Here is a 50419-nt window from a genome sequence, read left to right on the forward strand (position 1 = left end):
CCGATCTCAGGGGGCAATCGTGAAGTGGACGCTCACCGCCGCAGGCCTGCTCTTCCTGCTGTACCCGGCTTCAAGACCTTGGCACGACGAGACGACGGCAGCGGGAGCCGCGGCCTCGATGGGGTCGACCGCCTGGGTCCTGTCGCACCTGTTCGCGATGATCGGCTTCATCCTGGTGCCGATCGCGTTGCTGGAGATCCACCGCAGGGCCGCGATCACGTTCTGGGCCGGCGCCGGACTCACGCTGCCGTACTACGGCGCAGAGGACTTCGGCCTGCACGCGATCGCGCAGCAGCCGAACCTCCTTGAACTGGCCGAGTCCGTGCGCTACAACCCTTTCGCCGTCACGATGTTCGGGGTCGGTCTCGTCACCATGGGCGTCGCGGCGGTCATGGTCGCGCTGAAGCTGCGCACCACGGCGGCGATCGTGTTCGCGGCCGGGTTCGCGCTGTACCTGCCGCAGTTCTTCACGCCTCCGGCGGCGCGCATCGCCCACGGTGTGCTGATGATCGTGGGCTGCGTGTGGCTGGCGTGGGACTCAGCGCGCAGTGAGGCGGAAGATCCTCAGCTCGCGACCGCCTGAGCGCTCCACGTAGTCCTGGAACGCGGGCCAGGCCGTCACCATGCGGGTCCAGGCGGCCTCCCGCTCCGCGCCTTCGAGCAGCGTGCCCCGCACATCGCGGACGTCGCCGCGCACGTTCACCTGGATGTCCGGGTTCTTCAGCAGGTTCGCGGTCCACGCGGGGTGGTGCGGCTTGCCCCAGTTGGAGCCCACGACGAGCATCGAGTCGCCGTCGGCCACGTACTGGACCTGGTTCTCTCGCCGCTCACCGGACCTCGCGCCGACGGTGATCAGCGTCAGCCCCGTCTGCTTCGACAGGGAGACGAGGGTGAACTTGCCGCCGGTCAGCTTGTAGAGCAGGCGATCGGTCCCGATCACGGCCTTCTCCATCAACGACACTCAGAGCGCTCCCGTCGACCTCGCCGCGTGGACGGCGGCGGTTCTGTTGTGCACCCCCAGCTTGCGCATCGCGCCCCGGAGGTAGGCCTTGACGGTTTCGGTGCTCAACCCGAGCTCGGCGGCGATCTCCCGGTTGGACGCACCGACCGCGGCCAGCCGCAGCGTATCGAGTTCCCGCGGCGTCAGGCCGGTCGGGACGCTGACGGGGGCCTCGCCGCCGAGGTTCTGGTGGACCTTGCGGAGTCGTTCGCGCAGCACCGGGTCTCCGACGAGCTTGGTGACCTCGGCCAGCTCGCGAAGTGCGGCCTGCGTGTGCAGTGTCTGATTCTGAGGGAAAGGCATGTCCAGGTCCTGTGCGAATCCCTGTGCGATGGCGCCGGCCATCCTGATCGCCCGGTCACCGACGGTCGCTCGTCCGCGCACGGCTCCGTAGAGCACGCCGTGCACGGTGCCGCGAACGGTCACCGGGTAGGCGAACACCGAGGTCAGACGTTCGTTCACCACCACCATCTGGTCGAACTCGTGGGTGATCGCGCGCGTGCTGGCGTAGTCGTTGACGCGGACCGCGGTGCCCAGGGCGATCGCGGTGCCGCCGAGTCCCCGGCCCGTGCCGACGCGCAGTCCGTGCAACGACGTGCCGTGCGTGCCGTGGAAGCTGCTCAGCAGCAGCTCGTGGCCGGGCACGACCGCGCCGCCGAACACCACGGGCAGCCCGGTGGCGCGGCGGAGCATGTCCAGGCGTTGCGGGAGCAACGTCTGGAAGCGGTCTGGCAGCACGTCCAGCAGTTTCGCTGACGGTCGCACCCTCGAAAAGGGGTACACCCCCATCCGGGGGTATCCCCGCGGCCCCGGTCCTCCCCACCCTCTGCGACATGTCCAGTCACGACGTCTACCGCGCGGCCCGCGACCTGATGCTCACGGACCCCGACGCGTTCACCTGGCCGAGCTTCGACGGCGCCTTCAACTGGGCGCACGACTGGTTCGACGTCATCGCCGAGGGCAACACCACCACGGCGCTGCACCTCGTCGAGGAGGACGGCTCCGAGCGCGCCTACTCGTTCGAGGAGCTGCGCCGCCGTTCGAACAGCGTCGCGCGCTGGCTCGCGTGGCAGGGCGTCGGCCGGGGCGACAGCGTGATGATCATGCTGGGCAACCAGGTCGAGCTGTGGGAGTCGATGCTCGCGGTGATGAAGCTCGGCGCGGTGATCATGCCGACGACCACCGCTCTCGGCCCCGCGGACCTAGCCGACCGGCTGCACCGGGGTTCCGTGCGGCACGTGATCGCGCGGGTCGAGGACGCGGACAAGTTCGCCGAGGGACCCGTGCTGATCTCCGTCGGCGGCACGGCGGCGGGCCGGCTCGACTACGCGGAGGCGGCCGAGGCGCCCGAGAACCCGTTGCCGCACCCGAAGACCAGCGCCGACGACCGGCTGCTGCTGTACTTCACCTCCGGCACGACCAGCCGTCCGAAGCTGGTCGAGCACACCCAGGTCTCGTACCCCGTCGGGCATCTGACGACCATGCACTGGATCGGCGTGAAGCCCGGCGACGTGCACCTCAACATCAGCTCGCCCGGCTGGGCCAAGCACGCCTGGAGCTGTTTCTTCGCGCCGTGGATCGCCGAGGCGACGATCTTCGTCTACAACTACGCGCGCTTCGACGCGGCCGCGTTGCTCGGCCAGATCCGGGCGAAGGGAGTGTCGACGTTCTGCGCGCCGCCGACGGTGTGGCGGATGCTCATCAAGGCCGACCTCAGCGGCGGGCCGGGCGGGCTGCGCGAGGTCGTGGCCGCCGGTGAGCCGCTCAACCCCGAGGTGGTCGAGCAGGTCCAGAAGCAGTGGGGCCTCACGATCCGCGACGGCTTCGGCCAGACCGAGACCACGCTGTCGGTCGGCAACGTGCCGGGCGCGCCCGTGAAGCTCGGGTCGATGGGACGGCCGCTGCGGGGCGTCCCGATCGTGCTGGTGGACCCGATCACCGGCGCACCGGCCGAGGAGGGCGAGATCTGCGTCGACCTGGGTGAGCGGCCGATGTCGCTGATGGTCGGCTACTTCGGCGACGAGGAGCGCAACGCCGAGGCCATGGCCGGCGGTTACTACCACACGGGCGACATCGCGAGCCGCGACGAGGACGGCTACCTGTTCTACATCGGGCGTACGGACGACGTGTTCAAGGCGTCGGACTACAAGATCTCGCCGTTCGAGCTGGAGAGCGTGCTGATCGAGCACCCCGCGGTCACCGAGGCGGCGGTGGTGCCCGCACCGGACCCGCTGCGGCTCGCCGTGCCCAAGGCGTACGTGGCGCTGAGCCCGGGCTGGGAGCCCGACCGCGAGACGGCGCTGCGGATCCTGCGGCACGCCCGCGAGAACCTCGCGCCGTTCCAGCGGATCCGGCGGCTCGAGTTCTACGAGCTGCCGAAGACCGTCTCGGGCAAGATCCGCCGCGTCGATCTCCGCACGCGGGAGGAGAAGGGTGCCGGCAGCACCGGGGAGTGGCGGGACGACCAGTTCCCGGAGTTGCGGACCTGACCTCGACGGCCCTGGCGTGGCGGAGCGATCACTGGAAGCGTGAGGTGCTTCCGACGACAGGGGAGCACGAGCATGGTCCGCAAGATCTCAGGGCGTCCGGCGGTGATCACCGGGGCGGCCTCGGGAATCGGCCGCAGCCTCGCGCGGCGGTTGTCCCGGCACGGCTCGCCGGTGATCATCGCCGACGTCGACGAGATCGGCCTGGAGGAGACCGCCGCGTCGCTGAAGGGCCCGGTGCTCAGCCGGATCCTGGACGTGCGGGACGCCGACGACGTGCAGCGGTTCGCCAAGGAGGTGCAAGCCTGGCTGGACCTGCCGCTCGCGGCCGTGTTCAACAACGCGGGCGTCGCCACGTCCACGAGCGTGCTGAACTCCGTGGCGGAGGACGACGCCTGGCTGTTCGACATCAACTACTGGGGTGTCGTCAACGGCACACGCGCGTTCCTGCCGTTGCTGGTCAAGCAGAACTACGGCGTCGTCGTGAACACCTCCAGCGTGTTCGGGCTGTGCGGCATGCCGAACCAGAGCGCCTACTGCGCCGCGAAGTTCGCCGTCCGCGGCTTCACCGACTCGCTGCGGCAGGAACTGCGCGGCACCGGCGTCTCGGCCGTGGCCGTGCACCCCGGTGGCATCAAGACCAACATCGTCCGCAAGGGGCGCTTCCACGCCGAGCTCGACGAGCAGGGCCGGTCGCTGGAGCAGATCGCGGCGGACTTCGACAAGATCGCCCTGACCACCCCGGACAAGGCCGCCGAGGTCATCCACCGGGGCGTCGAGAAGGGCAAGTCGCGGATCCTGGTCGGGCCGGACGCGTACGTGTTCGACGCGCTCGCCCGCATCACGCCGACCCACTACTACTCCATCATGGCGCGGCTGTTCGAGCGGTGAGGCATGATCCACCGCATGATCTCCCCGGCGGTGGTGCGGCGAACCGAGCAGTGGTTCGTCCGGCAGGGCGCGCCGACGATGATCGAGGGCTACGGCTTCCGGTCGCACGTGCTGCCGCGGATGCTGCCGGCGCTGACGTTCGTCGCGGTCGGCAGCTTCGCCTGGCTGGTGCTGCAGCAGTCCACGGGCCTGTCCCGAGGGGTGCTGCTCGGTGTGATCGTCGCCGTGATGGTCTCGGCGTGGGTCCTGCTCTCATTGTTCGTGCGGCGGATGCCGAGCTTCTCGCCGCGGATGACGGTGCTGGTGCTGGTGGTCTACGCGGTGATCCCGGTGATCACACCGTTGATCCAGTACGCGCTGGAGATCCGGTTCATGGCGCCGGACGGGGACGACCACCCCGAACCGGTGTGGGGCGCACTGGCCTGGTTCGTCGTCGTGTTCGTGCTGGCGTTCGTGGCGACGATGCTCGCCACGACCTACGGGCTGGGCGCGTTGCTGAAGGCGGCCATCCGGCACGTGATCGCGGACCTGCGCAACAGCGTGCACCTGATCGGGCGGGCGTTGCCGCCGATGCTGTTCGTGACGCTGTTCCTGTTCTTCACCGGTGAGCTGTGGCAGGCGATGAACCGGCTGCTCTGGCCGCGGGTCAGCCTGGTGGTGCTGCTGTTCGCCTCGATCACGGTGCTCGCCGCGGCCGCCCGCCTGCGTGACGAGATCGGCCGGGTCGAGCAGGACCTGCGGCCGGAGGTGCTCTCCGTCGCCTGCAAGGGCACCCCGCTGTCCGGGGTCGAGATCGCGGAACCGTTGCCGCCCAAGCGGTTGAACGGCCGTCAGTCGCGCAACCTGCTGGTGATGCTCGCGATCAGGCAGCTCGTGCAGGCCGCCGTGATCGGGCTCTCGCTGTTCGTGTTCTTCGTGATCCTCGGCCTGATCGTCGTCACGCCGGAGATCGCCGAGCAGTGGATCGGAGCACCGGCGATCGAGTCGATGATTCCCGGTGTCCCGTCGGCGATGCTGCGCAACGCCACGCTGTTCGCGGCGTTCGGCAGCATGTACTTCTCGGTGATCTCCATGAGCGACGCCGATCACCGGCGCCAGTTCTTCGCGCCCGTGATCGAGAAGGTCGAGCGGACGCTGGAGGTCCGCGCGGTCTACCTGGACGTCAGAGAGCGTGCTGGAGCGTGAGCTTCGCGTCCTGGCTGGGCGGCGCGCCGAACTGACGGCGGTACTCGCGGCTGAACTGCGACGGGCTGTCGTAGCCGACGCGGTGGCTGACGCTCGTCACGTCCCTGGTCGTCGCGAGCAGCAACCTGGCCTCCTGCAGGCGGATCTGCTTCTGGAACTGGATCGGGCTCATCGCCGTGACGGCCTGGAAGTTGCGGTAGAACGCCGACTCGCTCATGCCCGCGATCCGCGCGACGTTCCCGACCTTGAACGACTCGGCGTAGTTCTCCCGGATCCACCGGACGGCCTTCGCGATGTGGCTCAGGCTGCTGTCCTGCGCGCCGAGCTGGCGGACCGCCGCGCCCTGCTCGCCGGTCATGACCCGCCAGAGGATCTCCCGCTTGACCAGCGGGGCGAGCGCCCGCGCGTCCCTCGGACGGTCGAGGAGTCGGGCGAGCCGGGTGACCGCGTCGACCAGCTCGGGGGAGGCGTCGCTGACGGCCAGGCCCTCCGGGGTGCCGGTCGGTTTCGGGAAGTCGTCGGCCAGCAGCAACTCCGCGACCGTCCCGGGGTCGAGGACCAGGCCGAGGCCGAGCGCGGGTTCGGACGGGCTGATGTCCACGTAGTTGCCGGTGATCGGCATGTCGATCGACGCCACCAGGTACTGGCCCGCCCGGTAGTCGTAGACGCGGTCGCCCAGCGCGATGCGTTTGCGGCCCTGGGCGACGAACGCGAGGATCGTGCCGGTCATCGACGGCGCGGGCGGACCGCCCACCGTCGTCCTGGACACCAGCACGTCCGGGATGGACGTGGTCAGGTCCGGGCCGGCGTGCTTGCTGATCAGCGCGCGCAGTTCGTCCACGGTCCCGATGGTCCCCTCCAGCGGGACGATCAGGCAAGTGTGAGAGCTTCGGAGAGGGGTTTGCGGCGCAGGTCCGGCACCTCGCAGTCGTCCGCCGGGTAGCCGACCGGGAAGAGGACGTAGGCCCGCTCGCCGGGGCGTCCGAGGAGGTCCTGCAGGAACGTCATCGGGTTCGGGGTGTGCGTGAGGGTCGCCAGACCCATCGAGTGCAGCGCCGCGATGAAGAAACCGCAGGCGATGCCGACGCTTTCGTTGGTGTAGTAGGTCTTGCGGCCGTCCTGCTGCTTCTGCGCGAACGCGACCACCAGCCAGGGCGCGACCTCCAGGAACTCCTTGGTCGCGTCGGTCTCCAGGTGGGCGAGCGCCGCGCGCCATTCCGGGATCTCGCGCTCGTGGTAGAAGCGGTGTTCCTCTTCCTCGGCCGCGGCACGGATGCGGCGCTTGAGGTCCTGGTCCTGCGTCGCGACGAACCGCCACGGCTGCTGGTGCGCGCCGCTCGGGGCGGTGTTCGCGGCCTGGACCGCGAGCTCGATCGCCTCCACCGGCACGGGATCGGGGGAGAACCAGCGCACGGACCGGCGCGCGTCGAGCAGGCGGTGGAACGCCCTGCCGCGGCCGAGTCCCTCCTCGATCGGCAGGCGCGGTGGTGTGTACGGGAGGAACGGGTGGGTGTGCGGTCGGGTCACTTCCCGGACGATGCCGGGCCGCCATTGTTTTGGCCAGTTCACATTTCTCCAGTCAGTTATAAGCTCGGCTCATGAATCTGCCCAACGTGACGGTGCGGCAGCTCGAGTACCTGATCGCGGTGGCCGAGACGGGCTCGCTCACCGCGGCCGCCGCGCGGTGTCACGTGTCGCAGGGCGCGATCTCGCTGGCGTTGAGCGAGCTGGAACGGGTGCTGGACCTCCGGCTGGTCGTCCGGTCGCCACGCCGGGGTGCCGCGCTGACGGCCGCGGGGACGCAGGTGCTCGTCGACGCCCGCCGCGTCGTCGGGGCGATGGGGGAGCTCGGGGCCGAGGCGCGCGGGCTGAGCCGGCAGGTGAGCGGTGTGTTGACGGTCGGCTGCTACGCGCCGATCGCGCCGTTCCACCTGCCCGCGGCGATCGCGACGTTCGAGCGGGCGCATCCCGGGGTGTCCGTGCGGTTCGTGGAGGGGAGCCTGCCGGAGATCGGGGAGGACCTCGTCGCCGGACGGTGCGAGATCGCGTTCCTCTACGACCAGGACCTGGTGCCGGGGATCGCGACCCGCACGTTGTACGACCTGCCGCCGAAAGTTCTCCTGCCCGCCCGCCATCGTTTGCGCCGGCGCCGCGCGGTCGCGTTGCGGGAACTCGCCGAAGATCATTTCGTGTTGCTCGACGTGCCGCCGAGCGAGCAGTACTTCCGTTCGGTGTTCGCGGCGGCGGGCGTCGAGATGGTGGTGACGCACCGGGCGCGCAGTTTCGAGCTGGCGCGGTCGCTGGTGGCCCGGGGCATCGGCTATTCGATGACCGTGCAGCAGCCCGCCGTGAGCGCTTCGTACGAGGGACTCGAGGTGGTGGCGGTGGGGTTGCGCGACGTCGTGCCGACCACACCCGTGGTGCTCGGGTGGGCCGCGGGAGGTCCGCTGACGCGGCGTGCGCAAGCGTTCGCCGAGCACTGCTCGGAGCTGTTCCGCTTCTAGTGGATCACCTCGGAACGGTGCCGGGGGAATTCGCGGCACCACGAGGTGCCCTGCTGAGCGTGGATCACCTCACCACCGTTCCGAGCCGCACCACTGCACGTCAATTCCTTTGAATACTCCCATCATTCCGATTTGCCAAGTGGTGCAATCGATCGGTGAATGCCGGTATGGTCCAGACCAGGTGGCTCACCAATCAAGACGTTGGCACCGCGTATCAATTGGCCGGAAGGGCACTGTCGAATGACGAACAGTGGTCTGCTCGACGAGGTTCGCCGCACCCGGTTCGCACTCGTCCGAAATGGACGCTGGAACGAAGCCGATCTACTGGCCGAGAAGGCGGTGGCCGACGGTCTCGAACCGGACGCGCTCACCTATCTGCCGGGCAACCCCGGCCCGTGCCGGCGGGCGCTCGTGTTCGGTGCGGTGCAGGCGGCGAACCGCGGCACCGGCCGTGCGGGGGCGGTCGCGGTCGCGCGGCACGTGCTCGCGGAACCGGTCGACGACGGCACGTTCTGGCAGGCCGCGACGGTCTTGATCCATTCTGATGAGATCGCTCTCACGCACCGGCGGTGGATCGCGGCCACGGGGGTCGGCCGAGACGCCCACGACCTGCTCGGTGGACGGATCGTGCTGCGGCGCGGCGATCCTCGCGCGGCGGTCCGGCTGCTGGCGCGCGGTGTCCGCCCACGTCTGCGGGTGGTCGCGGCCGCATGGCTGGTCCTGGCGCTCGTCGAGGCCGGTGAGCTCGACCGTGCGCGCTCCGTGCTGGAGGACGCGCCCTCAGACGCCGGGCACCCGGACGGCGCCGAGCTGTGCTTCGCCCGCGGCAGGCTCCTGCTGGCCGAGGGGCAGAGCGCCGCGGCGCTGGACGAGTTCCTCGAATGCGGGCGGCTGCTCGCCCTCTGGGGCGTCGTCAACCCCGCGGTGCTTCCGTGGCGTTCGTCGGCGGCGCTGGCGGCCGCGGACACGGGAGACCTGGTGCTGGCACGGGTCTGCGCCGACAAGGACCTGGTCGCGGCGAGACGGTGGGGCGCGCCCCGCGGTGTCGGGCTCGCCCTGCACGCCTCGGCGCTGGCACGCGGAGGTGACGACGTCCTGCTGGAGGAGGCGATCACCGTCCTGACGGCGGGGGAGGCCCTGCGCGCACGTCACGACCTGGCCCAGCTCCTGCTCGCACGGGGTGAGATCGAGCGGGCCCGAAAGCACGCCCGGTACCTGCGGCAGGCCGCGTTCTGTCCTCAGTGGACCCGGGCGGCGGACGCGCTGGCGTCGCGGCTGTTGCGGAAGGACGGCGAAGCCGCGTTGAGCGGGCAGGAACGCAGGATCGCCCTGCTGGCCAGGGCGGGGAGGTCGAACCGCGAGATCGCCGCCGAGCTGGGGCTGGTGCTGCGCACCGTCGAGTTCCACCTGACCGCCGTCTACCGCAAGATGGGGGTGGCGGGCCGACCGGGGCTCCGCCGGGCGTTCGTCCCCACCGCGTGATGGGCGAGCGGTGCCCGGCGGACGTCGCCGCCGGACTGCTGGCCGCGGGGGAGCACTGGACCGACGCCGTCGAGGCGGCCGAGCAGGCGTTGGCGTGCCCTGACTGCCGCAAGAGCGCACGGTGCATGTCGCGGGCGTTGGGCACGCTGGTCTGCGCGGGTGAGCTCGTCGCCGCCGACGCGCACAGTCTCGTTCTGCTCGACGAGAGTCCCGGTGACCACGTGCTGCTCACCCGTGCCTGCGTCGCCCGCCGCACCGGCGACCTGGCGAGGCACTCCTCGTTGCTCGCGCTGCTGCGGCACGACGACGCCGAGATCCGTCCGCTCGTGCTGCTCTGGACGGTGGAGCTGCTCGTCGCGCGTGGGGACCCGCGCGGTGCCGAAGCGGTGCTGCCCGGCCGCAAAGGCGGTCCGTTGCTGGTGGAGGCCGAGGCGGTGGTCGCGATGGCGCTGGGCCGCCCGCAGGACGCCCTGGAAGGCCACCTCGCGTGCGGGCGGGCGTTGGCGGAGGCCGGGATCGTCAACCCCGCCGTCCTGCCGTGGAGGTCCCGGGCCGCACGTGCCGCGCTGGCGTGCGGCGACGCCGGGGAGGCACTGCGGCTGGCGATGGAGGAGCACGCCGCCGCGGCCCGCTGGGGCGAACCCAGGGCGCTCGGCTGGAGCCTGTCGGCCGTGGCAGGGGCGAGCCCTCCCCACGGTGAGGACCTGATGGTCTACGAGCGCGCGATCCGGTTGCTGGGCATGGCGCACGCCCGGATGGACCTCGCGGAAGTCCTGTGCGACTACGGCGACCGCCTCACGGCACACGGCAAACAGGCGGCGGCGTCGGAGATCTACGCGCGGGCGCACGCCACGGCCCTCGACGTCGGTGACACCGTCCTCCTGCGGCGGATCGAGGAGTCCACGAGCGGTGCCGCGGCCCTCGAACCGGTGCTGACGCCCGTCGAGGCCGAGGTCGCCCGGCTCGTGTGCACGGGTTTGAACAACAAGGAGATCGCGGCCCGGCTCTCGATGGCGACGCGGACCGTTGAGCTCCACCTGACCAGGGTCTACCGCAAGCTCGGGCTGTCGGGCCGCCGCGAGCTGCGGGCCACCCGTTGGGCCTGGCTCCACCACGAAACCTTGCGGACCGACCGTGGTGCCCCGGGAGGTTTCCCCGAGTGATCGTGGAGGCCCGAGGGAGGGAGCCCGCAGATGCCCACACGACTACTCGCGGCCCTGTTCGCACTCGCTTTCGCCGTCTCCGGCGTGACCACCGCGAACGCGGCGATCGACCACACCGTCACCCTGGTCAACAACACCGGCCAGACGATCTGGGTCGGCAGCACCGTCAACGCGGACGGCTCACGGGCGTTGACGAACCTGCCCGTGCTGCACAACGGCCAGTCCGCGACCATCACGATCCCCGAGACCGCCTCGCCCGGCCACTGGCGCGGCACGTTCTTCGCCCGGCAGGGGTGCACCGGCACGTCCGGCTCCACCTTCCGTTGCGCGGTCGGCGACTGCGGTGTCCAGGCGGCCCGCTGCGTCACGGGTGAACAGCCGGCGAGCCTCGCGGAGTTCAACTTCGACACCCGCGACCGGCTGGCGCCCTGGTACAACGTCAGCTACGTCAACGCGTTCTCCGTGCCGGTGAGCATCTCGCCGGTCAACGCGACCGGGCCACCGGGCTCGTGCGGCACCGCCGGGTGCACCACGAACATGTTGCCGCAGTGCAACCCCGCGTACGTCAAGTACGGCGCCAACGGTCAGCGCATCAACTGCGTCAACCCCAACCGGGACGCGCAGACCGACTACAGCAACACCATCAAGTCGCGCTGCCCCAAGGCCTACGCGTGGTCGAAGCAGGACACCGAGCCGGGCAACCAGACCGTGTTCCAGTGCGCGAACTGCAGTGGCTTCAAGGTCACGTTCCACTCCGTGGCCTGAGCCCGTTCTCCCATCCCTGAAAGGAAGACCATGAAGTCCACCGCCAAGGTGCTCGGCGCCGTCGCGTCGGCCGCGGTCCTGTCGTTCGTCTTCTCCGGCACCGCCTCCGCCGTCAGCGGCACCGCGAGCTGGTACAACGACGCCGGCTACGGCGCGTGCGGCACCCAGATCAACGCGGCGACCCAGCTGCTGGTCGCGGCCCCCGCCGCGCTGTGGACCACGCCCAACCCGAACAACGACCCGCTGTGCCGCAAGTCGATCCGGGTCACCTACAACGGCAGGACCATCACGGTGCCGATCAAGGACAAGTGCCCGAGCTGCGCCAGCAACAAGATCGACCTCAGCCAGCCCGCGTTCTCCCGGCTCGCCAACACCTCGGTGGGCATCATCAACGTGACGTGGCAGATCGTCTGACCTGACGGCGAGGGGAGCCCGGGGGTCGAACCCGGGCTCCCCCTTCTTCTCCGTTGCCGGGCAGTTCTGTCCAGTGGACATCGCGTCTCAAAAGGACGCGGAGCGCACCCTCTGCGCCCTGCCCGGCGTTTGCCTTCCGGGGCCCTGCAACCCCCGCATCTCGTACGCAGAGGAGAACAACTCATGCTCGCGTCACGCACTTCCCTGCTCGCCGCCACGACCCTGGCGCTGGCGGCCACGTTCGCTCCCGCCGCCTCGGCGGCCACGGTGCAGGAGAACGTCATCGCCCTCACGAACGCCGAACGCGCCAAGGTGAACTGCCCCGCCCTGAAGGCGAACGCGGCGCTGAACACCGCGGCGCAGCGCCACTCGGCGGACATGGCCACGCGCAACTTCATGGGCCACACCGGTTCCGACGGCAGCACCATGGTCGTCCGGATCGAACGGGCGGGCTACACCCGCTGGACCAGGGCCGCCGAGAACGTGGCCGCCGGCTACGGCACCGCCGCCGAGGTCGTGCGCGGGTGGATGAACAGCTCGGGACACCGCGCCAACATCCTGAACTGCGCCCTGCGCGACATCGGCGTCGGCCACCAGTACCGGCAGGGCACCACGTACGGCCATTACTGGACGCAGAACTTCGGCACGCGCTGACGCTCAGACCCGGAACGTCGAGGCATCGACGACGAACCGGTAGCGGACGTCGCCGTGGCGCACGCGGTCGAACGCCTCGTTGATCCGGCTCGCGTCGATGACCTCGACGTCGGCGCCGATGCCGTGCTCCGCGCAGAAGTCGAGCATCTCCTGGGTCTCGGCCATACCGCCGATCTGCGAGCCCGCGAGCGAGGTGCGGCCGCGCAGCAGGGAGAACACGCTGACGCCCAGCGGTTCGTCGGTGATGCCGAGGTGGACCATCGTGCCGCCGTTGGCGAGCAACGCCAGGTAGGCGTCGACGTCGAGGCGGCTGGAGACCGTGCACACGACGAGGTCGAACGTCCCGGCGAGCCGCTCGAACGTCGCCGGGTCGTCCGTGGCGTGGAAGTGGTCGGCGCCCAGACGCAGGCCGTCGTCCTTCTTGCGCTCGGACCGCGACAGCACGGTGACCTCGGCGCCCAGGGCGTGCGCGATCTTCACGGCGAGGTGGCCGAGACCGCCCAGGCCGAGCACCGCGACCTTCTTGCCGGGCCCGGCGTCCCAGTGCTTCAGCGGTGAGTAGGTGGTGATGCCCGCGCACAGCAACGGCGCGGCGGCCTCGAGCGACAACGCGTCCGGGATGCGCAGCACGAAGTGCTCGTCGGTGACGATGTGCGTGGAGTAACCGCCCTGGGTCGGTTCGCCGCCGTGGTAGCGGTCGATCGCGGCGTACGTCTCGACGGACTTCGCGCAGTACTGCTCCAGGCCCTGGACGCACATCCCGCAGTCGCGGCAGGAGCCGACGATGACGCCCACCCCGACGCGGTCGCCGACGGCGTGCCGGGTGACGTCCGCACCGATCTCCGTGACGACACCGGCGATCTCGTGGCCGGGCACCATCGGGAACGTGCCGTCGCCCCAGTCGCCGTGGACCTGGTGTACGTCGGAGTGGCAGACACCGCAGTAGTGGATCGCGATGCCGACGTCGTGGGGGCCGAGTGGACGTCGTTCGATCGTGGTGGGTTCCAGGGCGGCACCGGCGGACGGCGCGGCGTACGCGGCGACGGACGGCTTGGCGCCGGGTGGTTCGTCGTGCAGCGCGCCTTCGACGACCTCGGCTTCACCGGCCAGGCCCGACACCACGTCCGCAGCGGTCCGCAGCAGCACTCGCGCGATCATCGGTTCGATCGCCCCGGCGAGGTGCGGGACGCTGGTGCGGAACGCCACCCGGTGCACGACACGGCTGCCGGTGCCGTCGGGCGTGACCTCCCAGCTGCCGCCGAAGTCCACGAAGTCACCGCTGACCTGGTCGAACCGCAGGACGCGTGCCTCGCGGTCGGCCTCGGTGCGCTGGGTCCACCTGGCGAGGCCGCCGCGGAACCGCAGCGCGTACCGATCGCCCTCCGCGCTCGGCTCGACGGACTCGATGCACGCCCCGGTGAAGCGTTCGGGATGCTGCAAGCGGTCGAACACCTCGTCCGCGGGCATCGGCGTCCTGAGTGCGACGCGGTGCTCCTTCATCACCTTGCTCCTCCCCGTTTGACGTTGACGCCCTGCAGACGGGTGGTCCGCAGCATCAGGTAGTTGGCCTCGCCGAACACGCCGCCGGTCAGGCCGGTGCCGCCGTGCGTCGGCAGGAACGGCCGGAACGCCGAGTGCGAGTCGTTGACGTTCACGACACCGCCGGTGGTGACGCCGGCCGTGATGGCGGCGATGAGTCGTTCGTCCTCCACCCAGAACGAGTTGCGCAGCCCGTAACGGTTGCTGCCGACGAACTCCAGCACCTCGTCGAACAGGCCGTCGTGGCCCTCCGGCACGACGACGGGCAGCAGAGGGGAGAACGTCTCCTCACGCACGGCGGGGGTGCGGCGGGCCAGGTCGAGGCCGTCGATGCGCAGCACCGCCGGTTCGACGAAGAACCCGGTGTCGGACGGCGATCCGTCGACTTCGAGCCGGCGTCCGCCGTGCAGCAGGCGCGCGCCTCGCCGTACCGCGTCGGCGATGTCGGCGAAGTGCTGCTCCGCCATCAGGACCGGCGTCAGCACGACACCTTCCTCGTCCGGGTAACCGGGCCTGGTGGCGGCGGCGATGGCGACCAGGCGTTCCAGCAGGGCGTCGGCGATGGCCGGGTGGGCGATCACGTGGTTGGGGATGTTGCAGATCTGGCCGGACTGCCGGAAGTTCTCGGTGATCGAGGTGGCCGCCGCGTCGAGGTCGGCGTCGGCCCACACCACGACGCAGTCGTTGCCGGCCAGCTCCAGCACGGGTTTCTTGCCCGCGGCGACGGCGGCCCGTTCGAACTCCAGGCCCTTCGCGCTGCTGCCGACGTAGACGATGTCGTCGACGTGCGGGCTCTCCAGCCACAGGTCGGTCATCGGTGGTCCACAAAGGATGTTCAGGGTGCCGGTGGGCGCCCCGGCCTCCTCCAGCACCGGCACGACGACCTCGCGCAGCGCGTGCGTGGTGGCGAGCGGCACGCCCCGGGGCGCGCGGATCACCACGGCGTTGCCCGCGAGCAGTGCCGTCGCGCCGAACAGGGCGTTGGGCGCGGAGGCGTTCTGCGGCGGGTTGACGCAGACGACGCCGTCCGGCACGCGGCGAACCGTGGCGTGCCCGCCCCGGCCGCGGTGCTTGCTGGTCTGCATCTGCGAGGCGCAGAACGACAGCGTCTCCGAGCTGAAGTCGGCGAGCCAGTACTCGTCGAGCGTCGGCCCGGCCAGGTCGCGCGGCTGTCCTTCCGCCACCAGCAGCTCGACGATCTCGTCCCGCTTCTCGCGCAACCGTTCGCCGATCCGCGCGCCGATCTCCAGCCGGTCGATCAACGACGTCCGCGCCCACTCCGGTGCCGCCCGCGCCGCCGCTTCCAGTGCGTCCGCGGCCATCCGGTCGTCGGCCAGCGCACACCCGCCGACCACGGACGGGCCCGCTCGACGCGGGTCGGCGAGCCCGGCGTCGAGGTCGCGCTTCAACGCCAGCGCGGGCATCGTGTCCTCCAGCACCGCCCGTGCCGTGACGGTGTGCACGTACCTGCCCTCGGGGTGCTCGACGTCCTTGCCGTCGATGTAGGCCGGGTACATCAGCAGATCGCTCATCGTCATCACCTCGTCCTGTGCGCGGCCACGGTCGCCGCGATCTCGGCCGCCTGGGCGCGGATCTCCGGCACGGCGGTGCTCTCGAACAGCTCACCGCGCCGCAGCGCGCCGAGCGTGAAGATGCGGCACGGCACACCCTGTTCGGTGAGCACGCGGCCGTCGGGCCGGGTCCGCACGCCGAGCCCGATCGGGTCGGGGCGCGCGGTGCCGTCGTTCACCAGGTCCCGCACCAACGGCCCGCCGTCGTGGCGGAACCCGGTCGCGTTGACCAGCCAGCCCACCGTGAGCGTCCGGCTGCCCCGCGGTCCGGCGAGGTCGACGTGGAACCCTTCGCCGGCCGGGCGGATCGCCTTGACCTCGCCCTGGTGCACGCGCACCCGGCCCTCGTCCATGAGCCTGCGGACGCGCCGGTGGGTGGTGGGCGCGGCCCGGTGGCGGTGGACGTTCCAGTAGTGGCCGACCCGGTCGAGGAAGCGGCGGCGTTCCGGGACGTCCAGCTGCTGCCACAGCCGGTGGGTGTGCGGGCGCAGGTGGTCGAGGACGTCTCGCCAGCGGTCCGGGTTCGTCGAGATGCTGCGCCTCACGAACGCCATCAGCTCGCTCAGGGAGTGGGCCCGCGGTGGGTCCGGGAGGGGTGGCTTCGGGCCGGTGGTGTGGCTGTGCGGTCTGGGGAGCAGGCCGTGGCGTGAGACGGCGTGCACGACCGAGTCGCGTGCCACCGCGACCGATACGTCCATCATGGACAGACCGGTGCCCAGTACGAGCACTGGTTCGCCGCCGGTGCGGGGGAGCGGGCCGGCCCAGGGGTCGGGGACGTAGCGCGGGGAGTCCTCCGGGACCAGGCCGGACAGGGGGTCGCCGGTGCCGACTCCTGGTGCCAGGACGGCGAAGTCGGCGTGGATCGGGCCGGTTCGGGAGAGATCGACGGTCACGCCGTCGGGGGAGGAGGTGAGGCCACCGGCGGTGTCGGCGACGTGCTTCACGGTGGTGGCGTGCGTCATCGCTGCCGCCCCCTCTTCGGCCCGCAACGTCTCCGCCAGGTATCGCCCGTACTCCCCGCGCGGCCGGAAGTCCTCCACCCCGCACCCGGCCCACCGCGCGAAGTGCCCGGCGTCGTCGGCCAGCGCGCTCATCTTGCCCGCGGCGGTGTTCAGCAGGTGCCCGGGATCGCCGGTGCGGTAGGCCCGTCCCGGCCCGAACTCGCCGCTGCGGTCCACCAGCACCAGGTCCAGCGGGACGCCGGCGCGCAGCAGGTGGATCGCCGCCAGCGTCCCGCTCGCGCCGGCACCCACGACGACCACGCGGAGCCGGTCAGGCATCACCGGTCACCGCGGACAGGGTGTCGCCCACCTGGCCCGCCGCGAGCGTGTCGCCGCCGTCGGGGTCGATGAGCAGGAACGCGCCCGTCGCCACGCAGTCGGTGTAGGTGTCGAACGGCAGCGCGTCGGCGACCTCGAGGCGCACCTGGCCGATGTCGTTGAGCTCCAGGCACTCCGGCTCGTGTTCGAGGACCAGCTTCTGCTCGTCGAACCTCGCGGACACGCTCGGCACCCGGCACTTCGTCGTGCGCGTGCCGTGCTTGAGCAGCACGCGGGCGCCGGGGCGCAGCGGTTCCTCGGCGAGCCAGCACACCGTGGCGGTCACCTCGGTGGCGAGGTCCGGCACCCGGTCGGCCGCCGCGATCAAGTCACCCCGGCTGATCGGCAGGTCGTCCGCGAGCGTCAGCGCCACCGGCTGTCCCACGCCGGCCTCGTCGACCGGGCCGTCCGGGGTGCCGACGACGGTCACCGTCGACCTGGTTCCCGCCGGGAGCACCACGACCTCGTCGCCCGGACGCACCTCGCCCGCCGCGATCTGACCCGCGTAGGCGCGGTAGTCGGTCGAACCGTCGCGCAGCACGTACTGCACCGGCACGCGCAGGCCCACGTCGCAGCCGCGTTCGTCGGGGTGGACGGTCTCCAGGTGCTCGAGCAACGTCGGCCCGTCGTACCAAGGGGTCCGGTCGGAGGCGGTCACCACGTTGTCGCCGGCCAGCGCGGACAGCGGCACGGTGGTGATCTGGTCGGCGCGGAACCCGAGGGACTCGGCGTGCGCGACGAACTCGGCCCGGATCGACTCGTAGGTCTCCTGGGAGAAGTCGACGAGGTCGAGCTTGTTGACCGCCAGCGTGATGCCCGGGACGCCGAGCATCGCCATCACGGCCAGGTGCCGGCGGGTCTGCTCCAGCACGCCCTTGCGCGCGTCGGTCAGCAGCACCGCGTGGTCCGCGGTCGACGCGCCGGTCACGGTGTTGCGCAGGTAGTGAACGTGACCCGGGGTGTCGGCGAGGACGAACGTGCGCTTCGAGGTCGCGAAGTACCGGTAGGCCACGTCGATCGTGATGCCCTGCTCCCGTTCGGCGCGCAGGCCGTCCACCAGCAGCGAGAGGTCCGGGTTGTCGAGCCCGCGTTCCTCGCTGCTGCGCAGCACCGCGTCGATCTGGTCGCTGAGCACGGACTTGGTGTCGTAGAGCAACCGTCCGACCAAAGTGGACTTCCCGTCGTCCACGCTGCCGGCCGTGACGAGTCGCAACAGGTCGGACGTCATCAGAAGTACCCCTCCCGCTTGCGGTCCTCCATGGCGGCCTCGGACATGCGGTCGTCGGCCCTGCTCGCGCCGCGCTCGGTGAGCCGGCTCGCCTTGATCTCGTCGATGATGTCGTCGACGGTGGCCGCCTCCGACTCGACCGCGCCGGTGCACGAGCCGTCGCCGACGGTGCGGTAGCGGACGGTCTTCTCGGTGGTCTCCTCGCCCTCGTCCGGTCCGCCCCACGGTCCCGACGTCAGCCACATGCCGTCCCGCAGGTGCACCTCGCGGGAGTGCGCGAAGTACAACGACGGCAGCTCGATGTCGTGCTTGCGCACGTACCGCCACACGTCGAGCTCGGTCCAGTTCGAGATCGGGAACACCCGCACGTGCTCACCGGGGGAGTGCATGCCGTTGTAGAGGTTCCACAGCTCGACGCGCTGACGCCGCGGGTCCCAGCGGCCGAAGCTGTCGCGGACGCTGAAGATGCGTTCCTTGGCACGCGAGCGTTCCTCGTCGCGCCGGCCGCCACCGATCACCGCGTCGTACTTCTGCTCGGTGATCGTGTCCAGCAACGGCACGGTCTGCAACGGGTTGCGCATCCCGTCCTCGCGTTCCTTCACGGCGCCGCGGTCGATCCAGTCCTGCACTTCGGCGACGTGCAGCCGCAACCCGAACCGCTCCACGATGTCGTCGCGGAACCGCAGCACCTCCGGGAAGTTGTGCCCGGTGTCGACGTGCACGAGCGTGAAAGGCGGTGCTGTCGGGGCGAAAGCGCGCACCGCGAGGTGCACCAGCACGGTGGAGTCCTTGCCACCGGAGAACAACAGCGCGGGCCGGTCGAACTCACCCGCGACCTCGCGCAGGACGTGGATCGCCTCGGCCTCGAGCTGCTCGATCCCGGTGACGGCCTTCTCCTTGGCGGGAGCACTCATCGCAGCACCACCTCCCTGATGTCCTGCTCGTCTCGTTCGTTCTCGCAGCGCGTCAGGGCCCGTTCGATCATCTCCGTGCTCTGCTCGACGCTGAGCGTGGAGGTGTCGACGAGGACCTCGGGCGACACCGGCGCCTCGTACACGTCGCTGACGCCGGTCATCGCCTCCACCTGGCCGCGTTCCGCCTTGGCGTAGAGGCCCTTCACGTCCCTTTCGGCGCAGATCTCCACCGGCGCGTCGACGTAGACCTCGACGAACGTGAGACCCGCGTCCTCGTGCTCCGCGCGGACCTGGTCGCGGACCTCGCGGAACGGCGCGATCACCGAGACGACGGCGAGCACGTCGTGCGCCGCGAGCATCGCGGCGAGCCGGCCGATGCGCAGGATGTTCTCCGTACGGTCCTCCTTGCTGAACCCGAGCTCCGGGAAGAAGTCCCTGCGGACGGCATCACCGTCCAGGTGCTGCACCTTGCGTTCGGCGCGCAGCTTCTCGACCAGCTCCCGGCCGAGCGTCGACTTGCCGGAGCTGGGCAGCCCGGTCAGCCACAGCGTGGTGGTCACGAAATCCTCCTTCTCGTGCGGTGGGTTTACGGGGCGAACTCGCGGCCGAGCAGTTTCCTGGCCACCACGAGCTTCGTGGCGTTCTCCGTGCCGTCCGCGATCTCCTGCCCGATGGCGTCGCGGACGCGGCGGCTGGCCGGGTGGTCGTCGTGCCAGCCGCGGTGGCCGAGGGTCAGCAGGGCCTGGTGGGTGGCCTCGACCCCGACCCGGCAGGCCCACCACTTCGCCATGTTGGCCTCGGTGCGGTGGTCGAGTCCGTTGTCCGCGCGCCACAACGCCTCGAACGCCAGCAGCCTCGCCGCGTGCAGCCGGGTCGCGTGCTCCACCAACGGGAACGCCACGCCCTGGTGCCGGCCGAGGACCTGCCCGAACGACTCCCGCTCGCGGGCGTAGGCCAGTGCGTCGTCCAGCGCGGCCTGCGCGTTGGAGATCGCGAGCACCGAGATCAGCGCGCGTGAGTGGTCGAAGCCGCGCATCACGCCGCCGAACCCCTCGCCGACCCCGCCGACGATCTCGTCGTCGGACGCGCGCACTCCGGCGAACCGCAGCGTGGCCCGGCCTCCGGCGCGCACGCCGAGGTCGTCGAGTCGTTCCCGTGCGATGCCGTCGCGGTTGAGCGGCAGGTAGAACGCGGTGACGCCGCGCGCGCCGTCATCGCTGGTGCGCGCGAACACCAGGCCGTGCGTCGCGTGCATGCCGAGCATGATCGACGTCTTGGTGCCGGTGAGGACCCAGCCTTCGGAGTCCTTGTGGGCGCTCAGCTCGATGGCGGCGGCGTCCGTGCCGTGCTCGGGCTCGGTGAGCACCAACGCCACCACGGCGTCGCCCGCCGCGACCGCCGGCAGCCACTCGGCCTGCTGGCGCGGGGTGCCGCTGCGGCCGATGATGCCGCCGATCAGCGTCGCGTTGACGACCGGGTAGCAGGCGGTCGCCTCGGCCCGTGCCAACTGCTCCACGGCGATGCCCGCCTCGACCGCGCCGAGACCGCTGCCGCCGTGCTCCTCGGCGATCGCGAGCCCGGTCAGTCCCGCGCGGCCCAGTTCGGCGAAGAAGCCGGACCAGAACGTGCGTTCGCGGTCGTCGAGCGCCGCGTGCCGGGCGACGGTGTCGTCCGCGAACGCCCTCACCTTCTCCGCCAGGGCCTGTTGCTCCTGGCTGAACGAGAAGTCCATGTCAGCCTCTCCTCACACCAGCTGCTCGCGCAGGCGGAACTTCTGGACCTTGCCGCTGGGCGTCGTCGGCAGCTCGCCCACGTGCTCGACGCGTTCGGGCCAGTACTGCTTGGCCATGCCGAGCCCGTCGAGGTGCTGCTGCACCGCGGGCAGTTCCGGCGCCTCGCCGCGCGGCACGATCACCGCGCAGGCCCGTTCGCCGAGCCGGTCGTCGGGGTAGGCGACGACGGCGACGTCCTTGATCGCCGGGTGCCGCCGCAACGCCGCCTCGACCTCCACCACGGGCACCTTCTCGCCGCCGCGGGAGATCACGTCCTTGTCCCGCCCGGCGATCCGGATGCCGCCGTGGCCGTCCGGGCGCGCGAGGTCGCCGGTGTCGAACCAGCCGTCGTCGGTGACGTTGTCCGCGTAGACCTCCGGCCGGCCGAAGTAGCCGAGGCACTGCGTGGCGCCGCGCACCTGAAGACGTTCCTCGTCGGTGATGCGCACCTCCATGCCGGGCAACGGGGACCCGTCGCTCTCGGCCGCGCGCATCTCCGGGTCCTCGGGACGGGTGATGGTCGGCGCGCCGTTCTCCGTCATGCCCCACAACGCGTACAGGCGGCAGCCCAGCACGTCGCGGGCCTGCTCGACCAGCACCGGCGGGATCGGCGCGCTGCCCGTCGCGAAGGTCTTCAACGCGGACAGGTCGCGCTCCTGCTCGCGCTGGCGGTCGATCAGGTCGACCAGGAACGGCGGCGCGCCCATGAAGAAGCTGACCCGCTCCTCCTCGAGGATCCGCAGCATCAGGTCCGCGTCCCAGTTGTCGATGTGCACGCACGTCGCGCCGAGCAGCAACGGCATCGTGAAGTTCCACGTCCACCCGGCGTTGTGGGTGGTGGGGGAGCCCATCGCGGTGACCTCGTCGTCACGCAGGTGCAGCGCGTCGATCTGCATGCGGTTGGTGGCGTGCAACGTGTTGTGGCTGTGCATCACGCCCTTGGGCTCGCCAGTGGTGCCCGAGGTGAACATGACGTACGCCAGGTCGTCCGGCTTCGCCTCGCGTCCCTCGGTGTCGCCGAAGAACGCGCCCTCTGTGCCGGGTTCACCGAGCAGCGCGGTGTCGAAGTCGAGCGCCCCGCCCGAGCCTCCGCCGACCAGGACCCGGTGCCGGATCGACGTCACCTCGCGGGCGACCTCCTCGCTCAGGTCGGCGTGGGAGAAGCCGCGGTGCTCGGCCGGTCCGACGTAGACGGGACTCTTCGTCAGCCCGGTCATGAACGTCAGCTCGCGCTGACGCATGATCGGCAGCACCGGGCCGGCGACCGCGCCGATCCTGGCGCACGCCAGCGTGGTCGCGAGCAGCTGCCACGAGTTCGGGAGCTGCAGCGTCACCACGTCGCCGTGCTCGACGCCGAGGCCCGCGAGCCCCGCCGCGATCCGCTCGACGCGGCGTTCCAGCTCGGCGTAGGTCAGCGTCTCGGTGTCGCGGCCGTCGGTGTGCCACACGACGACCGCGCGCCGTTCGGGGTGCTCCCGCGCCGCGCGGCGCAGGTCGTCGACGAGGGTCTCGTTCTCGCGCCACCACCCTCGGGTGAGGTATTCCTCAGTCATCTGCCTTCTCCTCGTGGGGTTCGTGGGTCACACCGGCGCGCGTGTGTTGCCGCCGTCGACCAGCAGCAGCGCCCCCGTGACGAAGGCGGCCTGCCGGGAGGCGAGGAACGCGGCCAGTGCGCCGAAGTCGTCCGGGTCGCCGACCCTGCCCAGCGGCACCTCGGCGGCCGCGGCGGAGGTGTCCTCACCGGACGGTCCGCGCAACGCCGGGGTGTCGTGGTAGCCGGGAGCGAGGACGTTGACCGTCGTGCCGCTGTCCCCGAAGGCGTGCACCAGGTTCCGCGCGTACGACAGCACCCCCTGGCGGGCCACCCCGGACAACACGTTGTGCGGCATGGGTTGCCGCACGGCCTCGGAGGTGATCAGCAGGACCCGCCCGCCGGGACGCAGGTGCGGGGTCGCCGCCGTGACCAGCGCGACGTGCGGGATGAGCGCGGTGTCGATCGCCCTTCGGTAGTCCTCGGGGCCGAACTCGGCCACCGGGCCCTGCACGACACCGCCGGTGTGGCTGACCACGACGTCGATCCCGCCGAACTCGGCGACCGTGCCGTCGACCCAGCGCCGCACCGCGCCGTCGATGCTGACGTCGGCGACCTGGCTGTGCACCCGGCGGCCGTTCGCTTCCAGCTCGCCGTGGGCGTCGGCGAGGCGGTCGGGGTCGCGGCCGCAGATCGAGACGTCCGCGCCCTCGGCGGCGAGGGCGGTCGCGACGCCGAGGCCGAGACCGCTGCTGGCGCAGGCGATCAGGGCGACCTTGCCGTCCAGTCCGAGATCCATCAGCCGTCCCTCCTCGTCATCACCGGGTAGCCGTAGCGCAGCAACTGCGGCGCGGAGGCCGCCGTCGTGAGCGCCCGCGGCTTCCAGCCGAGCTCGGTCCGCCACCGCGCGTTGTCCTTGATCAGCACGCGGCCGCGGTGGAACCGGTCCGGGTTGCCCGTGACCGTGTGGTTGACCCCGAGCTCGACCGTGCCGTCGGCGCCGACCGGGTTCGGCCCCGCGATGCCCGCGAACGCCATCACCTCGTCGACCACCTCGGCCGGGCGGGCGGAGAAGTCCTCGTGCCGCACCCGCAGGTACCTCGACCGGCCGGCCAGCGCGAGCAGGTCGGACGCGGCGTTGACCGCCGTCCAGTACCCGGTGCTGCGCGCCGCGCTCATCCGCTCCACGTAGCTCTTGTCCTTGCGGTACGAGTGCGTGGTGGCACGGGCGTCGCGCACCACGTGCAGCACGCGGACGTCGAGGTCGGAGCCGAGCAACGCCGCCGCCTCGGCCGGGTACTTCGACCCGTCCACCACGACGTCGGCGCCCGCGACCGAGGCGGCGCGCCGGTAGACCTCCGCTGTCAGGCCCGTCAGCCACCGCACGTCGGGTGGTGCGGCCAGCGGGCCGATCGACTCGGCTAGGCGGCGTGGCGTGTGGCGGGCGCGCAGCCTGGTTGCCTGCACGGCCTCCACCGCCGTCGCGAGCCTGCCGTCGTCCAGTGCGTCGGACCACAGTGGACATTCGGACAACGGCGAGCCGCAGCCGCAGCTGGAGTTCGTGCCCTGGTCGAGCACTCCGTTGCGCCACAGGTAGTGCAGCTCGCCGACGTGCAGCGTGCCGGCGGTCTCGCCGAGGACGTTGCCGATCATCGTGCTGCCGCAGCGCATCATGCCGGTGAGGTAGAGGACCCGCATCAGCCCGATCCCTCCAGCAACACGAAGTGCTGCGGCAGGTGCACGGCGAGGCCCATCCGGCTGCCCGCCTCCAGCAGGTCGCCGCCGTCCTCGGCGGCACCGCGGCGCAACCGCAGGTGGCCCACACCGGGGTCGAGGAACGTGGTGGCGGCGCGGAAGTCGCCGAGCAGCACCTGGTGCTCGGGGATCATCCTGGTCCGCGCGATCCGCACGCCTGCCTCGGCGAGGCGGCTCAACAGCCCGGACTCGACCGCCTGCCAGTACACCGCGTTGTGCGCCACGATCCCGTCGCACGACCCGCCGGTCTCCTCGACCAGCGCGGCCGCCTCGGTGAGCAGGTCGGCCGGCGCACGACCGGCGCGGAGCTTCCGCGCCTCGGGCAGCTTCAGCAGCCCGGGTACCGCGCCGTCCTCGCTGCCGCGCAGCAGCACCTCGTTCTCGGTGGTGCCGAACCGCACGAGCAGCCGGTAGTCGATGAACGCGGCCAGCAGCCGCGGGTGCTCCAGCAGTCCGGGCGGCACCGCCACGGACACACCGATGTCGGTCAGCCGGGCCTCGTCCAGCAACGGCTGGAACGCCGACTCCGGAGTCGTGTCGAACGTGACGCCGGAGCGGTTGCCCTGTTCCCGCTCAGGCTGCGGCTCCCGCACGTACGGCGCGTCGTCGTCGCGGATCGTGGCCATCTTCATCAGCTGCCGCACCGTGAACCGCGGGCGTTCGGCGAACAGCGGGAACGCCGTCGGCAGGTACGCGCGGTAGGTGACGGTCACGTCGTCGGACGGGTTGCCGAGCGTCGCGGCCTGGGCGAACTCCGAACCGGGCGTGCTCTCCGTCATCGCCGGGTCGGCGAGAAGCTGACGGGTCTGTTTCAAGGGGGAACTCGTGGTCATCGCTGCCTCCCGGGGCCTGTGTCGAAGGGTGGTTCGATGAGAGTCGCGCTTGAGGTGGTTCCTGGTGGTGCGGCCGGAACGGCCGCGTACCGGTGTTGTACGTGGGTGTTTCGGCCGTGCCGCCAGGGGCCGCCTCGGGCCCTGCTGTCGCGGATCGCGCTTCGGCACAGGCCCCGGCTCAGGCGGCGATCGCCATGCGGCCGTGCACGACGTCACCGATCTCGCGGGCCAGCCGGCCCGGCGTCGGGTGCTGGAAGATGTTGCGGCCCATGGCGACTCCCGCCGCACCGGCGCGCACCGTCGAGGCGACGCGCCGCAGCAGGTCGCGCTTGTCGTCCACCGGCGGCCCGCCCGCCACGACGACGGGGATGGGGCACGCGCGGACGACGTCGGCCATCGCCTCGGCGGAACCGGGGTAGCTGACCTTGACGAGGTCGGCGCCCAGGTCGGCGGCGAGTGTCGCGGAGTGCGTGACCAGGTCGGGGTCGGCGGCGTTGTCGATCTGCGGGCCGCGGGCGTACATCATGGCCAGCAACGGGATCCCCCAGCGTTCGGTCTCCTCCGCGGTGCGCGAGAGGTCGGCGATCTGCTCGGCTTCCTGCTGCGAGCCCATGTTCACGTGCACGCTGACGGCGTCCGCTCCGAGCCGCAGCGCCGCCTCGACGCTCGTGACGAGGTACTTGGCGTCCGGGTCGGGGGCGTGCGCGGTGCTCGCGCTCAAGTGGACGATCAACGAGGTGTTGACGAACTTCTTGGGGTCGAGGTGGCGGACGGTTCCCTTGTGCAGCACCACGGCGTCCACCTTGGCCGCGGCGAGCTCGCCGATCAGGTCGTCGAGCGAGTCGTCGGGGGTCACCGGTCCGTCGGCGACCGAGTGGTCGAGGGGCACGATCATCAACCGGCCGTCTCCGTTGCGGTCGATGCGGTCGAGGCGCAGCCTCGCGCCGAAGGATTGCGGCTGGTTCACCGGGACCTGCTCCTTTCGAGGTCGTGTCGGTCCAAGTTGAAGCGTTCGTAGAGCGTGCGAACGGCGTCGTGCACGCGGTCGCGGGGGACGAGGTACGTCGTCCTGGCCTGGCTGCACGCCACGCACTCGGCGGCGATCCCGGCCTCCGACAGGGCGTTCAGGCCGAGCGCGGTCAGTCCGGGCCTGCTCAGCAGACCGGTGCCGACGGCGCAGACGCGGCCGAGGTCGCGGCGCAGCGCGACCGTGCAGCCGAGCTCCTCGCGCACCGCCTCCGCCGCCTCGTCCGCGACGGCGTCCGACAGGCAGAACCGCATCCGCAGCGGGGCGCCGGGATGCGACCACCACTGCACCGAGTCGACCGGGATCTCCAAGCGCGCCACCGCCTCCAGCACGCGGGCGCTGCCCTCCACGAGGTCGGCCCCCGCATCCACCAGCAGCTGCGTCACCTGGTCGTCGTGCGTCACCGCGACCACACCGGCGCGTCCCTCCAGGACGTCCGAGTCGAGCATCGCTCTCCCTCCGAAGATCGTGCTTCCGTCACCGAGCCCGGACGAGTCGCGGACCACGATGTCCACGCCGTGCGCGGCGGCCAGTTCGACCGACCGCGGGTGCAGCACCCGTGCGCCGGAGAACGCCATCTCGGCCATCACCGTCGCGGGCAGCACGGGCAGCAGTCCGGCGCCGGGCACCACCCTCGGGTCGGCGCGGGCGATGCCGCGCACGTCGGTGTAGATCTCGCACACCGGTGCCCCGTGCGCGACGGCCAGCGCGACCGCCGAGGTGTCCGATCCGCCGCGGCCGAGCGTGACGACCGCGCCGTCGTCGTCGAGCGCCTGGAAACCGGCGACCACGACGACGTGACGGCGGTCGAGCCAGCCGCGCACGGTGCCGGTCTCGATCGAGGCGATCACCCCGGCACCGGGCGGTCCCACGGCGCGCAGGCCGGCGTCCGGGCCGGACAACGACACCGCGGGCACGTCCAGGTCCTGCAACGCGATGGCGAGCAACGCGGCGGACGCCAGCTCACCGGTGGCGAGCAGCTTGTCGGTCTCCCGAGGGTCCGGCACCTCGCTGACCGCCGTGGCCGAGCGGACCAGCTCGTCGGTCGTGGCGCCCCTCGCGGACACCACGACGACCACGGCGGATCCCGACCGGTGGGCCTGCGCGACGCGCTGCGCCACCGAGGCGACCTGCGCGTCGTCGGCAAGAGAGCTGCCGCCGTACTTCTGGATGCTGATCTCCATGCCACTCCGTTCGGAATTCGCCCGATTGGGAGCTGAATTTCACCCCCTCGCATTGAGAGAGTCCCCGGCTGGAGTGAATGCGAAGCTCGCGTAAATCCATGAACCTGAAGTGTTCGCCCGGACAACGCGACGCGGCTCCTCACTCATACAAGTGAGGAGCCGCGTGAATTCACGTCAGTGGGAAGGGCGTTTTCGCTCGTGTGCGATCACCTGCAGCGCCAGCTCGACGCGGTTGGTGACCTGGAGCTTCGTGAACGCGTTGCGGACGTGCGTGCCGATGGTGTTGGGGGACAGGGTCAGGTGCGTGGCGATGGCCTTGTTGGTGAGCCCGCGCGCGACCAGCCGGGCCACCCGCACCTCGGTGCCGGTGAGGCTCGCCCACAGCTCCAGCGACGGCGACGGCACCGGGTCGTCGGGATCGGGCACGGCCACGTCCGGGACCGCGATGATGCGCTCGGCGGCGTGGGACGCGCCCACCGCCGTCCACCTGTACCGGGCCTGTTCCAGCAGGTCACGGGCTCGTTCGGGCTCACCCCGCGCGAACGCGAGGTGGCCCGCGTCGGTGAGCGCCGCGGCGGCGGCCGCCGGACGGCCGGCCAGCCGGGCGAGCTCGGCGGCACCGGCCACGGCACCGGCGTTCTCGTCGTGGAGGCCCTGGGCGTGCGCGGCGGCCGCCGCGACCCACAGGACCCCGGGGTTGCGTTCGCTCAGCTCCCGTGCGGCCCGCACGACCTGGGCGGCCCGGTGCTCGTCACCGCGATGCCGGGCCAGGCGCACCAGCAGCGGTGCCACCGGAGAGGCGGCGGTGGCCGTGAACTCGACCAGATCGGTGCTGCCCAGCAGCCCTTCCACGACCTCGGACGCCTCGTCGTACCGGGCGGTCTCGCACAGCAGGAGCACCCGCTGCCACGCGATCCCGGTGCCCTGGCCGCCCAGCTGTTCGGCCTCCCGCAGGTTCGCCTCGGCGGCCTCCCGGTGGCCGAGCGCCGTGCGGATCTCGGTGAGCAGCAGCAACGCGCGCCCGAGGACCGGCGAGGACGGCGAGTCCCGCGCGGTGAGGACGGCGACCTCGGCGTCGGCGGCCGCGCCCCGCAGCTGTCCGGAAGCCAGGCGTGCCCGGGCCTGGTGGTACTGCCAGCGCGACACCGGCCACGCGGCGCCCAGGTGCGCGGTCTCCCTCGCGACCAGGGCCAGCGTCGAGTGCACCTCGTCGAACCGGTCCAGCGCCACGAGCGGAGCGCACAGCCACAACCGCGAGTCGAGCCCGCGCTGCACCGGCCCTGCCCGGTCGGCCTCGTGCACGGCCGCCCGCGCCAGGTCCAGGGCCCGCTCCAGCTCGCCGCGGCGCAACGCGATCTGGGCGCGGGCCGCCGAGCCGAGCACGACCGCCTCGCCCCCGGCCGACCCGGCCCTGGCCGCGGCGCTCTCCGCGGCGTCGGTGTGCCCGGCGGCCACCAGCCGGTAGGCCTGCACGGCGGCCAGGTCCGCGTGGTCCTGCGCGGCGAGGTCCAGCCGTGCCGCCGCCCGGCGCGCGTACTCGACGACCATGTGGTGGTGGCCGGGGTCGCGGGCGTCGGCCAGTTCGGCGAGCGCGCAGACGAGCCGCGTCTCCGTGCCCGCGTCCGACGTGCGGTTCAGCGCGTGCACGGCGAGGTCCCAGGCCTGCGCGGTGCGGCCGTCCGCGCTGAGCAGCCGCACCGCGTCCACGGTCAGCTCTCCGCCGCCGTCCCCGACCAGGTCCAGCAGCCGCACCGCCAGGCGCGCGGCCTCGCCGGTGCCACCCGCCCGGTCCCGCACGGCCTTGCGCAGCGTGCCCACCACGGCCTCCGAACCGCAGTGGCCTCCGCGTTCGACGTGGTGCACGACCTCGTCGGCCGGCCTGCCCTCCCGCGCGACCACGTCGGCGGCCTCGCGGTGCAGCGCCACCCGCACGGGCTCGGTGAGCCCCGAGTAGACGACCCGCCGCACCAGTTCGCTGCGGAAGGTCAGGCCGCTGGTCACCGCGGCCAGCACGCCGGTCTCCACCAGCAGCGCGGCGGCCCAGAGCAGCTCGGCGACCGGACGGCGCAGCAGGTCGGCGGCCTCGTGCACGGTGAACCGCCGGCCCAGCACGGCGCCCGCGTCCAGCACCTCGGCGGTCGGCCCGGTGAGATCGCCGAGCGCCGAGCGGACCTCGGCGACGAGCCAGTGCGGCAACGGCTGCTCAGCCGGCCCGAGCAGCGCTTTCCCGTCCGCCACGCGCACGTGCCCGGCGTCGTGCAGAGCACGCACGACCCGTTCGGCGTCACCGTGGACGTCACTCGCGATGTCCACGACCGCGGAGTCGGGTTCCGCGCCGAGCACGCGTGCGCACAACCGTCGCACGTCCTCGCCGACCGGCCAGGTCGCGGGCATGGCGCCGGCACCGGCCTCCAGCAGCACGTCGACCACGCCGAGCACGGCGGCCGAGGCCTGCGACCGGCGAAACGACAGCAGCCACAGCACGGGGGTGTTCGCGAGTCCGGGGATGAGCATGCGCAGCGCGAGCGCGGTGACGTCGTCGGCGTGGTGCAGGTCGTCGAGGCACACCAGCAGGCCGGACCCGGCCGAGAGGTCCTCCAGCTGTGTCCTGAGCTGCCGCAACGCCGTCAGGTGGTCCACGCCGGCGTCGGGCAGTCGCGCCCCCAGCGCGGCCCGCAGCGTGGACAGCGGCGCGACCCGGTCGACGTGGGTGGCGCGGCCGTGCACCACCCGGATCCCTGCCCGTGCGGCCCGCGTCCTCACCCGGCTGACCAGCGTCCGGCGGCCCATGACCCCGTGTTGCTCGGCTATGAGAACGCTGCCCTCTCCTCGCGCCAGTGCGGCGAGGGCGGCGTCCACGAGCTCTGTTCGTCCTGGTGATCGCGGCGTGGCGTGCGGCTCCACGTCGTCCTCGAGCACAGCTGATCCTCCCCTTGACTCGGCTGTGGCGCGGTGTCCCCCCAGGACGCCTGGCACAGTGGGCGTACCCACGTGATCGCCGTTTGGAACCGCTCGTTCGGGCGGTAACCGGACGTATCGGCACTAGTCCGATCTCGTGAAGACCAAAGTCGTACGACCGGCAGTTCTGCTTTTCTCGGCATGAATCCGCATATCTCGGGAACGAGCCGTCAACCCTTCTGTCAATTGCGCACCCGACGCGCACGCCTGGAGGGGGCAATGAAAAGAATCTGGATCTGGGCTTTGTTCAGCGGTGCGTTCGCGGTAGCGTGCACTGAATTCGCCGTCGTCGGCCTGCTTCCCCAGATCGCGCGCGATCTGGGTGTGTCGGAGGCGGCGGCGGGCCAGCTGGTGACGCTGAACGCCGTCGCGTTCGCGATCAGCGCGCCCGTGCTCGCCGCCGTCTGCCACCGGATGGACCGCCGCAAGGTTCTCTTCGGCTGCCTGGCCGTGTTCGCCCTCGGTCACGCCACCGCGGGCCTCGCGCCCAACTACCCGGTTCTGCTGGGCTCGCGCATCCTGTCCGGCGCCATGATGGGCCTCTACCTGGCCACCGCCATCGGTGCCGCCGCCCGCCTGGGCGGAGAGGAGCGCCGCGCGTCGTCCATCGCGACGATCCAGGCGGGCGTCAACACCGCCACCGCGCTGGGCGTGCCCATCAGCACCCTGCTCGGCCACCACATGGGCTGGCGGGTGCCGATGTTCGTGATCGGCGCGCTCGCGTTGCTGTCACTGGGTTTCATCGCCGCCGTGCTGCCGCCGACGGGTGCCGACGAAGGTCCTCCGCTGAGCGAACGGCTGCGTGCGGTCCGCACCGCGCCCGTCCTCGTCGGGCTGGCCGCGATCACCCTGTTCTGGGGAGCCTCGTTCACCGTCTACACCTACCTCGTGCCGTTGCTGGAGCAGCGCGCCGGGATGAGCAGCACCATGGTGATCGTCGTGCTGTTCATCGCCGGCATCTGCGCCGTCGTCGGCAACGTGATCGGCGGCAGGGGCGCGGACTCCGACTCCCGCAGGACGCTGCTGATCACCGCCGCTATCACCGCCGTGGCACTGCTCGCGGTGCTGCCCCTGTCCACCGACACGCCCCAGACCATCGCGCTGGTGGTCGTCTGGCAGCTCGCGGCGTGGTCGTTCGTCCCCGCCGTGCAGGCCGCGCTCTTCCAGGCCGCCGGTGAGGGCGGTGAGCTCGCCGTGTCGTTCGCCGTGTCGGCCTTCAACATCGGGATCGTCGCGGGCGCCGGTCTCGGCGGCATCGCCCTCGACCAGGCGGGCCTGCCCGGCGTCGCGGTGCTGGGCGGTGTGCTCGGCCTCGCCGCGCTCGGCTTCGTGATCCTGCTGGTCCGGTACGTCAAACAGCGCGAACTCGTGACCACCACAGCGAAGGGATGACCATGCGACTGGAATTCGACGCGGTGCTGTTCGACCTCGACGGCACCCTGATCGACTCGACGGAGGCCGTCCGGCGGGCCTGGCACCGCTGGGCCGAGGAGGAGGGCGTCGACCCGGCCCGGCTCGCCGGCACGGAAGGCAAGCCCGCCAGGGACATCGTCGCCGCGCTGCTGCCGCCCGACCGCCACTCCCAGGGCCTGGAGCACTACACCCACATCGCCACCCACGACCTCGACGGCGTCGTCGTGCTGCCGGGCGCCCTGGACGCGACCAGCGCCGCGGGCCCGATGAAGGCCATCGTGACCTCCTCCACGCGGGACGTCACGACCGCCCGCACCGCCGCGGCCGGCCTCCCGGAGACCGAGGTCCTCGTGACCGCCGACGACGTGGACCACGGCAAGCCCTCACCCGTGCCGTACCTGAACGCGGCCGAACAACTGGGCGCGGACCCACGGCGCTGTCTCGCCGTCGAGGACACCGCGTCCGGTCTCGCCTCCGGCCGTGCGGCGGGCTGCACGACCCTGGGCATCGGCGCGGACCTCGACGCGGACATCGTCGTGCCCGACCTCTCGCACACGCGGTTCGAGGTCGACGGCGACCACGTCGTCCTCACCGTTCAGGACTGACCACAGTGGACGACCACACTCTCGCGTCCACTCTCGCCTCCGCCGCCCGCGATCTGCTGGCACGCATACGATCCGAGCACGCCTCCGGTCCCGAACTCGGCCGGGAGGGCGACCGCAGGGCGCACCACCTCCTCGTCGAGGAGCTGGCGAGGCAACGCCCGGACGACGCCGTCCTGTCCGAGGAGGGCGACCCCGTCACGCCGGACGCCCGCACCGGCCGTCTGTGGATCATCGACCCGCTGGACGGCACCCGCGAGTACTGCGACCGCTCCCGTGACGACTGGGCCGTCCACGTCGCCCTCACCGACGCAGGAGAGCTCACCGCCGGTGCCGTGGCCCTCTCCTCCGGCGAGACGCACAGCACCGCCGCTCCCACACCGTTGCCCGGGGCTCGTGCGGAACGGCTGCGGGTGGCCGTGAGCCGCAGCCACCGCCCACCACTGGTGGACGAGCTGGCCGAGGTGCTCGACGTCGAGCTCGTGCCGATGGGCTCGGCCGGGGTCAAGGCCGTCGCGGTGTGCACCGGCCGTGTCGACGCGTACGTCCACGACGGGGGCCAGTACCAGTGGGACAGCGCGGCCCCGGTCGCCGTCGCCCGTGCGTGCGGCGCGCACACGTCGCACCTCGACGGGAGCCCGGTGGAGTACCGCTCCGCCGACCCCCGGTCCGAGAACCTGCTGGTGTGCCGCCCGGAGGTGGCGCCGGTGCTGCTGGGCGCGCTGGCCCGCTAGCCGAACGGGTAGCGCTGGTCGTACCGCGAGATCGGGTCGGCCGGCACGTCGTCGCGGAGGCGGGCGACGAGATCGGTGACCATGGCGCGGGGCGACTCGGCCACGACGTGCACGAAGTCGCCCGCCTCCGCGAACGCCTTGAACACGCGGAAGCCGGACGCGGGCGTGTGGTCGACCACCAGCAGGCCACCGCACCCGTCCGAGCCGATCGGCACCCACTCCGGCCGCCACGGCGCGTCCGGGTACGCCTCTCGCATCGCCTGCTGCTCGTCCCACGTCCGCGCGGCGGTGCTCACGTCCGTGAAGGCGCAGGACGACGCGATCTCGAACGGGTCCGGAACGCGGTGGTCGACGCCGTCGTGCCACTCCCACAACGCGACCAGGTCGGGGTGCGGCGGCACGGGCAGCCTCGCCGTCAGCGGGCCGAGGTCCGAGGTGCCCGGCCGCAGCGTCGAGTGCTGGTGAGGGGCCTTCCGCGCGAGCAGGTCTCCGAGCGTGGTGAGCAGAGCCTTCACGCCCGCCGACGCTACCCGGCGGCTGATACGTTGCCGGGTGGTCGGGTCGCTGAGGATCCAGCGCCCAGCGAGAAGGGTTGGCTCGATGAGCTTGCTGCGCAGCTACGTGTCGGGTGGGTGGCACACGCCCTCGGTGGAGGGCGCGCCGTTGCACGACGCCGTGACGGGCGAGGAGATCGCCCGGATCTCGTCGGCGGGCGTCGACATGGGGGCGGCGCTGCGGTACGGGCGCGAGGTCGGCGGGCCCGCGTTGCGCGAGCTGACCTTCCACCAGCGCGCGCAGCTGCTGAAGGCCGTCGGGCTCTACCTCAAGGAGCACAAGGCCGAGCTGTACGCGCTGTCCGCCCGTTCGGGCGCGACGAAGTCCGACTCGTGGATCGACATCGACGGCGGCTTCGGCGTGCTGCTCGGGTACGCGTCCAAGGCCAAGCGCGAGCTGCCGAACGACAAGGTCTACGTCGACGGGCCGGTCGAGCCGCTCGGGCGCGGCGGCACGTTCGTCGGCCAGCACATCTGCACGCCGCTGCGAGGCGTCGCGGTGCAGATCAACGCCTACAACTTCCCCATGTGGGGGCCTCTGGAGAAGTTCGCGCCCGCGTTCATCGCCGGGGTGCCGTCGCTGATCAAGCCCGCGTCCCAGACGGCGTACGTGACCGAGAAGATGGTCGAGCTGATGCTCGCCTCCGGCCTGCTGCCCGAGGGGTCGCTGCAGCTGGTCTGCGGCTCGGCGGGTGACCTGCTCGACCACCTCACGCCGCAGGACCTGGTCGGGTTCACCGGCTCCGCGTCGACGGCCCAGCACCTGCGCACGCACCAGGCCGTGATCCGGTCGTCGGTGCGGTTCAACGCCGAGGCCGACTCGCTGAACTGCTCGATCCTCGGTCCGGACGCCCAGCCGGGCACGCCCGAGTTCGACCTGTTCGTCGGGCAGCTGGTCTCGGAGATGACGACCAAGGCCGGGCAGAAGTGCACGGCGATCCGCCGCGCGCTCGTGCCCGAGTCGCTGATGGACGCGGTGGCCGAGGCGACGTCGGCGAAGCTGGCCGAGGTCGTGATCGGCAACCCCGCGGACAAGTCCGTGAAGATGGGCGCGCTGGCCGGGCTGGAGCAGCGCGAGGAGGTCCGCCGGTCGCTGAAGGCGTTGCGCGAGAACGCCTCGGTCGTCTACGGCGACGGCGCTCTGTCTCTTGTGGACGCGGATGCCGAGCGCGGCGCGTTCATGTCGCCGATGCTGCTGCGCGCCGCCGCGGACGCCGTGCAGCCGCACGAGGTCGAGGCGTTCGGGCCGGTGTCGACGCTGATGCCGTACACCTCCGTGGACGACGTGGTGACGCTGGCCGCGCGCGGTGCCGGGTCGCTGGTCGGCTCGATCGTCTCCGCGGACACGGACTTCGTGCGCGACGTCGTGATCGGTGCGGCACCGTGGCACGGCCGGTTGCTCGTGCTCGACCGCGAGGACGCCGCCGAGTCGACCGGGCACGGCTCCCCGCTGCCGATGCTCGTGCACGGTGGCCCCGGCCGCGCCGGTGGTGGCGAGGAGATGGGCGGCATGCGCGGCGTGATGCACCACATGCAGCGCACGGCCGTGCAGGGCAGCCCACGCACGTTGGGCGCCATCACGAACCGCTGGGTCACCGGCGCGCCTCGCAACGAAGACGCCGTGCACCCGTTCCGCAAGACGCTGGCCGAGCTGAAGATCGGTGACACCGTCGTGGCGGGCCCGCGCGAGGTGACGCTGGAGGACATCGAGCACTTCGCGTCGTTCACCGGCGACACGTTCTACGCGCACATGGACGAGGAAGCCGCCGCCGCGAACCCGTTCTTCGGCGGCCGCGTCGCGCACGGCTACCTCGTGGTGTCGTTCGCGGCAGGCCTCTTCGTCTCGCCCGAGCCCGGCCCCGTGCTGGCGAACTACGGCCTGGAGAACCTCCGGTTCGTCACGCCGACGTTCCCCGGCGACCAGCTGACGGTGACGCTGACCGTCAAGCAGATCACGCCGCGCGAGGACCAGGAGTACGGCGAGGTCCGCTGGGACTCGGACGTCACGAACCAGAAGGGCGAGTCCGTCGCGAAGTACGACGTGCTCACCCTGGTGGCCAAGAGTTAGTGGCGCGACTCGGAACGTCGGCGAGGTGATCCACGCTCAGCAGGGCACCTCGCGCCGCCGCCCCCCACGTCCCCGTACCACCAGTACGAGGACGTGGGGGCGACACCACGATGCACCCGTCTGACCGCGAATTCCCCGGCAACGTTCCGAGCCACACCGCTAGCGCCGTGGTACGGGACGTCGGCTGGGCAACTCACGCTCAGCAGGGCACCGCGATGCACCCGTCTGACCGTGAATTCACCCGGCACCCTCCCGAACCACGGCGCTAGCGCGCTTCCTTGCGGGGGAGGGGCCGGGTCGCCGGTCCCTCCAGCACCTCGCCGTCGACGTCGAAGCGCGAGCCGTGGCACGGGCAGTCCCAGCTGCGCTCGGCGGCGTTGAACCGGACGAGGCAGCCGAGGTGCGTGCAGCGCATCGAGACGCCGTGCAGCTTGCCGTCGTCGTCGCGGTAGACGCCGGTCTTGCCCAGACCGTCCCGGATGACGTGGGCGTGGCCGGGCTTCAGGTTCTCGCTGGACGTCGCGTCGGCGGGGACGATCCGGTCGCCGACCATCTCCACCGCGACCTCGGCGTTCTTCTTCACCAGTGCCGGCAACGACTTCAGCGACAGCCGGTGCGGGCTGAACCGCTCCGCGAGCGCGTTCGGCTTGTCCGTCACCAGGTCCGCGAGCAGCGACGCCGCGAACGTGCCACTGGTCAGTCCCCACTTCATGTACCCGGTCGCGGTGAAGACCGTGCTGTTGCCCGGCGTGTAGCTGCCGATCATCGGCAGGTGGTCGTAGGCCGTCGGGTCCTGCGCCGACCAGCGGTGCGTGATCTCCTCGACCTGCCAGTGCCGGCGGGCGAAGTCCTCCAGCCTGCGGAACGGTTCCACGGCGGCCTTGCCGGTCGGGTGGCTCTGCCCGGCGAGGATCAGCTTGTCCTCGTACGCCGAGATGGACCACGACGGGCTGCCGGTGCTGATGGCGAGCGCCTGCGTCGGCGCGTGGACGCGGGCGGCGATGCAGTAGGCGCGCGTGAGTTCGAGGCGCGGGAAGTACAGACCCCGGTCCAGCGTCGGGTAGTGCGTCGCGATCACGATCTTCTCGGCGTCGACGTGACCGTCCGCGGTGGACACCCGGTTGCCGCTCACGTCCAGCACGCGGCTGTGCTCGCACACCAGGCTGCCGTCGCCGTCGACCTCGGCCGCGAGCCCCTGCAGGTACTTCACGGGGTGCAGGCAGATCTGGTCGTCGAGCCAGACCGCCGCGTGCACCTCGAACGGCAGGTCGACGTTCTTCGCGTCGCGCACCGGGAGCCCGGCCTGACGGGCCGCGATCAGCTCGTTGTCGACGTCGCGCACCTCGGACTCGGAGTAGGCGTAGGTGACGGCGGGGGACCGGCGCAGGTCGCAGTCGATCCCCTTCGCCAGTTCGCCGACTTGGGCCACGGCCGCCACGGACGCGGCGGCGTAGTCGGTGGTGGCGGCCAGGCCGTGGGTGCGGCGGATCTGGGAGTACACGGTGGACTGCAGGGCGGTGACCTTGGCGGTGTTGTTGCCGGACACGCCCGAGGCCACCCGGTCGGCCTCCAGCACGACCACGCGCAGACCCCGGCGCTTGAGCAGCACCGCCGTGGTCAGGCCCGTGATGCCGCCACCGACCACGGCCACGTCGTAGGTGTGCCCGCCGGTGAGCGGCGGGCGAGGGGTCGCCGGGAGCGCGGCGAGCCAGAGCGACTGGTCAGCGGTGGTGGTCATGGCGGCGGATACCCCCGTTCGGGACGGGTATGCGGCCGGTCGGCCGGATAGGTACCGCCGTCAGCGGGTATGCGACAGGCATGGGCAAGCATCGGGTAGTAGTCGTCGGAGGCGGGTTCGGCGGTCTGGGGGTCGTGCGCGGACTGAAGCGCGCGGACGCCGAGGTCACGCTGATCGACCGCACCAACCACCACCTGTTCCAGCCGCTGCTCTACCAGGTGGCGACGGCGTTGCTGCCCGCGGGAGACATCGCGCCGGCGTTCCGGGCGATCCTGCGCAAACAACGCAACGCGCACGTCCTGCTGGGCGAGGTGACCGGCTTCGACACGGCCGCCAAGCACGTCCACGTCGACCTCCCCGACGGCCGGTCGCGGCAGATCGCGTACGACACGCTGGTCGTGGCGGCGGGGTCGCGGGACAGCTACTTCGGGCACGACGAGTGGGTCGAGCACGCGCCGCCGATGAAGACCCTCGAACAGGCCGTCGACCTGCGTTCGAAGCTCCTGCGGGCGTTCGAGACGGCGGTGGCGTCCGAGGACCCGAAGCAGTGGCTGTCGTTCGCGGTCGTGGGGGCGGGTCCGACCGGCGTCGAGCTGGCCGGGCAGCTCGCGGACCTCGTGCGCAGGGCGTTGAAGGGGCAGTTCCGGGACATCGACCCGCGGGACGTCCGCATCACGCTGATGGACGCCGTGCCGCACGTGCTGCCACCGTTCTCCGCCGAACTGCGCGAGCACGCGCGGGTGAAGCTGGAACGGCTGGGGGTCACCGTGATGACGAACGCCACGGTCGAGTCCATCGACGCGGAGGGCCTGACCACCAAGGAGGGGGACCGGGTCGAGGCGCGGACGATCATCTGGGCGGCCGGGGTGCAGGCCTCGCCGCTGGCACGTCAGCTCGCCGAGGCGACCGGCACCGAGACCGACCGCAAGGGCCGGATCCGGGTGAACCCCGCCGACTGCTCGGTCACCGACGACGTCTTCGCCATCGGCGACATGGTGAACCTGAACGACCTGCCGGGCATCGCCGAGCCCGCGCTGCAGGAGGGCCACCACGTCGCCCGCGTCATCAAGGCACGTCTGCAGGGGCGCCGGGCCAAGCCGTTCCGGTACCTCGACCTCGGCACGATGGCCACGATCTCGCCCGGTGACGCCGTCGCGGACATCAAGAAGCTGCGCCTGAAGGGGATCATCGGCAAGGCGGCGTGGGCGGTCGTGCACATCGCGTTCCTCGTCGGGTGGCGCAACCGGGCCGCGGTGGTGACGCAGTGGGCGTGGAACCTGGTCACGGGCCGCCGCACGCAGCCGATCATCCTGGAGCCGATGCGGGCGCTGGAACGGCGGTAGAGGTTTGGCCAGGGGTAACCGGACGGCGTGAACATCGAGCTGCTGGGCATCTACCTCAACGACCACCTGGCCGGGGCGATGGCGAGCACCGAGCTCGCCCGTCGCACCAGCCGCATCCATCCTGAGCTGCGCGTTCTGGCGGACGACGTCGAAGCGGACCGCAAGGAGCTGCTCGACCTCATGCGCGAGACCGGCGTCGAGCCGCGTCCCCACAAGGAGGCGATCGGCTGGCTCACCGAGAAAGCGGGCAGGCTGAAGTTCAACGGCAGGGTGCTCGGTCGTTCGCCGTTGAGCGACGTCCTCGAACTGGAGACCCTGCGCGTCGGCATCGAGGGCAAGACCGCGCTGTGGCGGACGCTGCGCAAGCTCGGCAGCTTCGACGACACGCGCCTCGAGCGGCTGCAGCACCGCGCCGCGAGCCAGGCCGAGCTCCTCGACCAGTACCGGCTGCGCCTGGCACCGCAGACGTTCAACTCGCCGCACGTGTCCGGTGTGGACGTCGAGCGCACCTTCACCGTCGCCTCCACGCCCGAGGGCGTCATCGAGTACCTGCGCGACTTCTCCCGTGCCGAGCAGTGGGACCCAGGCACCGTGTCGTGCACGCGTCTCGACGACGGCCCGGTCGAGGTCGGGTCGCGCTGGCGCAACGTGTCGTCGTTCCTCGGCCGCAAGACCGAGCTCGTCTACGAGCTGACCCGCGACGACGCGAGCGGGCTGCAGTTCGTGGGACGCAACGACACCGCCACCTCGACCGACGACATCACGATCAGCGCGGGCGACACGCCCGGCACCGCCAGGATCGCGTACCGCGCGCACGTCGAGTTCAACGGTCTCGCGAAGTTCGGCGCCCCGGTCGCGAAGCTCGCGCTGGAGAAGCTGGGCACGGACACCGAGAAGAGCCTGACCCGCGTGCTCGGCCCCGTCCGCTGACCGCGCGCCACCGGTAAAGGCAAAGGAAAAAGCCAGGTCAGGCGCGATTCCGCCGTTCGAACGACATCCCTAGACTCCCTCGGGCCGGTAAGTGAGACAGGCCTTCACCCTGCCGCCTCCGGCTTGGACGCAGAGGGAGTACTGGGGTGTTCGAGAACAACGTCACCAGGCGCGGCTTCGTCACGGGCGCGGCGGCCGTCGCCGGTCTCGCCGGCCTGTCCACCATCGCACCGGGGCTGGCCGGTGCCGCCCCCACGCCCGCCGACCAGCACACGCCCGCGGAGATCGAGGCCGCCGAGGTCGGCGCGCTGGCCATGATGACGTTCCAGAAGATCGACGGCACGCCCGTCTACTACTGGCGCTCCAACCGCGGCAACACCACCGCGCGCAACTGGCAGGCCACCGACGCGTTCTACAATGCCCTCGTCGCCTGGGTGCGCGACCTGCGTTCGCTCTCGTCGAGCTACGGCTCGATCAGCTACATCGTCTCGGCGGGCTTCTATGTCAACAAGGCGGGCCAGCACGGCGCCGGCACCGCGATGGACCTCGACCACGTCCGCTGGTCCAACGGCAACGTCACCTCGCCGCTCGACCAGCACCACGCCTCGAGCACCGCGGCCCTGCGCAAGCGTTACCTCGCAACGGAAGCCGTGTGCCGCCGCCGGTTCCGCTACGTGCTCGACGGCTGGTACAACGCCGACCACCGCGACCACATCCACGCCGACTTCGGCGGCATGCCGGTCCGCGTGCTCAAGGACTCCGAGGCGGACACGAAGTTCGTCCAGGGCACCTGCAACAACTTCCGCGGCTCGGGCCTCGCGATCGACGGCATCTGGGGACCTGCCACGACGAGCGCGTTCAACGGCCTCAAGTCGGCGCTCGGGGTGACCGGTGACCCGCACACCAGCACCTCGGTGTGGCAGGGGATGTTGTCGAAGATCGCCACCAAGGGGTTCGCGAACCAGAACATCTGAGGTCTTTCGGGATCGTGTCGACCGGCAAGGCCGGAGCCCATGCCTCCTGGGCTCCGGCCTTGCCGTGTTCCTGGACTGGGCGCGGCTCGCCCTGTTGGTCGCGTGCCTGCGAGGAGGTTCCGGGTGCGGGTCCCCGGCCCAGACGGGCACCGGCCCGTCCGTCACGAACCGCGCCGCCGCTGCCCCGGTGGCGCCCGCCGAGAGCCGGCCCGTGCCTCAGGCCGCGCTGAGGACGATCTGAACAAGCAGCTCGGAGACCGAACGGCTACATCCCGGCGAGGCGGGGGCCAAGGCGCGGATGGAGTACATCCAGCAGTTCGGCAAGCAGATGCCGATGCTCGCCGGGTACGGCCACGTGGTCGGGGGTGTGCTGCTGCGGGTGTCCAAGGAGCTGCCGCCGACGCAGGCCCAGGAGTACGAGGCCGCGCTCGACGAGATCCTCGGCTGATCGAACGGGAACGGCAAGGCCGGAGCCCGTGCCTCCTGGGCTCCGGCCTTGCCGTGCGAGGGCGCGTTCACGTACCTACTTCGGGCACTTCTTCCACGAGAAGTGGTAGATCGTCTCGATCGACCCGTCCGTCGAGTCCATCGCCATGAAGCTGGTCTTCTTCGGGTCGGACGTGCCCTTGTCCACCCGCAGCTCCGTGTTGATGTTGAAGTTCCTCTTCGCCCCGCACGGGTGGTAGATGATCGAGGCGACGTCGGTCTTGTGCGTGACCTGCCAGTCGTCGCTCAGCGCGCCGGTCCACGTCTTGGACCGCTGGTCGTTGTCCGACATTCCCTGGAAGTAGTAGCTCGCCTTCTGCGTGCCCTTCGCGCCCTTTTCGAGGTGGGCGAAACCTCTGTAGTCGGCCTGCGCGATGCCGTAGGTGAATCCGCCGGGGACGTTGACCTTGAGGTTCAGCTGGCAGTTCTTGCGGAAATCGGTCGGCAGCGACTGGGGCCCGATCTGCGCCAGGTAGTCGCTGTAGGTGACCGTGAACGCCTTGTTGTCGGGGGAGACGGCGATGGCGGCCGTGCCGGCGCGGCAGCCCGAGCCGTTGACGGTGACGACGTCGATGGTGATCTGGCCCGGCGGGGGCGGGTCCGCGGCCGGGGGAACGACGAGGGTGGACAGAGCCAGTGCGGCTGCGGCCAGCGTGGAAATCATGGGACGCCTCTCCGAATGTGCGGGGACAGTTCGGGCGGCGTGGTACGAGACCGTATCGGAAAGGGTGTTCACGAACCGTCCGCCAACCAGAGCAACATTGCGGGAGCGGCAGCCGAAAAATGTCGCCGGAATCCGTGCGTTAACCGAAGTCCAGGCCCGACCGGAATCGGTTATTTCTAGCTGGCAGAACCTATAGGTGAAGCGTCCACTGCGGTGAGAGCGCGCACACGACAAAGGCGCATCCGCGGCTGGATGCGCCTTTGTGGTGAAGCGGGGTCAGCGCTGGTGGCCGTTGCCCATCGAGCCACCGAGCCCGAACAGGATGCGCTGGATGAGCTCGGGATCGACGTCCGGCTCGTCGCCCAGCGCCTCGGCGGCGGGGGAACGGCGCTTCTCGCGGCGAGGAAGCGGCACGGCGTTGGCGTTCACGCCCGTCGGCAGCTGCATCTCGCACCAGATCAGCTTGATGCCACCGCCGAGCTGGAGCTCGCCGGTGCGCAGGTCAGGGGAGGTGGGCGGCATGATGAACCTGGCTGCCTCCAGCTCGACGACGAGGTAGTCGCCGCTCAGTCGCAGTCGCAGCGTGATCAGCCGCGACGTCTTGGGGTCGGCTGACTCGATGGCGGCTTCGACCAGCGCGCAAGCGACGGCCGAGCACTCCGCGGTCATGTTGCGCAGGCGCCATTCACCGAGGGTGAAGCGCACGAACAGATCCGCGCAGTTCACCGCGGTGGGCAGCGCGATGAGTGTCAGGTCGTCGACCTGGGCGGTCTGGGCGTTCGCCTGCATGCTGCCTCCGTTTCGCGTCCGGCGCGCGAGTCCGTGACAGTCACCCGAATGGCCGTCACGGTGTGCGGGAATCTACATGGGTATACGCGGGAAGCAATGGCCCGGTTGACTCACCCGTCAAAAGTCACGTGTGGGTCACGAAGACAGGGCTCAGTGCTCACTCTGAGTATAGCGTTGGGCCCACTCCGTGATCATTTCGGGTCAGCATCGCTTCCGGGCGAACCGGTGGCGGTGCCGATGCTCCCTTCCGTGGAATCCGTCGACATGATCGCCGACTGGTGCCCCGAGTTCGTGAAAGCACGCACCTCGGCGTTCACGTTCAGGTGCCGGACTGTGCCGCGCGAACCCCCTCTCCGAGACCTCGGTCTCGTGCGTGCTCGAGTCCGTCGACGAAGAACCGGCGAAGTGGTGATGGGCGTGAAGCCCTGCGGGTGGTGCGCGCGCAGGTTCAGCAGTTCTCGCGGAGCCAGGCGCGATCCTCAACCGCGTCGAAGGTATGAGTCGCTTTTCGAATGTGCGGACGACGTCGCCTTGAATTGCGTTAAGTCGCGGACGGCCGGCCGGGCGAACTTAAAGATATTTAAAACGGATTAATCGTCTGAACGGGGGATTGGCGGCGATCAGTGGTCGGCTAACTTCATGTCAGATCACAAAAACGATCCCAGACCCACTGAATACGCCGGTCCCCACACCAGGCGCCGAGAGCCCCGGCTGATCCACCTCGTTTCACCGGTGTGGGAAGGCAAGCGCGCACTGCTCATCGGGTTCCTCCCTCCTGCTCGGGACTCGGTGGTGCGGCAGCGGTGCCGCGCAGCCGGCCGGTGCCCGCCGGCGGCGCTGGACCCGTCCCACGGTCCGCGCCGCCGGCGGTGTTCGTCCTGCCGGCCCCCGCGCCCCTTCAGAGCCTCCGGAGCCTCAATTGCACGCGTGCACCGCCCAACGGCCCGCGGTCGACGTGGAGAGACCCTCCCGTGCTCTGCGCGGCACGGCGGGCGATGTCGAGCCCCAGCCCGGTGGAACCACCCCCGCTGGAACCCCGCCGCACCGCCCGTTCGGTGTCCGCGATGCCGGGACCGGCGTCCTCGACCACCAGCGCCACCAGGTCGGCCTGGTGCACGAGCGTCACGGCGAACCGCGTGCCCTCTTGCGTGTAGCGGAAGACGTTGCCGAGCAACGCGTCGAGCGCGGCCGCGAGGTCGGAGCGGGACAACGGCACGGGAGCGGGCTTGTCGGCACCCCGCACGGTCCAGGGCCGCTCCTGGTCGTCGGCGAGCGCGGACCAGAACACCAGCCGGTCGCGCACGACCTCCGCCGCGTCGGCGCCGCTGTCGTCGGGCTGCAGGCCGGACCGCGCGGCCTTGATGATCTCGTCGACCTCCCTCTCGAGGCCCTGGACGGCCTCTCGGACCCGGTCCGCCCCCAGACCCTGCCCGAGGGTGTCCGCGTCCAGGAGAAGGGCCGTGAGAGGGGTTCTGAGGCGGTGCGAGAGGTCGGCGACCACCTCGCGTTCGGCGGCGAGCAGGTGCCGGACGCGCTCGGCCATGGAGTTGAAGGCCTTGGCGACCTCCTTGAACTCGGGTGGCCCCTTCACCGGGACCCGCGCCGACAGGTCACCCTGGCCCATCCGGCGCGCGCCCTCGGCCAGCGTCCGGGTGGCCCGGACGGCCCGCGCGCCCAGCCGGTCGGCGACCAGCACCGACCCGGCGACCAGGCCGACCGCGACGCCGGCGAGCACCCCCCAGGTGCGGACGACGCCCTGGGTGAGCTGCTCGTGGGGCACGAACGCCTCGACGATCACGATCCCGTTCTCGCTGGTGGCGAGCGGTTGCAGGTAGGCCACGCCGTCGGGCCTCTCGACCGTGGACGCCGTCGCGAGCCGCTGCGCCTCCTGCAGGTCCGCCGCGGTGATGTGCGAGTAGCCGTACGTGCCGACCGGGGTGCTGACGTGCACCGCCAGCCGCTGCTGACCGCCGTACCGGGTGAACCTGATCGCCTGGCGGATCTCCGGCGCCTTGCGGGTGATCAGCAACGCCGGAGTCATCGCGTTGGCCTGCTTCTCCGCCTCGCTCAGCGCGCGGGTGTACGCGGAGTTCTTCACGATGATCGCCAGCGGGATCAGGAACGCCAGCGCCACCATGCTGGTCGCCGCGAGAGCGACCAGCACCAGTGAACGCCTCATCTGGGGTCGACCAGACGCACGCCGACTCCTCGCACGGTGTGCAGATAACGGGGCTGCGCTGCCCGCTCACCGAGTTTGCGGCGCAGCCAGGACAGATGGACGTCGAGCGTCTGGTCGTCCCGGTGGGACGGCCACAGGCTCGACAGGATCTCCGCCCGCGGCACCACTTCCCCCTGCCGTGCCGCGAGGTAGGAGAGCAGCTCGAACTCCTTGTGCGTCAAGGAGAGCTCCTGGCCGTCCACAGAGGCCCTGCGGAGGTCCACGTTGATCTCCAGGCCTCCGATGACGAGCTGCTTGCTGTCGCGGGCGCGCCGCAGCACGGCCTGCAGGCGGGCTTCGAGGTGCTCGCTGGAGAAGGGTTTGACGAGGTAGTCGTCGGCGCCCGCGTTGAGCAGCCGGACGATCCCGGCCTCGTCGTCGCGGGCGGTCGCGATGACCACCGGGGTGTTCGTGACGCCTCGGATCATCCGCAGCGCGTCACCGCCGTCGAGGTCGGGGAGCCCGAGATCGAGCACCACGACGTCGTAGCTGTTCGCGGTGACTTCGCGCAAAGCCTCGATCGCGAGCGCGACACCGTGCACGATGTGGCCCTGGCCGGTGAGGGCGCGCGTGACCGCCGCCCGCACCACCGGGTCGTCTTCGACCAGCAGTACTGATGCCATGAGCCGCTACGGGAGGATTGCCGCAGTGAGACGGTCCGTCGGATACCTGGTCGCCTGGGCGGTGGTGACCGCGGTCGCCGTCGGCCTGTCGTGGTTCGGCATCCGATGGGCGATGGAACCCGCACCGGTCGCCGCCGTGGGGTCCACGACGAGCTCCGCGGTGCTGCCGATGCCGACCATCACCTCGCTCACCGTCCCGGTGCCCGAGACCGGTGCCTCGATCGACACCCCGCCACCTGTCACGCCTTCTTCCACCAGGCCTCCTGTGGTCACTACGACAGTTCCGGTTCCTCCCAGTAGTACGGATGCGCGTCCCACCTCGGCTCAATCTCCGCAGGGGGAATGGCAGGCGGACGGTTCGTACGTCCACGCGTTCAACCTGCGCGGAGGGGACGTGGTCGTCCGCTACCGGCCGCAGGGGGTGCAGGCGCTGTCGGCCACACCGGCGGACGGGTACTCGGTGTCGGTGGAGCAGCCCGGCGGGCCGCTGGTGGTGAACTTCCGCAACGCCGCCGGCCGGTTGTCCAGGCTGGAAGCGACCTGGAGCGACGGGCCGACGGCGAAGGTGGTCGAGCAGTAAGGGCCTTACAGGCCGATGGCCTTCGCGATCTGCGCGGGCTTGAGCACCCGCAGGATCGCCTCGTACAGGTAGTAGTCGCCGTACGGCAGCGAGATCTCCACGCCGTCCTCGGACGGGCGGTTGCGCGTGCCGCGGGCCAGGATCGCCTCGGCCCGCGTGGACCTGGTGGTGAGACAGGTGCTCACCAGGCCGTCGAGGATCTTCAGCGCCCGGTCGTGGTAGCGGGTGGTGCCGGTGACCTTCGCCAGGTCGAGCAGGCCGCACGCCATGATCGCGCCCGCCGACGAGTCCTTGATGTCGTTGACGCCCAACGGCGAGCGGTAGTCCCACACCGGCACGCCGTCCGGAGTGAGCACCGACAGCGCGTAGTCGGACAGCTTGCGCGCGGTGTCGCGGAACTCGCGCAGGCCCGTGCGCCGGTACATCGTCGTGAAGCCGTAGATGCCCCACGCCTGGCCGCGCGCCCAGCACGACGTCGGGCTGTAGCCCTGCACGGTGTTCAGGCCGATGGCCGCGCCGGTGTCCGGGTTGAAGTCGAACACGTGCGGGGTCGAGCCGTCCGCGCGCACGAAGTGCGTCTGGGTGGTCCTGGCGTGGGCGATCGCGATGTCGAGAAACTTGCGGTCGCCGGTCTGCTCGGTGGCGAACGCGAGCAGGTCCAGGTTCATCATCGTGTCGATGATGACGCGACCGGCGTTGCCCGGAGTGCCGAGAGCACCCCAGGCGCGGATGAACCTGCCGGTGGCGTTCCAGCGCTGGATCAGGGTGTTCGCGGCGTCGATCGCGCCGTCACGCCACTTCGTGTCGCCGGTGAGCCGGTACGCGGTGACCCAGGACGGGGAGAAGAGGAACCCGAGGTCGTGGTCGCGCGGCTGGAGCCGGCGTGGAGCCAGCCGGTCGTTGGCGGCCTCGGCGAGCGCGCGGAACTGCGCGTCCCCGCTGTCGAGGTGCGCGAGCCACAGGGTTCCCGGCCAGAAACCGCCGATCCAGCCGCCGTCGGCGACGTAGGTCCACCTCTCGGCCCTGGTGATCTCCGGGAACGAGGTGATGCCGGGTGCGACCGCCTTCAACTTGGCGTTGCCGTAGTCGAGGGCCGCACGGAGCTTCGCGGGGGAAGCGGAGGCTTCTCCCGCACCGATGGCCACGCCTGCTCCGGTGAGCAGGGGAGTGGCCGCTGCGGACGCCAGAAGGGTGCGTCGAGACAGATTCACGAGACCGTCCAGTCCCTTTCTTCGCCTTGCGCCCGGCGGTCACCCTGCCAGATCTGATCAGCGCGTGTAAAGGTGCGTCAAAAATTGGTTCCTGCACCTTGCGTCAGGCTGCTGACCGGCTTGAAGGGGCGGATCATGTACATGAACCCGCTGGAATCCGACGTTGTAAAAAGAATTGTTCACAAGGATGAACAATGCGCGGTTCAGGTGCGGAGCAGAACTGCGTCCAAATGGCGGGGGCTCAGGCCGTGGCGGCGCTTGAACGCGGCGTTGCCCCGGCCGCCCTCAAGTGTCGACTTGCCCAGGCGGATCGCGAGCCGGACGGACTCGGCGAACAACGCGCCGTACGGGCTGTAGCCGCCTTCGACGGCGTAGTCGACGCCGCAGGTCCAGGTGTGGAAGCGGGTGGCGTCGGTGAGGCACACGCCCGCCGCGACGAGCTTGCCGTGCTGGCGCACCTCGATCACGTGCGCGAGATCGCCGAGCGCGGTCACGAACTTCCCGAAGGTGGTGCCCGGGTAGTACCCGGTGTTCTCGAAGCGGCTGGCGGTCTTGACGCACAGCAGGGTGATCTCGTCGAGCGAGGCGTGGTCGACGGGCAGGGCCTCGATGGTGACGCCGGCCTCCTTCGATCTTCGCTCGTTGCGCCGGAGGTTCGCTCTGGCGCGCAGGCTCAGGCTCGCGAGGTAGCGCTCGTAGGTGCTGAGGCCGGTGACCCACCGGTCCGACAGGTGGCGCGCGGGCAGACCGGCCGCGCGCAGTGCCTGTGAGAGCGCGTCTCCGCGTTGGACGTTCATGAACCCGCACCACGGCACGCCGAGCATCGACGCCGTGCGCATCATCGCGTCCAGCAGCCGCGGCAACACCTCCGCGGTGGCGGGCACGTGCGCGTCGTAGCAGTGCCACGTGTGGCTGAGCAACGCCGGCTCGCCGACCGCCTCGGGGTAGACCTCGTGCAGGCGTCGCAACGGGTTCGCGGCCTTCTGGACGTAGGCCGGCATGACGGCGACCGCCCTGTCACCGTCTCGCGCGACGAAGTACGCGAACGACTCGACGGCCGTCAGCGGCGTCTGTTCGTAGGCACTGATGTACGCGTGTTCGTAGAACACCGGTGCACCCGCTCGGTGCACCACGGCATTCCAATCGGCAGAATCGATTTCCCTTATGGTGGTGGAGAATTCGACGTGCACACACTCACTGTACGGCTTGCCAGACGGCGAAGGGGACGTCGATCTCGTCGCGGCTCAGACCGCCGTGCTCGTAGCGCACCGTCGGGTCCGGCACGGGGAAGCGCGGGGACGCGGCCACCGCGACGACAGGGCCGGCCTCGGGCTGCGGCAGACCGAGATCGGTGGCGTGGTGCACCGTCGCCGAGTCGCCCAGAACCGTTGCCACGCGGTCGAAAACGGCCTCCAGCCGGTCCGGCTTCGGGTAGAGCCAGCGCAGGCGGCCCGCGCCGCCGGAGGGGATGACGCACTCCTCGCGGACGATCGCGTCCCACGCCTCGACGAGGTCGGGATCCGGCTCGACCGCGACCATGCCGTGGTCGGAGTGCGCCACGACGGTCCAACCCTGTGCGGCCCAACGGGAAGCGTGCGCGTCCAGACGGAGCATGGCCTCGTGCACCGACTCGTCGTACCCGTGGCGGCGCACGTGCTCGCCGATGTTGACGTACGTCCAGAGGAACCGCGCGTCCTTGAGCGCCTTGTCGAGGTCGGCCACGACGTTCGCGACGAGCAACGGCGGATCCTCCGACTGCGCCGCCAGTTTGTGCGCGGCGGGCGCGGGTATCCGGGCGCATCCGCGCAGCAGCGCCTGGGCCCAGGTCCCCTCGAGGTGGTCGAGCTCGCGGGCCAGCACCGTCGCGCCGTGGCGCTCCAGCACGGTCGGCAGAGCAGGGATCGCGGGCGTGCCGTTGATCGCGTGCACGAGCCCGGACCCGTTGCGGTACACCGTTCCCGGTACGCGGTGGACGTCGGCCGGCACCCCGGTCAGCGCCGTCAGCAACGCCGTCGCGGACGTCGACGGCACCGTCGAGGAGAGCGTGGAGGTGGAGGCGGACAACCACGACTGTTTGGCCACGTCCGACGAGAGACCGTTCACCGCCAGCACGATTACGCCGGACTGCGCCTTGCCGAGGGCGCGTTCGAGCCGGGAAGGTATCTCTGCCAGTGACATTCGGTGACTGTAACGCATCTCATCGGGTCAAGATTGCTCGATCGGGGGCTGAGGTCCGCACAATGGCAGCCGATGGGGTAAAGAAGACTTGGTAGAAGGAAGGTGGCGGATGGCGGTCGGGGTTCTGGACGTCGGGTGCTTCAGCGCGCATCTGGTCGTCGTGGAACGAGACCTGATGCGTCCGCTCGTGTCCCACAAGGTGCGGCTGAGACTCGACCGGGAGCTGGACTCCCAGGGGGCGATCAGCCGAGCCGGCGTCGAGTCGCTCTGCGCCGCGGTGCTCGCCGCGCGCAAGAAGGCGGGCGACGTCCCGTTCCTGCCCTTCGCCACGTCGTCCGTCCGTGACTCGTCGAACGTCGACGAGGTCATGCGCAAGGTCGCCAGACGCACCGGCGTCGAGCTGAAGGTGTTGTCCGGCAAGGAAGAGGCACGCCTCTCGTACGCCGCGGCCCGGCACTGGTTCGGCTGGGGCGCAGGCCAGATGGTCGTGCTGGACGTCGGCGGCGGCACCGTCGAGCTGGCCGCCGGATCCGGCGCCGAACCCGAACGCGCGGTGTCCTTGCCTTTGGGGGCAAGGACTTTGACGCGCGCCGGGCTCACCGTCGCGGACCTGAGGCTGGAGGTCGCGCAACGCCTCGCGACCGCGTTCCCCTGGGGTGAGAGCGCTCGCGCGGTCGGCTGCTCGAAGGTCTTCGAACAGCTCGCCCGTCTCGCCGGGGCGCGCAGCGACGCCTACGCGCCGCGGCAGTTGCGGCTCAAGGACCTGGAGAAGTGGATCCCGCGGCTCGCGAAGCTCTCGGTCCGCGAACGCGCGGCGTTGCCGGGGATCTCCCGCCACCGGGCCCAGCAGTCGCTGGCGGGCGCGGTGGTCGCGGAGGGGCTGATGAAGGTCTCGGGCCACGACGTCGTGGACATCTCCCCGTGGTCCACCAAGGAAGGCCTGCTGCTCTCGCTGGTGGAGCGGTCTCGCGCGCGGAGCTCGTCCGCGGCCTAGACCTGCGAACTAGGCGCTGTCCTGCAAGTCTCGTTGGGCGACAGTGGCGACCGAGGGACCCGGAGGCGGCACCGCCGCAACGCCCGGATACGCCCGGTATGAGGGCGTCGCGGCGGCACCGCCTCCGGGTCTCTCGCCCGCGCCT

The 50419-nt window shown here is 70.9% G+C and carries 48 protein-coding genes and 1 pseudogene (1 of these 49 cut by a window edge); 21 read left to right on the forward strand and 28 right to left on the reverse strand.

Annotated features, from left to right (window positions below):
• Together ACWF7A_RS31280 and ACWF7A_RS31285 are read left to right on the forward strand one after the other, a co-directional pair.
• On the forward strand, positions 1–23 hold the end of the coding sequence (locus ACWF7A_RS31280; RefSeq protein ID WP_452254091.1) for a TetR/AcrR family transcriptional regulator. 541 nt of this gene lie to the left of the window's left edge; the window shows 23 of its 564 coding nt (coding positions 542–564); its start codon lies off the left edge, out of view; its stop codon occupies positions 21–23.
• Positions 20–583, forward strand: coding sequence for a hypothetical protein (locus ACWF7A_RS31285; protein ID WP_452254092.1), 564 nt, complete (start codon positions 20–22; stop codon positions 581–583). Before ACWF7A_RS31280 ends, ACWF7A_RS31285 begins: the two co-directional genes overlap by 4 nt.
• Here the strand turns inward: ACWF7A_RS31285 and ACWF7A_RS31290 are convergent.
• Positions 539–940, reverse strand: a complete 402-nt coding sequence (locus ACWF7A_RS31290) for a nitroreductase family deazaflavin-dependent oxidoreductase (RefSeq protein ID WP_452254093.1) — start codon at positions 938–940, stop codon at positions 539–541. The genes ACWF7A_RS31285 and ACWF7A_RS31290 overlap by 45 nt on opposite strands.
• A 21-nt stretch (positions 941–961) precedes the next feature.
• Positions 962–1738 (reverse strand): LuxR C-terminal-related transcriptional regulator, encoded by a 777-nt coding sequence (locus ACWF7A_RS31295; RefSeq protein ID WP_452254094.1) that lies wholly within the window; start codon positions 1736–1738, stop codon positions 962–964.
• A 95-nt stretch (positions 1739–1833) separates the two neighbouring features.
• On the opposite strand from ACWF7A_RS31295, the gene ACWF7A_RS31300 reads away from it, so the two are divergent.
• The 3 genes from ACWF7A_RS31300 (at position 1834) to ACWF7A_RS31310 (ending at position 5562) form a co-directional block, all read left to right on the forward strand.
• Positions 1834–3489: an AMP-binding protein gene (locus tag ACWF7A_RS31300; RefSeq protein WP_452254095.1), complete on the forward strand. Its 1656-nt coding sequence runs from the start codon at positions 1834–1836 to the stop codon at positions 3487–3489.
• A 72-nt stretch (positions 3490–3561) separates the two neighbouring features.
• Complete coding sequence (locus ACWF7A_RS31305; protein WP_452254096.1) at positions 3562–4377, forward strand: SDR family NAD(P)-dependent oxidoreductase; 816 nt, start codon at positions 3562–3564, stop codon at positions 4375–4377.
• Positions 4378–4380: 3 nt separating this feature from the next.
• Positions 4381–5562 (forward strand): hypothetical protein, encoded by a 1182-nt coding sequence (locus tag ACWF7A_RS31310; RefSeq protein WP_452254097.1) that lies wholly within the window; start codon positions 4381–4383, stop codon positions 5560–5562.
• On the opposite strand, the gene ACWF7A_RS31315 is transcribed toward ACWF7A_RS31310, so the two are convergent.
• Positions 5540–6403 (reverse strand): AraC family transcriptional regulator N-terminal domain-containing protein, encoded by an 864-nt coding sequence (locus ACWF7A_RS31315; protein ID WP_452254098.1) that lies wholly within the window; start codon positions 6401–6403, stop codon positions 5540–5542. The two genes, ACWF7A_RS31310 and ACWF7A_RS31315, sit on opposite strands and share 23 nt — an antisense overlap.
• Positions 6404–6432: 29 nt before the next feature.
• On the reverse strand, positions 6433–7089 hold the full coding sequence (locus ACWF7A_RS31320; protein WP_452254099.1) for a nitroreductase family protein: 657 nt from the start codon (positions 7087–7089) through the stop codon (positions 6433–6435).
• Positions 7090–7160: 71 nt separating this feature from the next.
• On the opposite strand from ACWF7A_RS31320, the gene ACWF7A_RS31325 reads away from it, so the two are divergent.
• The 6 genes from ACWF7A_RS31325 (at position 7161) to ACWF7A_RS31350 (ending at position 12544) form a co-directional block, all read left to right on the forward strand.
• The gene (locus ACWF7A_RS31325; protein WP_452254100.1) at positions 7161–8066 is read left to right on the forward strand and encodes a LysR family transcriptional regulator; all 906 of its coding nucleotides are present in this window, start codon (positions 7161–7163) and stop codon (positions 8064–8066) included.
• A 240-nt stretch (positions 8067–8306) separates the two neighbouring features.
• Entirely contained in the window at positions 8307–9548 is a 1242-nt protein-coding gene (locus ACWF7A_RS31330; RefSeq protein ID WP_452254101.1) for a helix-turn-helix transcriptional regulator, read from the forward strand.
• Positions 9548–10711, forward strand: coding sequence for a response regulator transcription factor (locus ACWF7A_RS31335; protein WP_452254102.1), 1164 nt, complete (start codon positions 9548–9550; stop codon positions 10709–10711). Before ACWF7A_RS31330 ends, ACWF7A_RS31335 begins: the two co-directional genes overlap by 1 nt.
• Positions 10712–10741: 30 nt before the next feature.
• Complete coding sequence (locus ACWF7A_RS31340; RefSeq protein WP_452254103.1) at positions 10742–11476, forward strand: thaumatin family protein; 735 nt, start codon at positions 10742–10744, stop codon at positions 11474–11476.
• Positions 11477–11506: 30 nt separating this feature from the next.
• Positions 11507–11890: a cysteine/serine endopeptidase inhibitor gene (locus ACWF7A_RS31345; RefSeq protein WP_452254104.1), complete on the forward strand. Its 384-nt coding sequence runs from the start codon at positions 11507–11509 to the stop codon at positions 11888–11890.
• Positions 11891–12073: 183 nt separating this feature from the next.
• Positions 12074–12544 (forward strand): CAP domain-containing protein, encoded by a 471-nt coding sequence (locus ACWF7A_RS31350; protein WP_452254105.1) that lies wholly within the window; start codon positions 12074–12076, stop codon positions 12542–12544.
• A 3-nt stretch (positions 12545–12547) separates the two neighbouring features.
• Here the strand turns inward: ACWF7A_RS31350 and ACWF7A_RS31355 are convergent, their stop codons facing one another.
• The 15 genes and pseudogenes from ACWF7A_RS31355 to ACWF7A_RS31425 form a co-directional block, all read right to left on the reverse strand.
• A complete protein-coding gene (locus ACWF7A_RS31355; protein ID WP_452254145.1) occupies positions 12548–13621 on the reverse strand; it encodes an NAD(P)-dependent alcohol dehydrogenase in 1074 nt (357 codons plus the stop codon).
• Positions 13622–13657: 36 nt separating this feature from the next.
• Positions 13658–14044 (reverse strand): annotated as a pseudogene (locus ACWF7A_RS31360) (SRPBCC family protein); the annotation flags it as partial.
• A complete protein-coding gene (locus tag ACWF7A_RS31365; protein WP_452254106.1) occupies positions 14044–15615 on the reverse strand; it encodes an aldehyde dehydrogenase family protein in 1572 nt (523 codons plus the stop codon). The pseudogene ACWF7A_RS31360 and the gene ACWF7A_RS31365, both read right to left, overlap by 1 nt.
• A gap of 5 nt (positions 15616–15620) precedes the next feature.
• Entirely contained in the window at positions 15621–16934 is a 1314-nt protein-coding gene (locus ACWF7A_RS31370; RefSeq protein ID WP_452254107.1) for an FAD/NAD(P)-binding protein, read from the reverse strand.
• On the reverse strand, positions 16927–18201 hold the full coding sequence (locus ACWF7A_RS31375; RefSeq protein WP_452254108.1) for a sulfate adenylyltransferase subunit 1: 1275 nt from the start codon (positions 18199–18201) through the stop codon (positions 16927–16929). The genes ACWF7A_RS31370 and ACWF7A_RS31375 overlap by 8 nt, the downstream gene beginning before the upstream one ends.
• The gene (gene cysD / locus ACWF7A_RS31380) at positions 18201–19115 is read right to left on the reverse strand and encodes a sulfate adenylyltransferase subunit CysD (RefSeq protein ID WP_452254109.1); all 915 of its coding nucleotides are present in this window, start codon (positions 19113–19115) and stop codon (positions 18201–18203) included. Before cysD ends, ACWF7A_RS31375 begins: the two co-directional genes overlap by 1 nt.
• The gene (cysC, locus tag ACWF7A_RS31385) at positions 19112–19675 is read right to left on the reverse strand and encodes an adenylyl-sulfate kinase (protein ID WP_452254110.1); all 564 of its coding nucleotides are present in this window, start codon (positions 19673–19675) and stop codon (positions 19112–19114) included. The genes cysD and cysC overlap by 4 nt, the downstream gene beginning before the upstream one ends.
• Positions 19676–19701: 26 nt before the next feature.
• Positions 19702–20847, reverse strand: a complete 1146-nt coding sequence (locus ACWF7A_RS31390; protein ID WP_452254111.1) for an acyl-CoA dehydrogenase family protein — start codon at positions 20845–20847, stop codon at positions 19702–19704.
• A gap of 12 nt (positions 20848–20859) precedes the next feature.
• The gene (locus ACWF7A_RS31395; RefSeq protein WP_452254112.1) at positions 20860–22440 is read right to left on the reverse strand and encodes an AMP-binding protein; all 1581 of its coding nucleotides are present in this window, start codon (positions 22438–22440) and stop codon (positions 20860–20862) included.
• 27 nt (positions 22441–22467) lie between these two features.
• On the reverse strand, positions 22468–23217 hold the full coding sequence (locus tag ACWF7A_RS31400; RefSeq protein ID WP_452254113.1) for an SDR family oxidoreductase: 750 nt from the start codon (positions 23215–23217) through the stop codon (positions 22468–22470).
• On the reverse strand, positions 23217–24116 hold the full coding sequence (locus ACWF7A_RS31405) for a hypothetical protein (protein ID WP_452254114.1): 900 nt from the start codon (positions 24114–24116) through the stop codon (positions 23217–23219). Before ACWF7A_RS31405 ends, ACWF7A_RS31400 begins: the two co-directional genes overlap by 1 nt.
• A complete protein-coding gene (locus tag ACWF7A_RS31410) occupies positions 24116–25006 on the reverse strand; it encodes a family 3 encapsulin nanocompartment shell protein (RefSeq protein WP_452254115.1) in 891 nt (296 codons plus the stop codon). Before ACWF7A_RS31410 ends, ACWF7A_RS31405 begins: the two co-directional genes overlap by 1 nt.
• A gap of 178 nt (positions 25007–25184) precedes the next feature.
• Positions 25185–25973: a 2-amino-3,7-dideoxy-D-threo-hept-6-ulosonate synthase gene (locus tag ACWF7A_RS31415; RefSeq protein ID WP_452254116.1), complete on the reverse strand. Its 789-nt coding sequence runs from the start codon at positions 25971–25973 to the stop codon at positions 25185–25187.
• Positions 25970–27217 (reverse strand): aspartate kinase, encoded by a 1248-nt coding sequence (locus ACWF7A_RS31420; protein ID WP_452254117.1) that lies wholly within the window; start codon positions 27215–27217, stop codon positions 25970–25972. The genes ACWF7A_RS31415 and ACWF7A_RS31420 overlap by 4 nt, the downstream gene beginning before the upstream one ends.
• A 174-nt stretch (positions 27218–27391) precedes the next feature.
• Entirely contained in the window at positions 27392–30136 is a 2745-nt protein-coding gene (locus tag ACWF7A_RS31425) for a LuxR C-terminal-related transcriptional regulator (protein ID WP_452254118.1), read from the reverse strand.
• A gap of 258 nt (positions 30137–30394) precedes the next feature.
• Between ACWF7A_RS31425 and ACWF7A_RS31430 the strand changes: the two genes are divergently transcribed.
• From ACWF7A_RS31430 to ACWF7A_RS31440, 3 genes are read left to right on the forward strand one after another with little or no spacing between them, the layout of a single operon-like run.
• Positions 30395–31567: an MFS transporter gene (locus ACWF7A_RS31430; protein ID WP_452254119.1), complete on the forward strand. Its 1173-nt coding sequence runs from the start codon at positions 30395–30397 to the stop codon at positions 31565–31567.
• Between the two features lie 2 nt (positions 31568–31569).
• Complete coding sequence (locus ACWF7A_RS31435; RefSeq protein WP_452254120.1) at positions 31570–32193, forward strand: HAD-IA family hydrolase; 624 nt, start codon at positions 31570–31572, stop codon at positions 32191–32193.
• A gap of 5 nt (positions 32194–32198) precedes the next feature.
• Positions 32199–32924, forward strand: a complete 726-nt coding sequence (locus ACWF7A_RS31440; protein WP_452254121.1) for a 3'(2'),5'-bisphosphate nucleotidase CysQ — start codon at positions 32199–32201, stop codon at positions 32922–32924.
• Here the strand turns inward: ACWF7A_RS31440 and ACWF7A_RS31445 are convergent.
• Positions 32921–33439, reverse strand: a complete 519-nt coding sequence (locus ACWF7A_RS31445) for an SMI1/KNR4 family protein (RefSeq protein WP_452254122.1) — start codon at positions 33437–33439, stop codon at positions 32921–32923. The two genes, ACWF7A_RS31440 and ACWF7A_RS31445, sit on opposite strands and share 4 nt — an antisense overlap.
• A gap of 85 nt (positions 33440–33524) precedes the next feature.
• Between ACWF7A_RS31445 and paaZ the strand changes: the two genes are divergently transcribed.
• Positions 33525–35546, forward strand: coding sequence for a phenylacetic acid degradation bifunctional protein PaaZ (paaZ, locus tag ACWF7A_RS31450; RefSeq protein ID WP_452254123.1), 2022 nt, complete (start codon positions 33525–33527; stop codon positions 35544–35546).
• 265 nt (positions 35547–35811) lie between these two features.
• Here the strand turns inward: paaZ and ACWF7A_RS31455 are convergent, their stop codons facing one another.
• The gene (locus tag ACWF7A_RS31455; RefSeq protein WP_452254124.1) at positions 35812–37284 is read right to left on the reverse strand and encodes an FAD-dependent oxidoreductase; all 1473 of its coding nucleotides are present in this window, start codon (positions 37282–37284) and stop codon (positions 35812–35814) included.
• 80 nt (positions 37285–37364) lie between these two features.
• On the opposite strand from ACWF7A_RS31455, the gene ACWF7A_RS31460 reads away from it, so the two are divergent.
• The 4 genes from ACWF7A_RS31460 to ACWF7A_RS31475 all read left to right on the forward strand — a co-directional run bounded on the left by ACWF7A_RS31460 (position 37365) and on the right by ACWF7A_RS31475 (position 40979).
• Positions 37365–38627: an NAD(P)/FAD-dependent oxidoreductase gene (locus ACWF7A_RS31460; RefSeq protein WP_452254125.1), complete on the forward strand. Its 1263-nt coding sequence runs from the start codon at positions 37365–37367 to the stop codon at positions 38625–38627.
• Between the two features lie 27 nt (positions 38628–38654).
• Positions 38655–39557: an SRPBCC family protein gene (locus ACWF7A_RS31465; RefSeq protein ID WP_452254126.1), complete on the forward strand. Its 903-nt coding sequence runs from the start codon at positions 38655–38657 to the stop codon at positions 39555–39557.
• Between the two features lie 146 nt (positions 39558–39703).
• Positions 39704–40531 (forward strand): extensin family protein, encoded by an 828-nt coding sequence (locus ACWF7A_RS31470; protein WP_452254127.1) that lies wholly within the window; start codon positions 39704–39706, stop codon positions 40529–40531.
• Between the two features lie 298 nt (positions 40532–40829).
• The gene (locus ACWF7A_RS31475) at positions 40830–40979 is read left to right on the forward strand and encodes a hypothetical protein (RefSeq protein WP_452254128.1); all 150 of its coding nucleotides are present in this window, start codon (positions 40830–40832) and stop codon (positions 40977–40979) included.
• A gap of 75 nt (positions 40980–41054) precedes the next feature.
• Here ACWF7A_RS31475 and ACWF7A_RS31480 read toward each other — a convergent pair whose 3' ends face one another.
• From ACWF7A_RS31480 to ACWF7A_RS31495, 4 genes are all read right to left on the reverse strand, one after another.
• Complete coding sequence (locus tag ACWF7A_RS31480; RefSeq protein WP_452254129.1) at positions 41055–41681, reverse strand: DUF4360 domain-containing protein; 627 nt, start codon at positions 41679–41681, stop codon at positions 41055–41057.
• Positions 41682–41957: 276 nt separating this feature from the next.
• A complete protein-coding gene (locus tag ACWF7A_RS31485; protein ID WP_452254130.1) occupies positions 41958–42470 on the reverse strand; it encodes an ATP-binding protein in 513 nt (170 codons plus the stop codon).
• A gap of 898 nt (positions 42471–43368) precedes the next feature.
• On the reverse strand, positions 43369–44649 hold the full coding sequence (locus ACWF7A_RS31490) for an ATP-binding protein (RefSeq protein WP_452254131.1): 1281 nt from the start codon (positions 44647–44649) through the stop codon (positions 43369–43371).
• Positions 44646–45311, reverse strand: coding sequence for a response regulator transcription factor (locus ACWF7A_RS31495; RefSeq protein ID WP_452254132.1), 666 nt, complete (start codon positions 45309–45311; stop codon positions 44646–44648). The genes ACWF7A_RS31490 and ACWF7A_RS31495 overlap by 4 nt, the downstream gene beginning before the upstream one ends.
• Positions 45312–45336: 25 nt before the next feature.
• On the opposite strand from ACWF7A_RS31495, the gene ACWF7A_RS31500 reads away from it, so the two are divergent.
• Positions 45337–45891 (forward strand): hypothetical protein, encoded by a 555-nt coding sequence (locus ACWF7A_RS31500; protein WP_452254133.1) that lies wholly within the window; start codon positions 45337–45339, stop codon positions 45889–45891.
• A gap of 5 nt (positions 45892–45896) precedes the next feature.
• Here ACWF7A_RS31500 and ACWF7A_RS31505 read toward each other — a convergent pair whose 3' ends face one another.
• From ACWF7A_RS31505 to ACWF7A_RS31515, 3 genes are all read right to left on the reverse strand, one after another.
• Positions 45897–47036, reverse strand: a complete 1140-nt coding sequence (locus tag ACWF7A_RS31505; RefSeq protein ID WP_452254134.1) for a glycoside hydrolase family 88 protein — start codon at positions 47034–47036, stop codon at positions 45897–45899.
• Positions 47037–47305: 269 nt separating this feature from the next.
• Complete coding sequence (locus ACWF7A_RS31510; protein ID WP_452254135.1) at positions 47306–48211, reverse strand: GNAT family N-acetyltransferase; 906 nt, start codon at positions 48209–48211, stop codon at positions 47306–47308.
• Between the two features lie 85 nt (positions 48212–48296).
• On the reverse strand, positions 48297–49280 hold the full coding sequence (locus ACWF7A_RS31515) for a hypothetical protein (RefSeq protein WP_452254136.1): 984 nt from the start codon (positions 49278–49280) through the stop codon (positions 48297–48299).
• A 109-nt stretch (positions 49281–49389) separates the two neighbouring features.
• On the opposite strand from ACWF7A_RS31515, the gene ACWF7A_RS31520 reads away from it, so the two are divergent.
• Positions 49390–50274, forward strand: coding sequence for a Ppx/GppA phosphatase family protein (locus ACWF7A_RS31520; RefSeq protein ID WP_452254137.1), 885 nt, complete (start codon positions 49390–49392; stop codon positions 50272–50274).
• Positions 50275–50419: the final 145 nt, after the last annotated feature.

Source organism: Lentzea sp. NPDC055074 (assembly GCF_053608005.1).

Coding starts and splice junctions, on each gene's coding strand:
- ACWF7A_RS31300 (WP_452254095.1), top strand. CDS start 1,834: ATGTCCAGTCACGACGTCTACCGCGCGGCCCGCGACCTGATGCTCACG.
- ACWF7A_RS31480 (WP_452254129.1), bottom strand. CDS start 41,681: ATGATTTCCACGCTGGCCGCAGCCGCACTGGCTCTGTCCACCCTCGTC.
- ACWF7A_RS31455 (WP_452254124.1), bottom strand. CDS start 37,284: ATGACCACCACCGCTGACCAGTCGCTCTGGCTCGCCGCGCTCCCGGCG.
- ACWF7A_RS31345 (WP_452254104.1), top strand. CDS start 11,507: ATGAAGTCCACCGCCAAGGTGCTCGGCGCCGTCGCGTCGGCCGCGGTC.
- ACWF7A_RS31350 (WP_452254105.1), top strand. CDS start 12,074: ATGCTCGCGTCACGCACTTCCCTGCTCGCCGCCACGACCCTGGCGCTG.
- ACWF7A_RS31495 (WP_452254132.1), bottom strand. CDS start 45,311: ATGGCATCAGTACTGCTGGTCGAAGACGACCCGGTGGTGCGGGCGGCG.
- ACWF7A_RS31365 (WP_452254106.1), bottom strand. CDS start 15,615: ATGAGCGATCTGCTGATGTACCCGGCCTACATCGACGGCAAGGACGTC.
- ACWF7A_RS31435 (WP_452254120.1), top strand. CDS start 31,570: ATGCGACTGGAATTCGACGCGGTGCTGTTCGACCTCGACGGCACCCTG.
- ACWF7A_RS31460 (WP_452254125.1), top strand. CDS start 37,365: ATGGGCAAGCATCGGGTAGTAGTCGTCGGAGGCGGGTTCGGCGGTCTG.
- ACWF7A_RS31395 (WP_452254112.1), bottom strand. CDS start 22,440: ATGACTGAGGAATACCTCACCCGAGGGTGGTGGCGCGAGAACGAGACC.
- ACWF7A_RS31405 (WP_452254114.1), bottom strand. CDS start 24,116: ATGCGGGTCCTCTACCTCACCGGCATGATGCGCTGCGGCAGCACGATG.
- ACWF7A_RS31400 (WP_452254113.1), bottom strand. CDS start 23,217: ATGGATCTCGGACTGGACGGCAAGGTCGCCCTGATCGCCTGCGCCAGC.
- ACWF7A_RS31335 (WP_452254102.1), top strand. CDS start 9,548: ATGGGCGAGCGGTGCCCGGCGGACGTCGCCGCCGGACTGCTGGCCGCG.
- ACWF7A_RS31520 (WP_452254137.1), top strand. CDS start 49,390: ATGGCGGTCGGGGTTCTGGACGTCGGGTGCTTCAGCGCGCATCTGGTC.
- ACWF7A_RS31420 (WP_452254117.1), bottom strand. CDS start 27,217: ATGGAGATCAGCATCCAGAAGTACGGCGGCAGCTCTCTTGCCGACGAC.
- ACWF7A_RS31310 (WP_452254097.1), top strand. CDS start 4,381: ATGATCCACCGCATGATCTCCCCGGCGGTGGTGCGGCGAACCGAGCAG.
- ACWF7A_RS31515 (WP_452254136.1), bottom strand. CDS start 49,280: ATGTCACTGGCAGAGATACCTTCCCGGCTCGAACGCGCCCTCGGCAAG.
- ACWF7A_RS31490 (WP_452254131.1), bottom strand. CDS start 44,649: ATGAGGCGTTCACTGGTGCTGGTCGCTCTCGCGGCGACCAGCATGGTG.
- ACWF7A_RS31485 (WP_452254130.1), bottom strand. CDS start 42,470: ATGCAGGCGAACGCCCAGACCGCCCAGGTCGACGACCTGACACTCATC.
- ACWF7A_RS31430 (WP_452254119.1), top strand. CDS start 30,395: ATGAAAAGAATCTGGATCTGGGCTTTGTTCAGCGGTGCGTTCGCGGTA.
- ACWF7A_RS31475 (WP_452254128.1), top strand. CDS start 40,830: ATGGAGTACATCCAGCAGTTCGGCAAGCAGATGCCGATGCTCGCCGGG.
- ACWF7A_RS31370 (WP_452254107.1), bottom strand. CDS start 16,934: ATGCCTGACCGGCTCCGCGTGGTCGTCGTGGGTGCCGGCGCGAGCGGG.
- ACWF7A_RS31330 (WP_452254101.1), top strand. CDS start 8,307: ATGACGAACAGTGGTCTGCTCGACGAGGTTCGCCGCACCCGGTTCGCA.
- paaZ (WP_452254123.1), top strand. CDS start 33,525: ATGAGCTTGCTGCGCAGCTACGTGTCGGGTGGGTGGCACACGCCCTCG.
- ACWF7A_RS31325 (WP_452254100.1), top strand. CDS start 7,161: ATGAATCTGCCCAACGTGACGGTGCGGCAGCTCGAGTACCTGATCGCG.
- ACWF7A_RS31340 (WP_452254103.1), top strand. CDS start 10,742: ATGCCCACACGACTACTCGCGGCCCTGTTCGCACTCGCTTTCGCCGTC.
- ACWF7A_RS31305 (WP_452254096.1), top strand. CDS start 3,562: ATGGTCCGCAAGATCTCAGGGCGTCCGGCGGTGATCACCGGGGCGGCC.
- cysD (WP_452254109.1), bottom strand. CDS start 19,115: ATGAGTGCTCCCGCCAAGGAGAAGGCCGTCACCGGGATCGAGCAGCTC.
- ACWF7A_RS31410 (WP_452254115.1), bottom strand. CDS start 25,006: ATGACCACGAGTTCCCCCTTGAAACAGACCCGTCAGCTTCTCGCCGAC.
- ACWF7A_RS31390 (WP_452254111.1), bottom strand. CDS start 20,847: ATGGACTTCTCGTTCAGCCAGGAGCAACAGGCCCTGGCGGAGAAGGTG.
- ACWF7A_RS31375 (WP_452254108.1), bottom strand. CDS start 18,201: ATGACGTCCGACCTGTTGCGACTCGTCACGGCCGGCAGCGTGGACGAC.